Origin of the sequence: Mucilaginibacter galii, from assembly GCF_014635825.1 — a bacterium.
Taxonomy (GTDB): domain Bacteria; phylum Bacteroidota; class Bacteroidia; order Sphingobacteriales; family Sphingobacteriaceae; genus Mucilaginibacter; species Mucilaginibacter galii.
The window spans coordinates 980157-1037410 of the sequence record NZ_BMDO01000001.1 but is presented as its reverse complement, the minus strand read 5'-3'; the positions used below and the strand labels follow the sequence as shown (position 1 = coordinate 1037410).

At 43.9% G+C, this 57254-nt stretch carries 57 protein-coding genes (2 of these 57 cut by a window edge); 39 read left to right on the top strand and 18 right to left on the bottom strand.

The window, feature by feature from the left end; translation table 11 throughout:
- The 24 genes from IEV61_RS04525 to IEV61_RS04410 form a co-directional block, all read left to right on the top strand.
- Positions 1-1699 carry the 3' portion of a tetratricopeptide repeat protein gene (locus IEV61_RS04525; RefSeq protein WP_229747031.1) on the top strand. The gene continues 2 nt to the left of window position 1, outside the view, so 1699 of the gene's 1701 nt are visible here — the last part of the coding sequence; the start codon is cut by the window's left edge — 1 of its three bases falls inside, at position 1; the stop codon is at positions 1697-1699.
- A gap of 79 nt (positions 1700-1778) precedes the next feature.
- Positions 1779-2150, top strand: a complete 372-nt coding sequence (locus tag IEV61_RS04520) for an NADH-quinone oxidoreductase subunit A (RefSeq protein ID WP_188414158.1) — start codon at positions 1779-1781, stop codon at positions 2148-2150.
- 114 nt (positions 2151-2264) lie between these two features.
- Positions 2265-2807 (top strand): NADH-quinone oxidoreductase subunit B, encoded by a 543-nt coding sequence (locus IEV61_RS04515; protein WP_188414156.1) that lies wholly within the window; start codon positions 2265-2267, stop codon positions 2805-2807.
- Positions 2807-3310 carry an NADH-quinone oxidoreductase subunit C gene (locus IEV61_RS04510; RefSeq protein WP_188414154.1) on the top strand — a complete coding sequence of 168 codons (504 nt, stop codon included), beginning with the start codon at positions 2807-2809 and terminating at the stop codon, positions 3308-3310. The genes IEV61_RS04515 and IEV61_RS04510 overlap by 1 nt, the downstream gene beginning before the upstream one ends.
- A 2-nt stretch (positions 3311-3312) precedes the next feature.
- Positions 3313-4533 (top strand): NADH-quinone oxidoreductase subunit D, encoded by a 1221-nt coding sequence (locus IEV61_RS04505; RefSeq protein ID WP_188414152.1) that lies wholly within the window; start codon positions 3313-3315, stop codon positions 4531-4533.
- On the top strand, positions 4526-5056 hold the full coding sequence (locus tag IEV61_RS04500; RefSeq protein WP_188414150.1) for an NADH-quinone oxidoreductase subunit NuoE family protein: 531 nt from the start codon (positions 4526-4528) through the stop codon (positions 5054-5056). The genes IEV61_RS04505 and IEV61_RS04500 overlap by 8 nt, the downstream gene beginning before the upstream one ends.
- Entirely contained in the window at positions 5056-6411 is a 1356-nt protein-coding gene (gene nuoF, locus IEV61_RS04495; RefSeq protein ID WP_188414148.1) for an NADH-quinone oxidoreductase subunit NuoF, read from the top strand. The genes IEV61_RS04500 and nuoF overlap by 1 nt, the downstream gene beginning before the upstream one ends.
- A gap of 63 nt (positions 6412-6474) precedes the next feature.
- Positions 6475-6783 (top strand): hypothetical protein, encoded by a 309-nt coding sequence (locus IEV61_RS04490; protein WP_188414146.1) that lies wholly within the window; start codon positions 6475-6477, stop codon positions 6781-6783.
- Positions 6784-6806: 23 nt separating this feature from the next.
- Positions 6807-7184: a gamma-glutamylcyclotransferase family protein gene (locus tag IEV61_RS04485; RefSeq protein ID WP_188414144.1), complete on the top strand. Its 378-nt coding sequence runs from the start codon at positions 6807-6809 to the stop codon at positions 7182-7184.
- A gap of 2 nt (positions 7185-7186) precedes the next feature.
- Positions 7187-8188: an NADH-quinone oxidoreductase subunit G gene (locus IEV61_RS04480; protein ID WP_188414142.1), complete on the top strand. Its 1002-nt coding sequence runs from the start codon at positions 7187-7189 to the stop codon at positions 8186-8188.
- Entirely contained in the window at positions 8188-9231 is a 1044-nt protein-coding gene (gene nuoH / locus IEV61_RS04475) for an NADH-quinone oxidoreductase subunit NuoH (protein ID WP_188414140.1), read from the top strand. Before IEV61_RS04480 ends, nuoH begins: the two co-directional genes overlap by 1 nt.
- A gap of 6 nt (positions 9232-9237) precedes the next feature.
- Positions 9238-9735: a NuoI/complex I 23 kDa subunit family protein gene (locus IEV61_RS04470; protein ID WP_188414138.1), complete on the top strand. Its 498-nt coding sequence runs from the start codon at positions 9238-9240 to the stop codon at positions 9733-9735.
- 63 nt (positions 9736-9798) lie between these two features.
- A complete protein-coding gene (locus tag IEV61_RS04465) occupies positions 9799-10314 on the top strand; it encodes an NADH-quinone oxidoreductase subunit J family protein (RefSeq protein ID WP_188414136.1) in 516 nt (171 codons plus the stop codon).
- Positions 10314-10643, top strand: a complete 330-nt coding sequence (nuoK, locus tag IEV61_RS04460) for an NADH-quinone oxidoreductase subunit NuoK (protein WP_188414134.1) — start codon at positions 10314-10316, stop codon at positions 10641-10643. Before IEV61_RS04465 ends, nuoK begins: the two co-directional genes overlap by 1 nt.
- A 111-nt stretch (positions 10644-10754) precedes the next feature.
- Positions 10755-12659, top strand: a complete 1905-nt coding sequence (gene nuoL / locus IEV61_RS04455; RefSeq protein ID WP_188414132.1) for an NADH-quinone oxidoreductase subunit L — start codon at positions 10755-10757, stop codon at positions 12657-12659.
- Between the two features lie 23 nt (positions 12660-12682).
- Positions 12683-14155, top strand: coding sequence for a complex I subunit 4 family protein (locus IEV61_RS04450; protein ID WP_188414129.1), 1473 nt, complete (start codon positions 12683-12685; stop codon positions 14153-14155).
- Positions 14156-14218: 63 nt separating this feature from the next.
- Positions 14219-15598, top strand: coding sequence for an NADH-quinone oxidoreductase subunit N (locus tag IEV61_RS04445; protein WP_188414128.1), 1380 nt, complete (start codon positions 14219-14221; stop codon positions 15596-15598).
- Between the two features lie 91 nt (positions 15599-15689).
- Complete coding sequence (locus IEV61_RS04440; RefSeq protein ID WP_188414126.1) at positions 15690-16334, top strand: DedA family protein; 645 nt, start codon at positions 15690-15692, stop codon at positions 16332-16334.
- A 25-nt stretch (positions 16335-16359) separates the two neighbouring features.
- Complete coding sequence (locus IEV61_RS04435; RefSeq protein WP_188414124.1) at positions 16360-16908, top strand: inorganic diphosphatase; 549 nt, start codon at positions 16360-16362, stop codon at positions 16906-16908.
- Between the two features lie 3 nt (positions 16909-16911).
- Positions 16912-18252, top strand: coding sequence for a hemolysin family protein (locus IEV61_RS04430; protein ID WP_188414122.1), 1341 nt, complete (start codon positions 16912-16914; stop codon positions 18250-18252).
- Positions 18253-18264: 12 nt separating this feature from the next.
- Entirely contained in the window at positions 18265-18975 is a 711-nt protein-coding gene (locus IEV61_RS04425; protein ID WP_188414120.1) for a 16S rRNA (uracil(1498)-N(3))-methyltransferase, read from the top strand.
- 164 nt (positions 18976-19139) lie between these two features.
- Positions 19140-19799, top strand: a complete 660-nt coding sequence (locus IEV61_RS04420) for a DUF4159 domain-containing protein (RefSeq protein ID WP_188414118.1) — start codon at positions 19140-19142, stop codon at positions 19797-19799.
- 104 nt (positions 19800-19903) lie between these two features.
- Positions 19904-21508, top strand: coding sequence for a CotH kinase family protein (locus IEV61_RS04415; protein ID WP_188414116.1), 1605 nt, complete (start codon positions 19904-19906; stop codon positions 21506-21508).
- A 73-nt stretch (positions 21509-21581) separates the two neighbouring features.
- Positions 21582-22130 (top strand): hypothetical protein, encoded by a 549-nt coding sequence (locus IEV61_RS04410; protein WP_188414114.1) that lies wholly within the window; start codon positions 21582-21584, stop codon positions 22128-22130.
- Between the two features lie 80 nt (positions 22131-22210).
- On the opposite strand, the gene IEV61_RS04405 is transcribed toward IEV61_RS04410, so the two are convergent.
- Positions 22211-23809 (bottom strand): SUMF1/EgtB/PvdO family nonheme iron enzyme, encoded by a 1599-nt coding sequence (locus IEV61_RS04405; RefSeq protein ID WP_188414112.1) that lies wholly within the window; start codon positions 23807-23809, stop codon positions 22211-22213.
- Positions 23810-24019: 210 nt separating this feature from the next.
- Here IEV61_RS04405 and porV point away from each other — a divergent pair, with 210 nt between their 5' ends.
- Together porV and ispF are read left to right on the top strand one after the other, a co-directional pair.
- A complete protein-coding gene (gene porV / locus IEV61_RS04400) occupies positions 24020-25192 on the top strand; it encodes a type IX secretion system outer membrane channel protein PorV (protein ID WP_188414106.1) in 1173 nt (390 codons plus the stop codon).
- A gap of 2 nt (positions 25193-25194) precedes the next feature.
- The gene (gene ispF / locus IEV61_RS04395; RefSeq protein WP_188414104.1) at positions 25195-25674 is read left to right on the top strand and encodes a 2-C-methyl-D-erythritol 2,4-cyclodiphosphate synthase; all 480 of its coding nucleotides are present in this window, start codon (positions 25195-25197) and stop codon (positions 25672-25674) included.
- Between the two features lie 142 nt (positions 25675-25816).
- Here ispF and IEV61_RS04390 read toward each other — a convergent pair whose 3' ends face one another.
- Entirely contained in the window at positions 25817-26602 is a 786-nt protein-coding gene (locus tag IEV61_RS04390; protein WP_188414102.1) for a YceI family protein, read from the bottom strand.
- Positions 26568-27605, bottom strand: coding sequence for a ligand-binding sensor domain-containing protein (locus tag IEV61_RS04385; protein ID WP_188414099.1), 1038 nt, complete (start codon positions 27603-27605; stop codon positions 26568-26570). The genes IEV61_RS04390 and IEV61_RS04385 overlap by 35 nt, the downstream gene beginning before the upstream one ends.
- A 142-nt stretch (positions 27606-27747) precedes the next feature.
- Between IEV61_RS04385 and IEV61_RS04380 the strand changes: the two genes are divergently transcribed.
- A complete protein-coding gene (locus IEV61_RS04380) occupies positions 27748-28608 on the top strand; it encodes a winged helix-turn-helix domain-containing protein (RefSeq protein WP_188414097.1) in 861 nt (286 codons plus the stop codon).
- 28 nt (positions 28609-28636) lie between these two features.
- Here the strand turns inward: IEV61_RS04380 and IEV61_RS04375 are convergent, their stop codons facing one another.
- The 8 genes from IEV61_RS04375 to IEV61_RS04345 form a co-directional block, all read right to left on the bottom strand.
- Positions 28637-32005, bottom strand: a complete 3369-nt coding sequence (locus tag IEV61_RS04375) for a trifunctional glycoside hydrolase family 18/polysaccharide deacetylase/glycosyltransferase family 2 protein (RefSeq protein WP_188414095.1) — start codon at positions 32003-32005, stop codon at positions 28637-28639.
- Between the two features lie 74 nt (positions 32006-32079).
- Complete coding sequence (locus tag IEV61_RS20845; protein WP_229747046.1) at positions 32080-32241, bottom strand: FeoB-associated Cys-rich membrane protein; 162 nt, start codon at positions 32239-32241, stop codon at positions 32080-32082.
- A gap of 96 nt (positions 32242-32337) precedes the next feature.
- Positions 32338-33564 carry an ATP-grasp domain-containing protein gene (locus IEV61_RS04370; protein WP_188414093.1) on the bottom strand — a complete coding sequence of 409 codons (1227 nt, stop codon included), beginning with the start codon at positions 33562-33564 and terminating at the stop codon, positions 32338-32340.
- A 166-nt stretch (positions 33565-33730) separates the two neighbouring features.
- The gene (locus IEV61_RS04365) at positions 33731-34564 is read right to left on the bottom strand and encodes a type 1 glutamine amidotransferase (RefSeq protein ID WP_188414091.1); all 834 of its coding nucleotides are present in this window, start codon (positions 34562-34564) and stop codon (positions 33731-33733) included.
- 5 nt (positions 34565-34569) lie between these two features.
- A complete protein-coding gene (locus tag IEV61_RS04360) occupies positions 34570-35667 on the bottom strand; it encodes a carboxylate-amine ligase (RefSeq protein WP_188414089.1) in 1098 nt (365 codons plus the stop codon).
- 3 nt (positions 35668-35670) lie between these two features.
- A complete protein-coding gene (locus tag IEV61_RS04355) occupies positions 35671-36135 on the bottom strand; it encodes a DUF4262 domain-containing protein (protein ID WP_188414087.1) in 465 nt (154 codons plus the stop codon).
- Complete coding sequence (locus tag IEV61_RS04350) at positions 36135-37361, bottom strand: ATP-grasp domain-containing protein (protein ID WP_188414085.1); 1227 nt, start codon at positions 37359-37361, stop codon at positions 36135-36137. The genes IEV61_RS04355 and IEV61_RS04350 overlap by 1 nt, the downstream gene beginning before the upstream one ends.
- A gap of 112 nt (positions 37362-37473) precedes the next feature.
- Positions 37474-38181: an esterase family protein gene (locus IEV61_RS04345; RefSeq protein WP_188414083.1), complete on the bottom strand. Its 708-nt coding sequence runs from the start codon at positions 38179-38181 to the stop codon at positions 37474-37476.
- 154 nt (positions 38182-38335) lie between these two features.
- Here IEV61_RS04345 and IEV61_RS04340 point away from each other — a divergent pair, with 154 nt between their 5' ends.
- The 4 genes from IEV61_RS04340 (at position 38336) to typA (ending at position 41664) form a co-directional block, all read left to right on the top strand.
- Entirely contained in the window at positions 38336-39115 is a 780-nt protein-coding gene (locus IEV61_RS04340) for an alpha/beta hydrolase (RefSeq protein ID WP_188414081.1), read from the top strand.
- 44 nt (positions 39116-39159) lie between these two features.
- On the top strand, positions 39160-39381 hold the full coding sequence (gene vapB / locus IEV61_RS04335) for a type II toxin-antitoxin system VapB family antitoxin (protein WP_188414079.1): 222 nt from the start codon (positions 39160-39162) through the stop codon (positions 39379-39381).
- Complete coding sequence (locus IEV61_RS04330) at positions 39381-39749, top strand: type II toxin-antitoxin system VapC family toxin (RefSeq protein ID WP_188414077.1); 369 nt, start codon at positions 39381-39383, stop codon at positions 39747-39749. Before vapB ends, IEV61_RS04330 begins: the two co-directional genes overlap by 1 nt.
- A gap of 100 nt (positions 39750-39849) precedes the next feature.
- A complete protein-coding gene (typA, locus tag IEV61_RS04325) occupies positions 39850-41664 on the top strand; it encodes a translational GTPase TypA (protein WP_188414075.1) in 1815 nt (604 codons plus the stop codon).
- Positions 41665-41697: 33 nt separating this feature from the next.
- Here the strand turns inward: typA and IEV61_RS04320 are convergent, their stop codons facing one another.
- Positions 41698-42387 (bottom strand): FkbM family methyltransferase, encoded by a 690-nt coding sequence (locus IEV61_RS04320; protein WP_188414073.1) that lies wholly within the window; start codon positions 42385-42387, stop codon positions 41698-41700.
- A 119-nt stretch (positions 42388-42506) separates the two neighbouring features.
- Here IEV61_RS04320 and IEV61_RS04315 point away from each other — a divergent pair, with 119 nt between their 5' ends.
- From IEV61_RS04315 to IEV61_RS04300, 4 genes are read left to right on the top strand one after another with little or no spacing between them, the layout of a single operon-like run.
- Entirely contained in the window at positions 42507-43844 is a 1338-nt protein-coding gene (locus IEV61_RS04315; protein WP_188414071.1) for a flippase, read from the top strand.
- Positions 43841-44488 carry an FkbM family methyltransferase gene (locus tag IEV61_RS04310; RefSeq protein WP_188414069.1) on the top strand — a complete coding sequence of 216 codons (648 nt, stop codon included), beginning with the start codon at positions 43841-43843 and terminating at the stop codon, positions 44486-44488. Before IEV61_RS04315 ends, IEV61_RS04310 begins: the two co-directional genes overlap by 4 nt.
- A 3-nt stretch (positions 44489-44491) precedes the next feature.
- Positions 44492-45265 (top strand): class I SAM-dependent methyltransferase, encoded by a 774-nt coding sequence (locus IEV61_RS04305; RefSeq protein WP_188414067.1) that lies wholly within the window; start codon positions 44492-44494, stop codon positions 45263-45265.
- 5 nt (positions 45266-45270) lie between these two features.
- Positions 45271-46182, top strand: coding sequence for a glycosyltransferase (locus IEV61_RS04300; protein ID WP_188414065.1), 912 nt, complete (start codon positions 45271-45273; stop codon positions 46180-46182).
- A gap of 33 nt (positions 46183-46215) precedes the next feature.
- On the opposite strand, the gene IEV61_RS04295 is transcribed toward IEV61_RS04300, so the two are convergent.
- From IEV61_RS04295 to IEV61_RS04285, 3 genes are all read right to left on the bottom strand, one after another.
- Positions 46216-46464, bottom strand: a complete 249-nt coding sequence (locus tag IEV61_RS04295; RefSeq protein ID WP_188414063.1) for a DUF1456 family protein — start codon at positions 46462-46464, stop codon at positions 46216-46218.
- Between the two features lie 12 nt (positions 46465-46476).
- Complete coding sequence (locus IEV61_RS04290; protein WP_188414061.1) at positions 46477-47778, bottom strand: DEAD/DEAH box helicase; 1302 nt, start codon at positions 47776-47778, stop codon at positions 46477-46479.
- Positions 47779-48091: 313 nt separating this feature from the next.
- Entirely contained in the window at positions 48092-49162 is a 1071-nt protein-coding gene (locus tag IEV61_RS04285) for a PA0069 family radical SAM protein (RefSeq protein ID WP_188414059.1), read from the bottom strand.
- A 264-nt stretch (positions 49163-49426) separates the two neighbouring features.
- Between IEV61_RS04285 and IEV61_RS04280 the strand changes: the two genes are divergently transcribed.
- Together IEV61_RS04280 and IEV61_RS04275 are read left to right on the top strand one after the other, a co-directional pair.
- Positions 49427-51412, top strand: a complete 1986-nt coding sequence (locus tag IEV61_RS04280; RefSeq protein ID WP_188414057.1) for a DUF3858 domain-containing protein — start codon at positions 49427-49429, stop codon at positions 51410-51412.
- Positions 51413-51421: 9 nt separating this feature from the next.
- The gene (locus tag IEV61_RS04275; RefSeq protein ID WP_188414055.1) at positions 51422-53362 is read left to right on the top strand and encodes a DUF3857 domain-containing protein; all 1941 of its coding nucleotides are present in this window, start codon (positions 51422-51424) and stop codon (positions 53360-53362) included.
- A gap of 263 nt (positions 53363-53625) precedes the next feature.
- Here IEV61_RS04275 and IEV61_RS04270 read toward each other — a convergent pair whose 3' ends face one another.
- From IEV61_RS04270 to IEV61_RS04260, 3 genes are all read right to left on the bottom strand, one after another.
- A complete protein-coding gene (locus tag IEV61_RS04270) occupies positions 53626-54477 on the bottom strand; it encodes an N-acyl homoserine lactonase family protein (RefSeq protein WP_188414053.1) in 852 nt (283 codons plus the stop codon).
- A gap of 61 nt (positions 54478-54538) precedes the next feature.
- Positions 54539-55318: a DUF4349 domain-containing protein gene (locus IEV61_RS04265; RefSeq protein ID WP_188414051.1), complete on the bottom strand. Its 780-nt coding sequence runs from the start codon at positions 55316-55318 to the stop codon at positions 54539-54541.
- 169 nt (positions 55319-55487) lie between these two features.
- Complete coding sequence (locus IEV61_RS04260) at positions 55488-55877, bottom strand: hypothetical protein (protein ID WP_229747030.1); 390 nt, start codon at positions 55875-55877, stop codon at positions 55488-55490.
- Positions 55878-56127: 250 nt separating this feature from the next.
- Here IEV61_RS04260 and aat point away from each other — a divergent pair, with 250 nt between their 5' ends.
- Both aat and ruvC read left to right on the top strand, forming a co-directional pair.
- Positions 56128-56763, top strand: coding sequence for a leucyl/phenylalanyl-tRNA--protein transferase (aat, locus tag IEV61_RS04255; RefSeq protein ID WP_188414049.1), 636 nt, complete (start codon positions 56128-56130; stop codon positions 56761-56763).
- 21 nt (positions 56764-56784) lie between these two features.
- A protein-coding gene (ruvC, locus tag IEV61_RS04250) for a crossover junction endodeoxyribonuclease RuvC (protein ID WP_262890587.1) crosses the window boundary here: on the top strand, positions 56785-57254 show its 5' portion. The gene runs 163 nt beyond the window's last position; the window shows 470 of its 633 coding nt (coding positions 1-470); its start codon is at positions 56785-56787; its stop codon lies off the right edge, out of view.

The window sequence follows — 57254 nt, the reverse complement described above, 5'->3', positions numbered from 1 at the left end:
GAAGAATATGAGCAGTAAAATTGTAGGGGTAGCCACTGGCCTGGTATTTATAGGTTCATCAGTTTTTGCGCAGAGTCTTGCCGACGCCAAGAAAGCTATTGACGCCGAACAATATCAGAAAGCTAAGTCGATGCTTAAAAACTTGACAGCTACACAGTCTACTAAAGATGAAAATTTCTTTTACCTGGGTTGGGTATATTTAGAACAAGAATATGTTGATAGTGCCAAAGCCACTTTTACAAAAGGTTTGGCCGCTAACCCAAAATCGGCATTAAACTATGCAGGTTTAGGTGCTGTAGCACTTGCTAACAAAGATCAAGCCGGTGCGCAAACCAATTTTAACCAGGCTTTAAGTTTAGCTGGTAAAGACAGCAAGCCTTATCAGTATGTTGGTGAAAGCTACCTTTTAGGTGATAAACCTGATGGTGCCGCGGCTGTAGCTGTGTTAACCAAAGGTGTTGCTGTTAATGCTAAAGATCCTGATCTTTATGTTTCTTTGGGCGATGCTTACCGTTCACAGTTAAAGAATACTGAAGCGGTTACTGCATACCAAAACGCGTTGAATTTAAACCCTAAACTGGCAGCTGCCAAGGTTTCTACCGGTGTGGTATGGCGCCAGGCTAATAACTGGGAAGAGTCGGAAAAGGAATTTAAAGATGCGTTAGCTATCGATCCTAATTTTGGTCCTGCTTACCGTGAGTGGGCCGAAACCGATATCCGCTGGGCGCAAAAGGTTCCTGCTCAGGCGTCAGCTAAAGTGAACGAAGCTGTTGAGCAATACCGTAAATTTTTAAGCTTGACCGATAACTCTGTAGAGTCGCGTTTACGCTATGCCGACTTTTTATACCAGGCAGGTAAATTTAAAGAATTGCAAGAGGAAGCTACTGCATTATCTAAAATGCCAAACGCTAACTTAAGAGCTTATCGCTATTTAGGTTACGCAGGATATGAAAATGCAGATTATACTACCGCTAATACTGCTTTGAATACTTGGTTAACTAAAGCTGACCCTAAGCGAGTAATTCCTTATGATTATTATTATTTAGGCCGTATACAGTTAAAAGCTAAAGATACCACTGCTGCACTGCAAACTTTTGAGAAAACAGTTCAGTTAGATACCACCATGGGCGATTTATATGCCGATATAGCTAAAATCTACTACGCTAAACGTCAATTTGTGAAGGCAGGTGATAACTATGCTCAATACGTTTCTAAATCGAACAAGGCTACTTTGAACGATTACTTCTCTGAAGGTTTTAGCTACTACTTTGCTTATGGCGATCAACTGTCGAGCAAAGCAACACCTAAGCCTGTAGCAGATACCATGTTATTGGTTAAAGCAGACTCTGCTTTCTCACACATCCAATCAAAGTTAACCACGCCTAACACCATGGTTACTTTATATCGCGCAAGATTGTATGATTTGAAAGAAAAGGACCGTAACAACATTGTAGGTTATGCCAAACCATTCTATGAAAAACTGATTGAGTATACTACTGCTAAGCCAACCCCAACGGAGGCTGATAAGAAAAACTTAGCCGAAGCTTATGCTTACTTAGGTGCTTATGCCGAGTATAAAGAGAAAGATGCTGCTAAAGCATCCGAAAATTATACCAAAGCCCGTGAAGCCGATCCAACCAACAGGCCGGCGCTCGATTACTTTAAACGTAAAGGTGGTGCAGCCGCAAAAGGCAAGTAATAACCACTCGCTTAATAACAACAGGCCGCAATAATATGCGGCCTTTTTCTTTATTCAACATTTCGATTATATTTGCTGCATGGAAGCACAAAGTTTACCCGTTAATTACCTACCCATTATCATCCAGATGCTGGTTGCTATTGGCTTTGTGGTAACTACTATGTTTTTTACCCATAAACTGGGTCCAAAACGTAAAACTGCCGACAAGCTGACTCCCTTTGAGTCAGGGATTGAGGTAGTGGGTAACGCGCGTACACCTGTTTCTATTAAATACTTTCTGGTAGCCATCCTATTCGTGCTTTTCGATGTAGAGGTTATCTTTATGTACCCTTGGGCGGTTAACTTTAAAGCCATGGGCACCGAAGGCTTAATTGAGATGTTCATCTTTATGGCCACGTTGCTTTTAGGCTTCATTTATGTGCTTAAGAAGGGCGCATTAGACTGGGACTAAGCCAGTTTAGAACGGTTCTAAATACTACCTTGTACATATTACACTATACGATATCACGTTAATTATAATAAATTTGTAAACCTCCGTTTTACGCGGATTTAGCAGTTATTATCAATGAGTGATGTTCAGATAGTTAATGCCCCACCGGGTGTTGAAGGTTCAGGATTTTTTGCTACCAGTTTAGATAAGGCCATTGGTTTAGCACGTTCGCACTCGTTGTGGCCGCTGCCTTTTGCCACTTCTTGCTGTGGTATAGAGTTTATGGCTACCATGGGTTCCAATTATGACCTTTCACGTTTTGGTGCCGAGCGTTTGAGTTTTTCGCCACGCCAGGCCGATTTGTTAATGGTAATGGGTACCATCTCTAAAAAAATGGCTCCCGTTCTGCGCCAGGTATATTTGCAAATGGCCGAGCCCCGTTGGGTGATAGCTGTTGGCGCCTGCGCTTCAAGCGGTGGTATATTTGATACCTATTCGGTATTACAGGGTATTGATGAGATTATTCCGGTTGACGTATACGTTCCCGGTTGTCCGCCCCGCCCCGAAGGTATTATCGATGGCTTCATGAATATTCAGGAGTTGGTAAGAACCGAAGCGCTGCGCCGCCGCGATTCGCCTGAATACACTAAATTATTGGCTTCATACGGAATACAGTAATGGGCGCATTAAACAACGAAATATTACAGCAGCAGGTTACCGGTAAGTTTGGTGAGCTGGTAACTTTTACCGGTGAGCCTTATGGCTTGCTTACCGCCGAAACCACCCGCGAAAATATTATAGATGTATTAACCTACCTTAAACAGGATTCGTCTTTACAGTTTATTTACCTTACCGATATTACCGCCATACACTACCCCGAGCAGGAAAATGCTATTGGTGTAATTTATCACTTGCATAGCCTGGTTCACAATGTGCGTATAAGAGTTAAGGTATATTTGCCGGCTAATGATGTGCGCATCCCTACGGCAACCGTGCTTTGGAACGGTGCTAACTGGATGGAGCGCGAAACATACGATTTCTTTGGTGTTGACTTTGAAGGTCACCCTAACCTGGTTCGCATTTTAAATGTGGATGATATGACCGTTTTCCCCATGCGTAAAGAATACCCGCTGGAGGATCCTAACCGTGTTGACAAAAAAGATTTTTATTTCGGAAGATAACTATGCAGAATTTTCCTTCGTTAAATACTAATACCGATACCAACCTGCAAAGCGAGTTGAGTACCCTTAACCTGGGGCCAACACATCCTGCCACGCACGGCGTTTTTCAAAACGTTTTGCAAATGGATGGCGAGCGCATTGTAAGCGGCGTATCAACCATAGGTTATATACACCGTGCGTTTGAAAAAATTGCCGAACATCGTCCGTTCTATCAAATTACCCCGCTAACCGACCGGTTAAACTACTGCTCGGCCCCCATCAACAATATGGGCTGGCACATGACAGTAGAAAAACTGTTAGGCATCAGCACCCCTAAACGAGTAGATTACCTTCGGGTAATTATGATGGAGCTGGCCCGCATAGCCGATCACATTATTTGTAACGGCGTATTGGGTGTGGATACCGGTGCTTTTACAGGTTTCCTTTACATGATGGAATACCGTGAGGCCATTTATGAAATTTATGAAGAAGTTTGCGGCTCGCGTTTAACTACCAATGTGGGCAGGTTAGGCGGTTTTGAGCGTAACTTTAACGATATTGCCTTTGCCAAGATCCGCAAGTTTTTGGCAGATTTTCCTAAGGTATTGCACGAGTTCGAATCGCTGTTTAACCGTAACCGCATCTTTATTGACCGTACCCGCGGCGTTGCCCCGGTAACACAGGAAGCAGCTTTGGATTATAGCTGGAGCGGCCCTATATTGCGTGCCACCGGTGTAGATTATGATGTAAGAGCCATGAATCCTTATTGCTCTTACGAAGATTTTGATTTTGAAGTACCCGTAGGTACTACCGGTGATGTGTACGACCGTTTCCTGGTGCGTAACGAAGAAATGAAACAGAGCATGCGTATGATACAGCAGGCTTTGGATAAAATAGAGAAAGAAGACCCGAATATATTTCATGCTGATGTACCTGAGTTTTACCTGCCTCCAAAAGAGGAAGTGTACAACAATATGGAAGCATTGATCTATCACTTCAAAATAGTGATGGGCGAAATTCCAACCCCGGTGGGCGAGGTATATCATTCGGTAGAAGGCGCCAACGGCGAACTGGGTTTTTACCTCGTTAACGATGGTGGCCGCTCTCCTTACCGTTTGCATTTCCGCAGGCCAAGCTTTATCAATTACAGCATGTATGCCGATATGAGCCGCGGAATGATGCTCTCGGATGCAATTATTAATATGAGCAGTTTAAACGTTATAGCCGGAGAGTTAGATGCTTAGAGTAGAAGATACCCAAAATCACCCAACTGCAGCCTTCTCGCCAGCTTTATTGGCCGAAATGGCTGATATGGTAAGCCGTTATCCCGAAGGTAAGCAAAAATCGGCTTTGTTGCCAATACTGCATGCCGTACAGGCTGAGCAGGGTTGGTTAAGTGCCGAGGCTATGGATAAGGTAGCTGAATACCTGCGCATTGAGTCGATAGAGGTTTATGAAGTAGCTACCTTTTATACCATGTACTTTTTACGCCCACAGGGCAAGTACATGTTAGAGGTTTGCCGTACCGGACCTTGTTGCCTGGTAGGTGCCGAAAAGATCATGGACCAAATTGAGCAGACGTTAGGCGTTAAAGAAGGCGAAATTACACCCGACGGCTTATTTAGCTGGCGCGGCGTGGAGTGCCTGGCAGCCTGTGGCTTTGGCCCGGTTTTGCAAATAGGCCCCGAATATACATTTTATGAAAAACTGACTCCAGTGTCGGTTAACCAGTTAATTAGTGATTTAAAAGTAAAGGCTAATAACTAATGGGACGAAAATTATTACTCGAACATATTAACGTACCCGGCATCAATACTTATGAGGTGTACCGCTCCAAAGGTGGTTATGCATCGGTAGAGAAAGCCCTGAAAACACTTTCGCCAGATGATGTGGTGGAAGAAGTGAAAAAATCGGGCTTGCGCGGCCGTGGTGGTGCAGGTTTCCCAACGGGTATGAAGTGGAGCTTTTTGGCCAAGCCTGAAGGTGTACCACGTTACCTGGTGTGCAACGCCGATGAATCAGAACCCGGTACATTCAAAGACCGTTATTTAATGACTTACATCCCTCACTTATTAATTGAGGGAATGATTATAGCCAGTTATGCGCTGGGTGCTAAAACCTCTTACATTTATGTACGTGGTGAAATGATGCCGCAGATCCGCATCCTGGAAAAAGCGATTGCCGAAGCTAAGAATGCCGGCTTCTTAGGTACAAACATTTTAGGCACAGGTTACGACCTCGAACTTTATGTACAGCCCGGAGGAGGTGCCTACATTTGCGGTGAGGAAACAGCATTAATTGAATCACTGGAAGGCAAGCGTGGTAACCCGCGTATTAAGCCGCCATTTCCGGCTATTGCAGGTTTGTATGGCTGCCCAACGGTGGTTAACAACGTAGAATCAATCGCTGCAACCGTTCCCATCATTCGTGATGGTGGTGATGAGTATGCTAAAATTGGTATAGGCCGCAGTACCGGTACTAAATTGATCTCGGCCGGTGGTAATTTGAAAAAGCCGGGCGTTTATGAAATTGATTTAGGTGTGCCTGTAGAAGAGTTCATCTATTCGGATGAATATTGCGGCGGTATAGCTAACGGAAAACGCCTAAAAGCAGTAGTAGCCGGTGGTTCATCGGTGCCTATTTTGCCTGCTAACCTCATACTCAAAACTGCAGCAGGTGATGCCCGGTTAATGAGCTACGAAGGTTTATCAGAAGGTGGTTTTGTAACCGGTACCATGATGGGTTCGGGCGGTTTTATTGCTTTTGACGAAGACCAGTGTATTGTACGCAACACTTGGAATTTTGCCCGCTTTTATCATCATGAAAGCTGCGGACAGTGTTCGCCTTGCCGTGAAGGTACCGGCTGGATGGAGAAGGTATTACACCGCTTAGAGCATGGCCATGGTAAGTTAAGCGACATGGATCTGTTGGTAGATGTATCAAAGAAAATAGAAGGAAATACGATTTGTCCGCTGGGTGATGCGGCAGCATGGCCTGTAGCCAGTGCCATCCGTCATTTCCGCGACGAGTTTGAATGGCATGTAACAAACCCGCAGGCTGCGGTGGCCGGTAATTTTGGACTGGCACATTACGCAGATCCGCTGACACCGGTGGTAGCTTAAGGGTAATCAGAATAAAAGCCAGTTAGTTAATATATTTACAAACAGCATTAATATTATAACCAAATGGCAGATTTACATCCGGTAACTATCAGGTTCAACTATAAAACAGAGGACTTTGATTATTTAGACAAGTTACAAGACGGGATTGAAAGAGGAGTAACTTACCACAAAGTAGGTGTGTACGATACCTACGAATTAGACGAAGCCAACAACCAGGCTATCTTTTTCCTAAGTACTCACGACCCCGAGGTATTGTTCAGAAATCTGAAACCAATATTAGAGGAGTCGCCCATATTAAAAGGGGCTAAGATAGATGTAGAGATGGGCCGTGCCGAAGACGGAACGCGTATAGTGAAGGAGTATCAGCTCTAATAATAACAAGGCGGCATAGACAAATGGAATATTTGTTTGTATATGGCACCTTGCTAAGGCATTTTAATAACGAGGTGATGCAGTCCCTCAATAACTCTCTGGAATATGTAAGCCATGGAGAACTGCAAGGGATGCTGATTAACCTGGGTAAGTATCCTGCTTTTGTAGACGGTACAACAGGTTACATTAAAGGTGAAGTTTACCGTATTGCTGATACAGATCATGTATTTGAAGTATTAGACGAGTACGAAGGAGAAGAATACAACCGTAAACAGCAATGGGTGCGGATAGATGAAGAAGAGATCAGGTGTTGGGTATATGTTTACCAACTTGCTCCAAAGCCTGAACATGAAATAATAATGAACGGCGATTATATTGCTTTTATTAGAAACAAAGGTTAGCAATGTTTAAAGTTAGTATTGACGGAATAAGTGTTGAGGTTGAACCAGGCACATCCATTCTAAATGCTGCAAGGCAAATAGGGGGGGATATTGTGCCGCCTGCTATGTGCTACTACTCCAAGCTGGAAGGTAGCGGCGGTAAATGCCGTACCTGTTTGGTTAAAGTAAGCAAGGGTTCTGAAAAAGACCCGCGCCCTATGCCTAAGCTGGTAGCATCATGCCGTACCACGGTAATGGATGGTATGGAAGTGCAGAATATTACTTCGCCTGAAGTTATTGAAGCACGTAAAGGTGTGGTGGAAATGCTTTTGCTAAATCACCCGTTGGATTGCCCGGTATGTGATCAGGCTGGTGAGTGCCACCTGCAAGATTTAGGCTTTGAGCACGGCGCTGCTAAAACCCGTTATGAGTTTGACCGCCGCACGTTTGAAAGAATTGACATAGGCGATAAGATACAACTGCACATGACGCGCTGCATTTTGTGCTACCGTTGTGTTTACACGGCCGATCAGATCACTAACCAACGTGTACACGGCGTATTGAACCGTGGCGATCATTCAGAAATATCAACCTATATACAAAAAGCGGTTGATAACGATTTTTCAGGTAACGTAATTGACGTTTGTCCGGTAGGTGCCTTAACCGACCGTACTTTCCGCTTTAAAAACCGTGTTTGGTTTACCAAACCTGTTGAAGCGCACCGCGATTGCGAACATGAAAAATGCAGCGGTAAAGTAACACTTTGGTATAAAGGCGAAGACGTTTTACGCGTAACAGCGCGTAAAGACCAGTATGGCGAGGTTGAAGAATTTATTTGTAATACCTGCCGTTTTGATAAAAAGAAAACCAGCGATTGGGTAATTGAAGGCCCGCGTAAGGTATCTAACCAATCGGTTATCAATTCTAATCATTACGATACGCTGATGCCATTGCCGGTAGTGAAGAAAAACCTGGTATTACAGGAAGCTAATAAAGAACAATTTGAACGGGAGACCCGACTGTAATGGAAACTACTGATCTGATTATAAAACTTGTACTCGTAGTCATCATATTTGGCATAAGCCTGGTGGTAGCCATGTATTCTACCTATGCCGAACGTAAAATAGCCGCCTTTTTGCAAGACCGCGTAGGCCCTAACCGTGCCGGCCCGTTTGGTATTCTTCAGCCTTTGGCCGATGGTGCCAAGATGTTCATGAAGGAAGAAATTATCCCTACCAAAGCCAGCGGATTTTTATTCATTGTAGGCCCCTCACTGGCTATCATGACGGCTTGTATTGGCTCGGCGGTTATACCTTGGGGACCGCAAATGCAGGTTGCCGGCCGTATTATTGATTTGCAGGTGACCGATATAAACGTAGGCGTATTGTACATCTTTGGTGTCGTATCATTAGGTGTATACGGTATCATGATTGGTGGCTGGGCATCTAATAATAAGTACTCGCTGTTAGGGGCTATTCGTGCGGCATCGCAAAATATCAGCTACGAAATTTCAATGGGGCTTTCTATCATTGCCTTGTTAATGTTAACCGGTACCTTGAGTTTAAAGGAAATTGCCGAACAACAGCATGGCTTTAACTGGAATGTTTGGTACCAGCCTTTAGGCTTCCTCATATTTATTGTGTGTGCCTTTGCCGAAACTAACCGTAGTCCGTTTGATTTGCCAGAGTGCGAAACCGAGTTGGTAGGTGGTTACCACACTGAGTATTCATCTATGAAACTGGGCTTTTACCTGTTTGCCGAATATATTAACATGTTCGTATCATCGGCAGTGATGGCTACCTTATACTTTGGTGGTTACAATTACCCGGGTATGGATTGGGTTGCCGCGCATGCCGGGCCAACCATTGCACCGCTTATTGGCGTGGCAGTATTGTTTGCTAAAATATTTGCCTTTATATTCTTCTTTATGTGGATCCGCTGGACTATCCCGCGTTTCCGTTACGATCAGCTGATGCACCTTGGCTGGAAAACGTTAATACCTTTGGCTATTGCCAACATTGCGTTAACCGGTGTTATTGCCACATTATACAACCATTATTTTGCTTAAATATCAATGGAACCATTAAGTAATAAGCGAAAATTATTAGAAGTTAAGCCCCTCAATTTTTGGGAACGGGCTTACCTGCCTGCCATAGCTCAAGGATTAACCATTACCATGAAGCACTTCTTTAAAAAAGATGTGACTGTGCGTTACCCGGAGCAAAAGCGTGAATTTTCTGAAAACTTCCGTGGTCAGCACTCTTTAAAGCGTGACGAAAACGGTAAAGAACGTTGCACCGCCTGTGGTTTATGCGCCCTTTCTTGCCCGGCCGAAGCCATTACTATGACGGCAGGCGAGCGCCAGAAAGGCGAGGAGCACTTATACCGCGAAGAAAAGTATGCCGCTGTTTACGAAATTAATATGTTGCGCTGCATTTTTTGCGGATTATGTGAAGAAGCCTGCCCTAAGGAGGCCATTTACCTGGACGGCGACATTGTGCCCACCAGCTTTTTACGTAAAGACTTTATTTATGGCAAAGACAAATTAGTTGAGCCGCCTTTAAACCAATAAAAAAGAATTATACCTTTGCCGCACTAACCAGTGCCGGTAAAGGTATTTTTGTTTACAAGCCGTATGAGTATATTTTACTTTATTGCCTTTCTCTCCATCCTGTTTTCACTGCTGGTTATTTTTTCAAAAAACCCGGTGCACAGTGTATTGTACCTCATTATTACCTTTTTTACATTTACCATTCATTATATTATTTTGAATGCGCAGTTTTTGGCCATTGTAAACTTTATCGTATACATGGGGGCCATCCTGGTATTGTTTCTGTTCGTAATGATGATTCTGAATTTGAACAAAGACAGTGAGCCAACCAAAAGCATTTATGTAAAGCTGGCCGGTGTAATTGGTGGCGGTACGCTATTGGTAACGCTGGTAGCCGCCATGAAGGGGTTGGCTAAATCGCAGCCGGTGGTATTGCAAAGCGTTAACCTGGGTTCGGTAAAGAATTTGGGCCAGGTATTGTTCCACGAGTTTTTACTGCCATTCGAGGTATCGTCTATCCTGTTGTTATCGGCAATGGTGGGCGCGGTATTACTGGCCACAAAAGATAGTAACCCTAAATCAACCAAACCTACAGTATAATGGAAAGTTTAACCCAGGCGCTTAAGGTAGTTCCGCTTAATCACTACATCCTGTTAAGTGCCATCATATTTTCGATAGGAGTTATTGGTGTACTCATCCGTCGTAATGCCATTGTGGTATTCATGTCGGTAGAGCTGATGCTTAATGCTGTTAATTTATTGCTTACCGTATTCTCGGTTTACAGCAATGACCCTAACGGACAGGTGTTCGTGTTCTTCATCATGGCATTGGCCGCGGCCGAAATTGCCATCGGGCTGGCCATCATCGTGATGATACACCGCAACACCAATTCTATCGACGTAGATATATTGAACAGACTTAAATGGTAAATTAGAGCGAAGATCAACGTACGAAGATCGGGGTTGTTTCCTCGCACCTCGCACCTCAATCTCCGCACCAGTTAAAACATACAACGTACAACCTATAACGTACAACTAAAAATGGATAAATACATCTGGCTTATTCCTATACTGCCCCTTGCAGGATTCGTTATTAACGGATTAGGCCGCAATACCTTACCTAAAAGCATTATCGGCGCCATTGCCAGTTTAATGGTTTTGATATCGTTTGTTTTAAGTGTAGGCGCTTTTTTGCAGGTTAAATCAACCGGTGCGCCCATTAATGTTACCTTATTCGATTGGATTCACGTTGGCGATCTGCATGTGCCGTTTGCTTTCCTGATCGATCAGCTGAGTTCAATCATGCTGCTCATCATTACAGGTATCGGGTTTTTAATCCACCTGTACTCAATTGGCTATATGAGCCATGATGAAGGTTTCGGTAAGTTTTTTGCCTATCTAAATTTATTCGTATTCTTTATGTTGCTGCTGGTTTTAGGCAGTAACTATATCATTATGTTTATTGGCTGGGAAGGTGTGGGGCTATGCTCTTACCTGCTCATCGGGTTCTGGTTTACTAATCCAAGCTATGCCGATGCTGCCAAGAAAGCCTTTGTGATGAACCGTATTGGCGATTTAGGTTTCCTTATCGCCGTGTTCATTATCATGAAAACATTCGGCAGCATTACTTATGCTGATGTATTCAGCAAAGCAGCTAACCTGCATAGTGGCGATACTACGCTCATGTTAATTACCTTATTGCTGTTTGTAGGTGCTACCGGTAAATCGGCGCAAATACCGTTGTTTACCTGGCTGCCCGATGCCATGGCCGGTCCGACTCCGGTTTCAGCTTTAATACACGCGGCTACCATGGTTACCGCAGGTATTTATATGATTGCCCGTTCTAACATCTTATTTACCCTTTCGCCGGTAACGCAGCATGTTATTGCCATTATTGGTGTAGCTACTATTTTATTAGCGGCAATTATTGCTTTAACACAAACCGATATTAAGAAAGTGCTGGCCTATTCTACGGTATCGCAATTAGGTTATATGTTTTTGGGTTTAGGGGTAGGTGCGTACACAGGTGCTTTCTTCCACGTATTAACACATGCATTCTTCAAAGCCTTATTATTCCTGGGTGCTGGTTCGGTTATCCATGCGGTAAGCGGCGAACAAAATATGCGTAGCATGGGCGGTTTAAAAGGCAAACTGCCGGTAACGTTTATTACCATGTTAATTGGTACTTTGGCTATTTCGGGAATTCCACCATTTGCAGGGTTCTTTTCTAAAGATGAAATTTTGGCCCATACCTACATGCACAGCCCTGTACTGTATGTGTTAGGCGTGTTGGGTGCTATGTTCACCTCATTCTACATGTTCCGTTTAATGTTCCTTACCTTTTGGGGAAGTTTCCGCGGTACGCATGAGCAAGAACATCACTTACATGAGTCGCCGCCGAGCATGACTATTCCATTGATCGTTTTGGCTATCCTGTCTACCATTGGTGGCTTTATGGGCGTGCCCGAAGCCTTGGGCGGTCACCACTGGTTAGAGCACTGGCTGGAACCGGTGCTAAGTAAATCGGCAGAACATACGGGTACTATGTTTATGGCTATCAATACCGAGCGTGTGCTCATGATGGTATCAGTAGGTGGAGCCATTGTTGCCCTCATCTACGCCTACATTAAGTATGTGAAACAAGCAACGGTACCTTTGGCCGATGAAGCCGAACGCCCGGCATTGGAAAAACTCTCTTTCAATAAATTCTACATCGACGAAATTTACGATACCATTATCCGCAAGCCGCTTGATTTCTTATCGGGTTTCTTCTACAAAGTGGTAGATAAGATGGGTATAGATGGTATTGTGAATGGTTTAGGCCAAGGCCCAATTGAAGCAGGCCGTGGTTTGCGCCTGTTGCAAACCGGTAATGTAGGTTTCTATTTGTTTATGATGGTAATTGGCATTATTGCCGTACTGCTATATAGTTTAGTTAAGATTTAAGACAAGCGTTTACTGCACATACAATGACGGTTAGTATATTAATTTTTTTACCCTTACTGGCAGCCCTGGCGCTCTTATTTATTAAAGGCGAGGCTGTAAAGAATATTGCCTTGTTGTTTTCGCTGGTGGAACTGGCGCTGGGTATCTATTTCCTGACCCAGTATAAAGCCGATGCCAGTTTACAGTTTGATGTTGACATTCCGTGGATAGCTAAAATGGGCATATACTTTAAAGTAGCGCTCGATGGTATCAATATCATCCCGGTTATTTTAACGGTTTTACTGGTGCCATTGATCATCTTAACCACTTTCAAGCATCAGTACGAAAAGCCTTCGGCTTTTTATGCATTGATCCTGTTTATGCAGTTTGGTTTAATGCTGGTGTTTACGGCTTTAGATGGTTTCTTATTCTACATTGGATGGGAAGTAGCCTTAATACCTATTTACTTTATCTGCGGTATGTGGGGTGGCGAAAACCGGGTGAAGGTAACGCTGAAGTTTTTCATTTATACATTTGCGGGTTCGCTGTTTATGTTAATGTCTATCATTTACCTGTACCTGCAAACGCCTGATCGTACTTTCGATATCTTCGAATTCTATGCCTTAAAATTAAACCCGCTTCAACAGTCGTGGATCTTTGCCGGTTTCCTGATAGCCTTTGCTATTAAGATGCCGATATTCCCCTTGCATACCTGGCAGCCCGATACCTATACCGAAGCTCCGGCCGCAGGTACGATGTTATTGTCGGGTATTATGCTTAAGATGGGTATCTACGGTGCTATCCGTTGGATGATTCCTATTGCACCCGTAGGTTTCTTTGAATGGCAAAACAACCCGCTTTGGTTAGCCATTGCCGGTATCGTTTATGCCTCTATCATCGCCTTTAGGCAAAAAGATGGTAAGCGTTTAATTGCTTACTCTTCTATTGCTCACGTTGGTTTAATTGCTGCAGGTTTGCTGGCCTGGAACATTCAGGGCTTACAAGGTGCCATGATCCAGATGTTCAACCACGGTTTAGAAGTGGTGGGCATGTTCCTGATTTTTGACATTATTGAGCGCCAGTTAAAAACACGCGATGTAACGCAATTGGGTGGTTTAGCCAAAGTAGCTCCGCAAATGTCTATCGCATTTTTAATTATTGTTTTAGGTTCGGTGGCTTTGCCATTAACCAATAGCTTTATTGGCGAGTTCCTGTTGTTAAATGGTGTTTACCGTTACAATATGTGGATGGGTATTGTAGCCGGCTTAACCATTATATTGGGTGCTGTTTACATGCTGCGTTTATACAAGAACGTAATGCAGGGCGAAACCAATAGCCTTACCGCCACCTTTACCGATATTACCATTAGCGAAAAAGTTGTATTAGGCGTAGTTTGCCTGTTTATTATTGTAGTAGGCGTATACCCTCAGCCGGTAATGCATTTAACCGAGGCTGCCGTAACCAACCTGATGAACAGCGTGAACGTTAAAATTGCCGACGCACTGCTGCATAGATAGAAAAATACCGGCTGCTTAGACAGCATGCTTTAATTTGATTGAGATAAGTTTTTAAGATATAAAATGACCACATTAATTATCATAGCAATATTACCAATTGTGCTGCTGTACCTGGGCTTATTTAAAGCGCACAAGTTACTGCTGCCTGTTACTATTGCAGGTTTACTGCTGGCCTTAGGCTCTGCTATTTGGCAGTGGAACAATGGCGCAGTACCTATTTACCATGATATGATGCTGTTCGATAACTTTTCGGTAGCTTTTTCGGCTACGGCCATAGTTTCTACGCTGCTTATCTTAATGCTGTCTAAAGGCTATTTTGAAAGAATCAGCAATAACGTGGCAGAGTACCTGGCAATTATCTTGTTCTCATTGGCTGGTATCATTGTCATGGTATCTTATTACAATTTGAGCATGTTGTTCATTGGTATCGAAATCATGTCGGTGAGTTTATACATCCTGGCCGGTATCGATAAAAAGAACTTTGCGTCTAACGAAGCTTCATTAAAATACTTTTTAATGGGAGCCTTCTCTACCGGGTTTTTGCTTTTCGGTATTACGTTAATTTATGGTGCCACAGGTTCATTTAATCTCGAAGCCATCCGCGACTGGGCTATTGCACATCCGCGGGGTATTAACCCGCTGTTCCATACCGGTATCATTTTAATGATCATTGGTCTATGCTTTAAAGTAGGTGCAGCGCCATTCCACTTTTGGACGCCCGATGTTTACGAAGGTTCGCCAACGCTTATCACCGCTTACATGTCTACCGTGGTGAAAATGGCAGGCTTTGCGGCTTTCTTACGTTTGTTCTCGGTAAGCTTTGGCCCACTGGCCGATTTCTGGATGCCTACCTTGCTGGTTATCACTATTGTTACCTTATTTGTAGGAAACCTTACAGCATTATATCAGCACAGCTTTAAACGCATGCTGGCTTTTTCCAGTATCTCTCACGCCGGTTACTTAATGTTTGCTATTGTGGCGTTAAGTGCAGGTTCGGGCAATGCTATTTTTATGTATGCAACGGCTTACTGTATTGCTTCGGTAATTGCCTTCGGCGTTTTAATACTGGTTCAGCAGCAACTGGGCGGCGATCATTTCGAGTGCTTTAACGGACTTAGTAAGCGTAATCCTTTCCTGGCTGCGGTATTAACTATTGCCATGCTATCGTTAGCGGGTATACCGCTTACTGCCGGCTTTATGGGTAAATTCCTGATGTTTACAGGTGCCCTGGCCCGTTTCCAGGTTTGGTTAGTTGTGATAGCTGTTATTAATGCCATCATCAGTATTTACTATTATTTCAAAGTAATTATAGCCATGTACTTCCGCACGGCCGAGCATGATGAACTAACAGTGCCCGGTTACTACCAGTTTGTTTTGGGTGTATCGGCATTGGCTACTTTAATAATAGGTATCTTTCCGGCGCTTATCTCAAACCGTATATAGGTTTTCCTGTTACCCTTGAGCCTTGGGTAGAGATAGAAGAGGCTACATACTGCAAATAGTTTTAATATTTGTAGTTTTACAATTATTGTGAATGGAAAACTTCTGGGAACACTTGCAAAACCTAACGGATGCGCAATCCATTTTAAGTAGAGGAGGCTTTTACTTATTATTGATTGTAGTGTATGCCGAAACGGGTTTGTTTTTCGGGTTCTTCTTACCGGGCGACTATCTGCTGTTTATGGCAGGTTTATTGTGTGCCACAGGCCTGCTCCCGGTATCTATCTACGTATTGGTATCATCACTTATTGTAGCCGGTATTTTAGGCAATTATACGGGGTATTGGTTTGGATACCGCACGGGGCCATTTATGGAAACCCGTAAAGAATCTTTTTTCTTTAAAAAGCGCTACGTGGTAATGGCTGAGGAGTTTTACCAGAAATATGGAGGCATGGCGTTAGTTTTAGGGAGATTTTTCCCGATAATAAGAACTTTTGCGCCTATATTTGCAGGTGTTGTTAAAGTAGACTTTAAAAAGTTTAGCTTATATAACTTTATTGGCAGCGTAGCCTGGGTAACTATACTAACGCTTTCGGGTTATTTTTTAGGTAGAAAATATCCGGGACTGAAAGATTATTTGCAGTATATTGTGATTGCATTAATAGTTGTGACCAGCGTACCGCTGCTTTTTGCTTTTCTTAAGAGAAGCAAGAGTACAAACAAAACAGACGAACATTGATTTATTAAATATTCTTATACATTACATGAGTACACAACATCCCTGGCATCAGGTTAGTCCGGGCGAAAGCATTCCTGAAGTAGTTAACGCTATTATCGAAATTCCTAAAGGTTCAAAAGCCAAATACGAGATCGATAAAGAGTCGGGCTTATTAAAATTAGACCGCGTATTGTTTTCATCGGTAATTTACCCGGCTAATTATGGCTTTATTCCGCAAACTTATTGCGATGATAAAGACCCTTTAGATATCCTGGTATTATGTTCTGTTGACGTATACCCGATGTCCTTAATAGAGGCTAAAGTAATTGGTGTTATGCACATGATTGACGGTGGCGAGCAGGATGACAAGATTATTGCTGTTGCCAAGAACGACATGTCTGTTAACTACATTAACGACCTGAGCGAACTGCCTCCGCATGCCATGATCGAGATTAGAAACTTTTTTGAAGATTACAAAAAGCTGGAAGGTAAAAACGTAACCATTGAACATTTAATGGGCAAGTCTTACGCGCTTAAAGTAATTAACGAAAGTATGGAGCTTTATCAAGCTACTTTCCCTGAGTACCAAGGTTAATACATGGGCCCTGATTTAGACATAAACGGTTTTCATATCTTCTTAACCATATTTTTGGTTTTGCTGAACGGCTTTTTCGTAGCCGCCGAATTTGCTATTGTGCGTGTTCGCGGTTCGCAAATTGAAATTCAGGCCAAGGCTGGCAGCCGCATGGCTAAGGTGGCTCGCGGCATTATGCACAACCTTGATGGTTACTTAGCCGCAACGCAGTTAGGCATAACCATTGCATCGTTGGGTTTAGGCTGGGCAGGTGAAGAGGTGGTGAGCAAAATGATGCTTAACCTGTTCACCGTTTTTGGTATGGATGTTACCTCAACACTGGCTGTTAACAGTAGCCACGTGGTAGCATTTATAACCATTACTGTATTGCACATTGTGTTTGGCGAGCTTGCGCCTAAAACGCTGGCTATCCAGCGTTCGGTCCGAACGGCCATGGCAGTATCTGTACCTCTGCGCTTTTTCTTTGTGGTGTTCCGGCCGGCAATATGGCTGCTGAACACCTTTGCTAATTTTATACTTAAGCTGTTTGGTGTAACTACCACACACGGTGAAGAATCGCATCACTCTTCAGAAGAATTGCAGTACCTTTTAGAGCAGGGTAAAGAAAGCGGTGCATTGGATTCCAACGAGCACGAGCTTATCAAGAACGTGTTTGATTTTAATGAGCGTGTGGTAAAGAACATCATGGTGCCCCGTACCAAAATATCGGGCATCGATATTACTACCGAACGCAACGAATTGCTGGAGTGCATCATAACCGAAGGCTACTCGCGTATGCCCGTGTACGATGATACGATTGACAAAATTGTAGGCATTGTACATGCCAAAGATATTTTGCCTCTACTGGCCCGTAAAACAGAGTTCGAACTTAAGGAGATCATCCGCAAACCTTATTTTATCCCGGAAACCAAGAAGATCAACGATCTGATGGCCGAACTGCAGCAAAAGCGCATACAGATAGCCATAGTGTTGGATGAATTTGGCGGTACTGCCGGTATGGTTACCCTCGAAGATATTGTTGAAGAATTGGTAGGCGAAATTCAGGATGAGTTTGACGAGGAGAAGCCCATTGTAGATAAGGTGAACGAGCGCGAATTTATTGTGAACGCTGTAGCCTCTATCTACGACGTGAACGAATCGTTACCGCATGACCTGCCTGAGGATGGTGACTTTGACACCGTATCGGGCTGGGTAAGCGAGATCTTTGGTAAGATACCCGAGGTTGGCGAACAACGCGAAGCTAATGGCTATAACATTACCGTGTTGAGGAAATCTGACCAGAACATTGAATCGGTTAAGCTCGAACTTTTGCTGAACGAAGAAGACGTTAGCGATTTACATTAAGCCCATAAGCTGATGCAGCTATTTTATACGCCCGATATTACTGTTGGCGCTACGCATTATATGCTAAGCGAGGAAGAAAGCAAGCATGCCATCAGGGTGTTGCGTTTGCAGCCTAACGATACCTTGCAATTGGTTGATGGCCGCGGTGGCTTTTATACCGCCCGCATTGTTGACCCGCACCCCAAAAAAACTTTATTGGTTATTGAGAGCTCGCAGCAGGAGTATGGCAAGCGTAATCACTACCTGCACATTGCAGCGGCGCCCACTAAAAACCTCGACCGTTTGGAGTGGTTCTTAGAAAAAGCTACCGAGATAGGTATCGATGAAATATCGCTTATCCAATGCCAGCGCTCAGAGCGTAAGGAAGCCAAAACTGAGCGCTTAGATAAGATCATTACCTCGGCGGTTAAGCAATCCATCAAAGCTTACCACCCGCATTTAAACAGCCTGCAGCCCTTTAGCAGGTTGGTTACCCAATACCACGAAGGACAAAAATTTATAGCTCACTGCCTGCCCGGCGAAGACAAGGTTAGCCTGGCTTCGCAATTGCAACTGCAAGGCAGCAGTTTGATACTCATTGGCCCTGAAGGAGATTTTACTGAAAAAGAAATTGCCGAAGCTTTAGAAAACGGATTTAAACCCATAACTTTAGGTAACAGCCGCCTGCGTACCGAAACCGCCGCACTGGAAGCCTGCTTTGAAGTAAATTTCTTGAATAGATAACAGAGGAGCGAGGTAAGAAGGTGTCGAGGAGCGGGGTGATAGCAGGTTACGAACTTTAATTAAATTATGTCATTGCGAGCGACAGCGTGGCAATCGCACACGCTCAGTAAGCAGTCGTTCGGTTACCACGTCATATTACTCCTCTTAATTATTTAATTAACAGCATGAAGTACAAAGCCCTATACATATGCATACTTGGCCTGCTACTCAGTAGCTACCGCCTTACGCCTACCTACACTTTAGCCCGCCTTAAGTACAACGGGGGAGGCGATTGGTATGGCGACCGCACAGCTTTGCCCAACCTTATCAAGTTTTGCAATCAAACGCTCAAAACTAATTTTATGCCCGAAGACGAGACTGTGGAGGTTGGCAGTGCCGAGTTGTTCAATTATCCTTTTGTGTTCATGACAGGGCACGGCAACGTTATCTTCTCCGATCAGGATGTGCGTAACCTGCGAAAGTATTTAACGGGCGGAGGCTTTCTGCACATTTGTGATAATTATGGGCTGGATAAATTTATCCGACCGCAAATGAAACGGGTTTTCCCTGAGCTCGACTTCGTAGAATTACCTTTAAATCATCCTATCTATCATCAGAAATTTGATTTCCCTAACGGTTTGCCCAAAATACATGAGCATGATAATAAGCGCCCGCAAGGTTTCGGTATTGTGTATAAAGGCCGGCTGGTTTGCTTTTACGATGTGGAGTGCGATTTAGGCAATGGCTGGGAAGATGCCGGCACCTACGCGGGCGATAGTCCGGAAGTACGTTCAAAGGCATTACAAATGGGGGCTAACCTGGTGCAATATGCACTTACCCAATAAGCTAAATTGCTTAATATTTAATAAGATTATAAGCCTCCGTTAAATCCAGCAATCTTCTGTAAAGTATTAGTAATTAGCTGTCTTTGTGTTTTTATCCCCTGAAAATGCTCAAAAAATATTTAGCTATTATAAGATTATTTGTGTTGGTTATGGTTGCAGCAACTGCGTTGTTTGGTTGCCGCAAATACCCCGATGCTGCAAATACTACAACCGATTCTACCAAAACTAATCCTGGCACAGGTAATGTTTCAACCGCGGCTATTACCTCGGCAAAAATTGAACTCAAAAATAATCCGGGTAAAATATCGGAAGATATTGTTTGCACCATAAACTCCAAAGATGAAATTACTGCGGTACTGCCCAATGCCGATGGCTATAGAAAACTGGTACTAACGTTTACTACAAGCACCGCAGGTACTACAGTAAAAAACCTTGATACCGTATTAGTTAGCGGCGTAACTGCAACTACTTTTAATAAGCCCATAAGCCTGGTTACGCTATCGGCCGATGGCAGCACTAAAACCTACAAGGTAATGGTGAAAATATTTACCGGTTTGCCTATCCTTAGGTTAACTACATCGGGCCCGGTAATATCAAAAGATGATTATGTAAAAGGCAGTTTAAACGTAAACCCTAACCAGGAGTTTGACCAGCCGGTTACTACTATACCATTGCAAATTAAAGGCCGTGGAAACTCTACCTGGGTTTTATACCCTAAAAAGCCATACCGCTTAAAGTTTGACACCAAGGCTGCTATGCTGGGTATGCCTGCTGCCAAAAACTGGGTACTGCTGGCTAATTACAACGATAAATCGCTTATGCGTAACCGCATTGCACTGATGCTGGGCCGCCGTTTGGGTGCCGATTTTACCTCTGATAGTCGCTTTGTGGAAGTTTACATGAACGGCGATTACATTGGCAACTATCTGTTAACCGCCCAGGTTGAAGTTAACGAGAACCGGGTTAACATTAAGGAACTCAAAACCACCAACACATCTGACGAAGACATTACCGGCGGTTACCTCCTCGAACTTGACCAGAAAAAGGACGAAACCTATTGGTTTACAACCAAACAAGGGTTACCATTTAGCGTAAAGTCGCCGGAGGATATAACACCTCAACAGTTGAAATACATAACCGGCTATATGCAGCTTACCGAGGATGCACTATTTGGTGCTAATGCCAACAACCCTGTGGATGGCTATGCTAAATACATCAATGTAGATTCGTTCCTGAAATGGTACCTGGTAGAGGAGATATTTCAAACCACCGATGCGCGTGATTACAGCAGTATATTTTACTATAAAGACCGTAACGGCAAACTGGGGATGGGACCTCTTTGGGATTTTGACACGAGCGCGGGTAACGTTGACTATACCGAAACCAAATATCCGGCGAGTTTCTGGTATATTAAATATGGTAAATGGTTTGAGCGGTTAGCCAAAGACCCGGCCTTTGCAGCTAAAGTAAAACAGCGCTGGGCACAAATTAAGGATAACGAAGTAAAGCAAATGTTTACCGATATTGATGAAACAGCCGCTTACCTCAAGCTTTCGCAGCAACGCAATTTTGTGCGCTGGCCTATATTAAACACCTATGTTTACCCAAATGCGGTAGTAACAGGCAGCTACGATAAAGAAGTAGAATATTTAAAGAGTTTCCTCACCCAGCGGGTTAACTGGATGAACGCTAACATGGTTGGCTGGTAAGAAATAATAATAACAAAAAAGGATGCTACAAAACAGCATCCTTTTTTGTTATAGTATAAACTACACCTTAGTTATGAAAGCATTATTAATTTCTGTTGTTGTTGCAGCTGTTTCGCTATGCTGCAATATGGGTGCTTCGGCACAAAAACAACCTGCTAAGCAGTCTAAATCACCTTTGCGGCCATCTGGTGTCAAAAAGATGGGTGTTAAACAAACCCTGCCTGCTATTGAAGGTACTTATAAAGCCATAGTTGTACCGGGCGATGAAAGCCAGCCTTGTAAACTCACTGTAGTTATCTATAAAAAAAATAACAAGTACCGTTATATACTTACTACCCCGGGTAAGGTAAGAAGAGGGGCCGTTACGTTATTTAAAAGTGATGACCCGAAGCAGTTTACCTGTATGATTACGCTGGAAGGCATTCAATGGGCATCGTACGAGGGCGATATTTCAAAGGTCGACGATGAGCACCCGGCGAAGGAATACGAATTACCGGTAGATATAACCATGGGTTTTATCAACAATGAGCTGGCTTTTCAAAATGATGGAAACGCCATGAACTCCTATACCGTATTAGCAGAATGCGACCAAAAGTTTGTGCACTTGGTTAAGCAAAAGTAGGCGCTATGTTAAAATACTAAGCAACAAAAAAGGGTTCTGTGTATCACAGAACCCTTTCGCTATTTTATAAGTAAACTAAGTTACTTCTTAGGCGAGTAGTTCTTAGGCTTTTTCACGCTGAAGTGAGATTTGCCGTTAGGATTAATTTCGGGTGCCCCTACCATGCTCATAGCGCAACGGAAGCCTACTTCGGCGCTCGCTTCGCCCTGGTCCATATAACGGCGGGTAGCAGGGTTTAACCACATGGCACGGTCGTTCCATGAACCGCCTTTGTATACTTTAGAATGGTCGTTTACCAAAGTGGTTACACCATAGAGGCTGTTATCAACCGAATCGGCAAAGCCACGCTGATCGGCCTTGAAAGGCTTACCGGCAATAGCGGCAGTAGTTGTACCGGCAGCAGCCGGTGGTGCTACCACAGCCGAGCTTTGACCGCCCTGCTGCTGTGCTATAAACTCGTTCCACGGAAGTTTTTTGTTTGATTTAGCCGGATCTTTAATAGTACGGCCATATTTGTCTTTAGCGTAAATGCCTTTTTCAGGGTCGGCTAAACGTTTATTGGTATACTCGTTACCGCGGAAAGGGTTAAAGTCTTCCACATCTTCAAACGTCATTTGGCGGTAAGTATCGTTTGTCCACTCGTTTACGTTGCCGGCCATGTTATACAAGCCAAAATCGTTAGGCTCATAAGAGCGTACGGGTGCGGTAATGTCGGCCTTATCGTTCAATGATCCGCCTACACCCATGTTATCACCTTCGCCACGTTTAAAGTTGGCCATGATCATACCGCGGGTACGGCGTTTAGGCGAGCGTACGCCCATGCCGTTCCATGGGTAAATTTTACCATCTTCAATGTTTTCAAACTCGGTATTACCGGCCAGGCCTAAAGCGGCATATTCCCACTCAGCCTCAGTTGGCAGGCGGTAGGCTGGTTTTAAAATGCCATCTTCCATACGTACCGACCTTGTTGCTTTGCCGTTAGCACCGGGCTTAGCATTGGGGCTCAGGTTTTTCATGGCATTTTTACCATCCTTGCCATTGTACTGGTTGTTCAGGTAAATATCGGTATCGTAAGGCTGGTCAGAACCCTTGCCGGTAGCGGCCACATCTTTCCAGCTGGCCAAACGGCCGGTTTCGCGCAGTATGTTTTCGTTAATTTGGTTGGTACGGAAAGTACAATATTCCTGTACCTGCTCCCAGGTAACACCTACAACCGGGTAATCCTGAAAAGCTGGGTGCCTCAAATAGTTGTCTACGTAAGGCTCGTTGTAGGATAGGGGGCGACGCCACACCAGAGTATCGGGAACAGCATTGTAATATAATTCCCTGTCGCCGGTATAGGTTATGCTAATGTAGTGCAGGTAATCGAGCCAGTCCTGGTTAGATACCTCGGTTTCGTCCATGTAGAACGAACCAATGGTAACCCGGCGGCGGGTATTATTATAATCATAAGTAACATCTTGTTCGGCGCTGCCGCCCAAAACAAAAGTACCGCCTTCAATAGCTATTAAACCAGGCCCTGGAGCCGGGTGTGTTTGCCTGAAACGCGTATAACCGCCATTGTACTTGTTATTGTAAACAACACCGGTTTTTTGCGACCGCATTGGCTTACTGCAACTGCTTAACAACAATCCCACACATCCTAATAGTAAAGCAGATTTAGTAAAATGCTTAATCATATTTAAAAAATTAGAAAGTAAAAATACAAAATTTATTCATACGGTAACTTGCTTCAGGTTGAAAGGTTTGGATTGGCTTTATACGTTATTCAAACTGGTTTGTTACAATGGTTCTGGTAAAAACAGGGCGCATAAAACTAAATCAAATATTTAACATGCTATGCTGAATATTCGGGTATTTATTGAAATATTTAAGGCTAATTTGCAGTAATGAAAATTTTTACGCTTTATGCCATTTGCTTTAGTTGTTTATTGAGCCCTGTGTTGCTACATGCGCAGGGAACGGTAGGTACTACCGGTACCAACACCAATGGCAGCAGCAGCAACGGCATAAATACAGCAGTACCTTTTTTAACCATAGCACCCGATTCGCGCTCGGGTGCCATGGGCGATGCCGGCGTGGCACTATCGCCCGATGTAAATGCCAACTACTGGAACCCATCAAAACTGGCTTTTATAGAGGGGCAAGACAATGTATCGCTGTCTTACAGCCCGTGGTTGCGCAACCTCATTTCTGATGTTAACCTGGCGTATTTAAGCTATGCCCGTAAAATTGACGACCGTAATACGGTAGGCGTATCCCTGCGGTACTTTAACCTCGGTAGCATTCAACTGGTAGATATTGGCCAAAACGATCAGGGTACGTACCGGCCTAATGAGCTTTCTATAGATGGTTCTTTTGCCCGCAAGTTTGGGCGTAATTTTTCATTGGGCTTAACGCTGCGCTATATACATTCGGGTTTAACTAACGGCGGAATGGTGAACGGGCAGCAAACCAGGGCGGGTAATGCGGTTGCTGCCGATGTATCGGCCTATTACCGTAAAGAAAGTTACCAGTTTGGGCGCGATGCGCTCCTGTCTTTCGGGGCCAATTTTTCTAACATCGGTACCAAAATGAGTTATACCACCAACGGTGCACAATATTTTTTACCGGCCAACATGCGCATAGGCGCGGCCGATACCTGGTACGTGGATAATTCGAGCCAGTTCACTTTAACACTCGACCTTAATAAACTGATGGTGCCCACGCCACCTATACGCAACAGCATGGGCGATATTATAAGCGGATATGATGATAACCGCTCGGTACCTGCAGGCGTGTTTGGCTCATTTGCCGATGCCCCCGGTGGTTTTAAAGAGGAGCTAAAAGAAATTAGCTACGCTGCCGGTGCCGAATATGGCTATAACAAACAGTTCTTTTTAAGATTGGGCTATTTTTACGAAAATCCATCAAAAGGTAACAGGCAGTATGGCACGCTGGGTGCAGGCTTTAAATATGACATTTTTAACCTCGATTTAGCCTACCTGGTGGCCACCCAGGAAAAAAGTCCGCTGGCTAATACCTTACGTTTCACTTTGAGCGCTAACTTTGGCGGCAGATAATTATGAGTAAACTACGTGTAGGCTTTGGTTTTGATGTACACCAGCTAAAAGAAGAACATCCATTTGTTATGGGCGGCGTTACGCTGCCGCACCACTCGGGCGCCTTTGGCCACTCAGATGCTGATGTGATAGTACACGCCATTTGCGACGGACTGCTGGGTGCAGCCAACCTGCGCGATATTGGCTACCACTTTTCTAACACCGACGAACGCTGGCGCGGTATAAGCAGTTTAATATTGCTGCAGCACGTGGTAGAACTACTAAAAGAAAAGGGCTGGAGTATTGGCAATATAGATGCCATGATATGTTTGGAAGCCCCCAAGATCAACCCGCATATACCGGCCATGAAAGTGAACATTGCACAGGCAGCAGGTATAAGTGAAGAGGACATCTCCATTAAAGCTACCACCAACGAGCAAATGGGCTTTATAGGCCGGGGCGAAGGTGTGGTAGCTTACGCAGTGTGTTTGATAGAGAAGTAAGAAGCCTCTCCCAAACCCTCCCCGGGAGGGAGGGCTTTGAATTTTTAGTTTCAGGAAAGCAACTATATACTCATTCAGCAGTGTAGATTAAATAGTTCATTAAAAAGTTTCTAAAAATTCAAAATATCATTCCTTCACACATTTAACGCAAATCAGGTGTTTGTTTTTTTGCGATGATATGAATATAGAATTTAATAGAATCTGACATGGTTTGATTGGCTAAATTATTATAGAATTTTGCCGATTTATATCGGACATCCCATTTTGTCCGATCAATCACCAGTTGGGCATTCGCAGTTACCATTCCGTTTTTAACCTTTATTTTGGCCGGAAAAGTAACTGCGTGTGTAATACCTTTAATGGTTAGGTCTCCTGTAACTTTCCTGTCTTCTCCATTTACTAACGCAACGCCGGTAATAACAATGGTAGAAAAAGGAAATCTTTTGGTGTCGAAAAAATCAGGGTCTTTTAAGTGATTAACAAGTTTATTGTCGCTGCCATGGTTTTTATCTTCAATGGTATTCATGCCCACTTCTATGGTGCCACTTTTAACCTGACCGTTTTCAACCATTAATTCTCCATTAGAGATATAAATGTACCCTGTTTGGGTATTTATTAAACCGTTTAGTGAAGCACCTTGCCAGGTTAAAAAACTTGCTTTTGTATCTATCAGCATGTATTTTTTATTCTTCACATGTAAGGCCGGGGAGCTTGCCGGTAAATTCTTTTTATTATCCTCTTTTACGGGTTCATAGCAACTGAATACCATAGGGATGATGATCAATAGCAAATAATTGATTGATGGTTTGTTGTTCATGATGCAGGAATAAATTTGATCGGTAATAATTGACAAGTAGTTTAAAATAAAGCAATACGCTTTATGACTGACTCTTTCATTTTTTAAAGTCTGTAATGGTTTTTCCATCATAATGATACACGCCGTTCATAGAACCAAACCAGATACTTCCATCGCTGGCTTCCGTAAGCCCGCAAAGCATTTTTTCTATTGACATGATCTCGGTTACAACCGGTTTTTTACTGTAGAGCGACTTTTGATCGTAGCGTGAGAGTGTCCAGGTTCCAACCCCATTAGGGTTTAAGCTACCTGTGGTCCATATATTTCCTTTTTTATCTTCGATGATAGCAGAAGCTCCTCTTTTTGCTACCAGGGTGAAGGCACTGCCGTCGTAGCGCCAAAGACCAGGTGAAACAACCAGCGTATTACCTTTTTTGTCCTCAACTATCGACGCACCGAACCAGATATTGCCTTTTTTATCTTCAATTATCGACCATACATTGTAAAAGGCCTTGCCATCTTTATTTCTGAAAACCGTAAATGCTTGTCCATCAAAATAACAAGCGTCACCACCTGTGCCGAACCAAAATTTACCGGTTTTGTCTTCAAGAATTGTATGAATGCTATTATTGGAAAGCCCTTCTTGTGTCGTATAGTTTTTAAAAGATTTCCCATCATAGCGGCTTACCCCACCTCCGGTGCCAAACCAAATAATGCCGGCGCTATCTTCATAAATACAAATCACCGCGTTGCTGGCCATTCCCTCGCTGGTTGTAAAATGTTGAAACGACTTTCCGTTGTAACAATAAACCCCCGAATCGGTAGTGCTGAACCAAAGGTTTCCGTGTCTGTCTTCCAAAACATTCCAAAACCTGTGCAAGCCTAACTTGCTGGTGAGATTAGTAAAAGATTTTCCATCGTAGCGTAAGACCCCTGTAAACATTGCAGCAATTAAAATGTGCCCGTTGCTGTCTTCTTTAACATTACGAACCATGGTGTTAGGCCCGTATGAAGTTACGGTATCTTTAGTTTGGTGTGTGATAATGCTTTTTAGTGTATCAATTCTGCCTTGTGCTGTACATGGTGAGCAAAAAATGAACGATAAAAGCAGGGCATACAGGTGTATGTATTTCATAGGTTAATTGAGTGGAATTGTTTCGGCAAACCTAAGGCACATGGAGTATGAGGTGTTAGTAAAATAGTGTAAAATGAATTGTAAAAAGTGCAAAATCGACTATACTACATAACGCAGCAGTAGATAATTTATACTTTTACATATGACGTTGAAGCCTCTGTTTCTTTATACTGCCGCTTTCCTCCTTGTAGTTACTTCGTTATTTATATATCTGCATTTTGAGAAAACTGATTTTGCATCTGCAAGAAAGATCATTGTGATGAGGAATATAGGGCATGAGGTTTTATTAAGTGCGGGCGATAGCAGTTCGAGAGTTTTACCGGTTAACAAAACAGCCGATGATCAATATCTGATCACCTTTGGGAACGCCTTTCAATTTACGCCAGATTCTGTTATAAGAATTATAAGGCAAGCGGTAGCTGCAAATAATTTACCATCTGATTATGTTGTTAATGTTGTAGAATCCGAAAAAAATCAGGTAGTATTCGGGTTTGCAATCCTCCAAACAGAGAAAACCAGCATAGTGCCCTGTAAAGGCAGGAAACAGCCTAAAGCACGTTATTTAATTAATATCGCTTTCCGCGATACTGCCCTTAGTAAGGTAAACAAAAACTATATTGTAGGAGCCGGTGGTAGCTTAGCGGTATTAACGCTCATTTTTTCGGGGCTGAAAATCAATTATAGACAAAACACAACTCACCTTATTGAAGAGAAAGGCTTAGTAGCTACTTATGAAGTAATTGCTATTGGTAATTATTGGTTTTATACAGATGACCAATATCTTACTTATAATAAGGAACAAACCTTACTCTCCGATAAGGAATCAAAAATGTTATACATTTTGGCAAGAAAGCCCAATGTGCTTGTAGAGAGAGGCGAACTTCAAAAAGTTTGGGAAGATGAAGGCGTAATTGTTAGTCGAAGTTTAGATATGTTTATATCTAAACTTCGAAAAAAACTGGAGAATGATCCCAATGTACGACTCGTTAATGTTCATGGCTGAGGCTACAAGCTGGAAACGCTTGAAAAATTTATTTAGCAGTTTGGTCTTCCATTTTTACATTACCTGTGCGCTTCAAGTTGCCCCAGCCGCTATGCTGGCCTTTTAGGGCACGGCGTAACGATTTAAAGAGGATATAGTACATCAACTGGCGCCATACAAAACGCTGCGGAATGATGTAGATCAGCTTGCGGTAATCTTCTTTCTCCATCTTAAAGGCTATTACGGCTACGATCATATCTATGAGGATAAAGGCCAGGTAAAAGGCAAATATCTTTTCAGGATGGTCGCTAAAGAAGCCGGCTATCATCATCAGATCGGCCAAGGGAGAGAACAGCGGTAAGATGATCTGGAAAATGAGAATGTTAGGCATACCCACCATGCCAAAGAAGCTGTATTTGCGGTTAAATAAAGCATCGCGGTTCTTCCAAAAGCTCTGCATTACGCCAAAACTCCACCTGAAACGTTGTTTTAACAGCATGTTAATGGTTTCCGGGGCTTCGGTATAAGCAATAGCCTCGCCCGCATTGCGAATAATATAGCCTTGTTTAAGTATGCGCATGGTCAAATCGCAATCTTCGGCCAGAGTATCGGTGGTAAAGCCGCCCGCCTTAAATATTGCTTCCTTACGGAAAGCCCCGATAGCGCCGGGAACTACGGTAATGCTGTTCAATAAATCGAATGCCCGGCGGTCCATATTTTGGGCGGTAATGTACTCAATAGACTGCCAACGGGTAATCATGTTCGTTTCGTTACCCACCTTCACCGTACCTGCTACGGCGCCAATTTCATCATCGGTAAAGTAGGCCATGAGGTGAATAATAGCGTCGTCTTTCAGCAGTGTATCGGCATCAATACAAACTACGTAATCATACTGTGCCTGTGCAATGCCAAAGTTAAGCGCCGATGCCTTGCCTCCGTTTGGCTTGGTTAGAACCTTAACCATAGGGTGGTTTTGGTAAGCAGTGTTTACCACCTCAAAGGTCTTATCTTTCGATCCATCGTCAATAAACAGGATCTCCATGGTAGGGTATTCCAGTTTAAGCAAGCTTTGGATGGTTTTAATGGCTGTTACTTCCTCATTATAAGCCGGTACAATAATGCTCACCGGCGGCAAACTGGCTATGTCAATGTTGTGATCGGGCGCTTTTTTGTTCAGCGCAAATTGTCTTGAAGCCAATATACCGATCAGTATGATACGGCCTACCGCTAAAAATATAGCCGATAAAAACAGGTATAAAATAAACCAGTTTCCATAGAACAGGCCTGCATTAAACCAGTCATACAACTGGCCGGTAATGCCACTGTTGGCATCATCGGTTACGGGCGGCATCAGGTCGGCTTTCTTTTTGTGCAATATATCGGCAATGGTGGTAAACTCGTAGCCATGCGTTTTAAAGTACTGGATAATGCGTGGCAGGGCTTTAATGGTTTCCTCGCGGGTATCGCCCCCGGCATCATGCAGCAGCAGCATGGTGCCGTTTTTTGCCTGGGCAATGGTACGTGCTACAATGCTATCGGCGGTTACACCGGGTTCCCAATCGTGCGGATCAATAAACTCACCAATATTGATGTAGTTCTCCTTACGGCTTTGGGCCACTGGGATAATCTCGGCCAGGGTTTGCGGCTCGGCATCGGCATTGAAGGGCGCACGGAACAGGATGGTGCTATGCCCGGTAATGGACTCAATGAGCTTACGTGTAGAGTTGAGTTCCAAACTCACCCGTTGAAGACTGATCTGCGATATATCGGGGTGAAAAAAGGTGTGGTTGCCTATCTCGTAACCTTCATCGTAAATGCGACGTAACAGCGGCATGTTCTTCTCTACCATAGAGCCTACCACAAAAAAGGAGGCCGGTACTTTCTCCTTTTTCAGGATGTCGAGGATGCGCGGCGTATAGCTCGGATCCGGGCCATCATCAAAAGTCAGTACAATTTTGTTGGGCGAGTAGCCGTACCGCCTGATCACGTACTTGGTAGGTAGTTTTTCGTACTTTTCGTCGGTAATTCTGAAGTTTTTTGAATCAAAATCTATATTTATCAAACCGGGATTTGGGGTAGTGATCAAATCCAGCACTTCACCATCGCCCACGTAATCGGGCTTATCGCTCAAGCCAACGGTCGAAAATCTTTTAAGATCGATACCGGTTTTGCGCAGTGAATCGGTAGATAAATTCTTTTGAAAGAACGACCAAAGCCTGGGGTCTTCAAAGCCTAAACGCCACAGGGCCACACCGCCTGTAGCCCAATCATCAGCCATGCGGATAATGTTGAAATTGGTAACGGCATCGGCAAAATATACGGTATGGTTCAGGGTATCAGCACCTTTGTAGGTAAACTTGAGGTTAGCCGATTCGGGGTCGAATAAAATTTTACTTGAATTTTCTTTGGCCGTACTCACCGCCTGCTGGTAGCCCATAGGCTGGCCCAAACGGCTTTCGGCCCAATCAAAGCCACCGCCTACAATGGTCAATATGACTTTGTTGCTGGGTATTTGCTGGCAAACATTATCCAGTATTTCTTCTACCCAGTGCTGGTGCGACACCTCACCTGCATTACTGCTCTCGTTGTGCTGGTCAATAGCCATTACAAACAGGTAATCGTTCACTTTTTGCAAGCGTGGCAGGTTGTACTCATCATCCTCGGGCCAAACGCTTTGGGTTACCAAAAAGCCTTGACTATGCAGGGTATTGTACAGTTCCTGCTGAAAAGCCACGTAAGCAGGTGCATTACGATCGCTGATATCGTCGAAGTTAAGATCGAGTCCGCGCAGCTTGTATTTGGTTAAATTGGCGGCAATATTATTGATGAAAGCCGTGCGGCGTTTAGGATTTTTAATAATAGCCTCTACCGTTTTACGATCAAATCGGCCCGAAACATTACTGGTATTAATGTAGTTGGTTAACCTAACAATGATGGGTTTTTTGTACTTCTTGTTGAGGTTCATCAAACCGGTATCCAGGCTTACGGTCAAACTATCGGCATTGGGCGTTATGCGAAAACCCTCGCTCACGATCATGTCTAACCGGGCAATATGATCTAACAAGGAATTGTACGCCTGCGGTTCCCAGGCGAGATAAAAGCCCACATTAATACGGTTTGCGTTGTTTGGGTGCTTAAGCTGGTGCTGGCGTAATGCCCTTTGTATTTGCTTAATGCGGTTGCGTTCAACCACAAAATCGCGGTATTTGGTAGACCGTTTTAAACGGTTAAGTTCTTCGTTAGTTAACTTCTTTTGTGTAGGAATAAGGTTAGGAAGGTCGGGGTATTGTTTAGAAGTAACCGTAATGGCCGCGGCCACCACGCCACTGATAAGGACGAGTATAAATATGCGGCTCAACCATTTAAAGCTGGTCCATCGTTTGGAATTTTCGGCTTGAAATATTTGTTTATTGGGCATTAAATAATTGCTTAGTTCTGCGTAACAAAACTAACACTTTTAAACTACATGGAGCATTAGAAGGTGATTAGAGATTAGGAGCGGGGCTTGCCAGGATCAACGTTTGAAAAATCGACACCACATTTACAATTAGAACCACATCCTTTTTTAACGAATAGGCTTTGGTACGCCATGCGGCCCACGTAAAAAACCGCAGCGGCAAAAAGCAATACAATAACTATCGTTTGAAAATTCATCATACAAAAATACCGATTGTAATATAATTCAGACGTAAAAAAAGAAGCCCCCTCTAAATCTCCCCCGGTAGGGGAGACTTTACAGATAGCCGGCTTTTAAAGTCCTCCCTCCCGGGGAGGGTTTGGGAGGGGCTTCGGCATCAACGCAGTGGTGCCGCCTACCCAGTCAAATTCTTTGTTGTAGCGTACCCCTATCATTTTGCCACGGCTTAAACGAGCCAAATTAATGGCTAATGTTGGTTGGGCATCGCCATTAGGCCATAGGTAGAGTAATCTTATTTCGGCCTTAACGCCACCATCGGGCGCTTGTATTACCGGCTCGTAATTTACTTTTTCTTGTAGTATCCAGTTTTCGGGGTCTTTAATAGCCGCTACATCTTCGTTGGTTACTTCAATAATAACCCCCTGCCCGGCAAAAGAGAAAAGGGGCTTTAATACATAGTTTTCCAAATCTGCCGGTATCTCGCGCAACTCATGTAAAAAGTATGTTTTTGGAATAGCTTCGCCATGTAAAAATGGCATGGTAAACTTGCTGACGCGGTAAAACCAATTGGGATGGGTTATCCATTCAATATCTAAAGGCTGACGAATGTCTACCTGGTTTTGGAGCGGATCATCGCCCGTGTCTATCTCATCAAATATAAGGCGGTTGTAAATGCGCTTAATGAGCTTGTCTTCACCATCACTTTCATAAAATAGTTGATCGCCTTTCTGCTTTAGCTCATCAAGACCAATAATAGGGATGCCCAGGTACTTTTGCGTGATGAAAAAATCGATAGCTGTTTTTTGCTCTTGTGCATTAACATCCATTAATACCACTTCATGCGGCTCATAAGAGCCAAGTATAGTTTTTTTGAGCAGAGCGATGTAGGTGGCTTTATCCATGCCACCGTAGTAACCTGTCCAACTGGTATTAATATCAAACACCTCGCTATAGGTATCATCTAAAAACGATTGGAAGCCATACAGTGAAGGAAAGCCTTGCAGTTCTATCAGTTTGGGGACGATGTTGCCGGCCTCATCTTTACAAATGCCAAAATCGAGGGCTATAAAATGAGGATGGTCATTTTCATTTGCTACGCGCCATTTTTGGGGAATGGCACGTTCGGTAAGTGCCTTAAAATTGGGTTGAAGAATAGTTTGTAAAATGTCTTCCCCCGCAGCAATCAACTGGTCACGAAAATCAGCAGTCAGGAATATCGGTGTTTCGGCTACGCGAAAAGCGACGTCATGAGGCAAGCCCTGATTAAGCTGCTTTAAAAACTGCTGATATTTTTCGGCGGTGAAATTAGCGTTAAAGGTGCTGCGTGCTGATGAATGCATGGTTGGATAACTCTATTTTAATTGTCATGTTGAGCTTGTCGAAACTTTCGCCACTTTGCTAAGCCTTCGACAAGCTCAACATGACAAGTTGTTTATATTCTTGTCAGTCTGAACTGGTCGAAACATTCGCCGTCTTGCTAAATGTTTAACAGGCGATACGACACCATTAAGCTTCCTGAAAACTTAAAATAGCCTGATCTAAAAAGTTGGGAATAATGGTAATTTCGGTAAGCATGATCATGTCCGGGTCTTCAAGCCGTTCAAGCATTTCTATGTACTTCTGTTCGCCATGTTCATCTACCACTTCCTGCTTTTTCTCATCGGTAATGAGGTATGCCCGCATGCCAAACGGATCGGCCTCGGGATGAAACTGGGTGCCTATGAAGCACTCGTTAAAGCGTATAGCCATCAAAGCACGAGGTAGGTCTACATGGGGGCGTTCTTTTTCAATCGCTAATAATGCGGCACCTTTTGCTTTCAGCTGTTCGTTATCGGCGTTCACTACTTGCCACGAGCGTGAATCTACCGCAAAAAACGGATCAGTCAATCCCTCGAAGATCTGCTCAAATAAACCATGCTCGGTAACATGCACCGGCAAAACTCCAAAAGATGGCGAACGGCGTAGGTTCACTGCACCTAAACCCATTCTGCGGCACATTAACTGAAAAGAGTGGCATATAAAAAATACATGCTTTTTAGGCCCTGCTGCGCTTTGATTGTGTGCCTCCAGGGCATCTATCAGTTCAAAATACTTGTCATCCCAAACAGTACCCTCACTTTCCAGCGGGTCGCCTGGGCCACCGCTCGATATGTAAATATCAAACTCGGTGCCTGGTACTTCTTCCTTTTGGCGTACATCAAAAACCTTATAGGTGAGGTTAAGGTCGTTTACCTCGCGGTAGCGGGCTATAATATCTAAAATACAGCGCATGCCTTGGTTGGCTACGCCATTATAAAGGTCTAATACGGCTACTTTAATTTCTTGCTTATCTGTTGTCATCTTCTCTAAATCCCTTTCAATGTTTGCGAGGTAATAAAATCTACCACGTCTTCAAAGTTGCCTTTTTGCTGATAAATGGCCAGCTGGCGGTCGGCCCCGGTGCCGTGTTCTAATATGTGGTGTATGTATTGCAGGTCTTCGCGGCAGCCCAGTTCGTCTACCACATCATCTACAAAATCTAATAACTCCAAAATGAGCGCCCTGGTATTTACTTCCTGTTGTTTGCCAAAATCTATCAATTTACCATCTATACCATAACGCGCTGCACGCCATTTATTTTCGTTAATAAGTGCCCGCGGGTAGGTAATAAACTTCATATTTTGCAGGCGAAGCTTGTACAGCTTGGCGCACAAGGCTTGGAAAAGTGCGGTAAAAGCAATGGTTTCATCAACCAGCATAGGGCAGTCGCAAATGCGGAACTCTATAGTTTCGTAAAATGGATGCACGCGGATATCCCACCAAATTTTCTTGGCATTATCTATACAGTTGGTTTTTACCAGCAGCTTAATGTAATTATCGTACTCCTCAATACTGCTAAAGGCATCGGGTATGCCGGTGCGCGGAAACTTATCGAACACTTTGGTGCGGAAAGATTTGTAGCCTGTGTTGCGGCCCTCCCAAAAGGGTGAATTGGCACTTAACGCAAACACATGAGGTAAAAAATAACGCACCTGGTTGGCGATGTGGATGGCCATTTCGCGCGATTGGATGCCCACGTGTACATGCAAACCAAAAATAAGGTTAGAGCGGGCGGCATCCTGCAGTTCATCTACAATTTCGCTGTAACGGGGGTGCTCGGTAATAAGCTGGCCTGCCCAGTGCGAAAAGGGATGGGTACCGGCGGCGCCAATACGCAAACCCATATCGCCGGCCAGTTGAGCAACGGTGAGGCGCAGTTTGCTTACCTCTTTGCGCGCTTCTTCGGTATTGCGGCAAATGTGGGTGCCTACCTCTACCACGGCCTGGTGCATTTCGGCCTTTACCTGGTCTTCGTGTATGCGCTGTGCCGCATCCACAATTTTTTGCTCATGCGATTTTAGCTCCCTTGTTACAGGGTCTATCACCATAAACTCTTCCTCAACCCCAATGGTAAACTCGTTCATCGCTTAAATATTTAATGGCCCTAATATGGGTTGTGTTTGTTTCAATCTTTCGGGCCAGCCATCCTGCCACGGATAAACGCCTTTTGTTGTTGGGTATATGCACTGCAACACCGGGAAATCATTGCCCTTGTAAAACCAGTGCGCATAACCCAGGTAATCGGCATAATTGGTTTTATCAACGGGTATAAAATAGCATTCAAAACCCTCTAAAATATCGGGAGAGTAGGTAAACGGCTCAAACCGTTTACCGCTTTTAATAGCTTCCCCAATATCATTAATCAAAGAATGAATGAGCTCCTGCTGCAACCCGATAAATATAATTTCGGGATGCTTAAAATTATGAAATAAACCAATAGAAAAGCCAAAGCCGGGGCCTTTATCATCGGCCAGTACATGAACAATATGTAAGCCATATTGCTCAATGTCGCTTAATACCTGCTTGTCACCATCGGTTAATTCCTTGTCCATTATCCTTTTTTCTTAGCTGGTTTCTTTGCTTTTTCTTTAGGCTCTTCAGCTTTTACGGCTGGTTGTTTAGCCGCTTTTGCTTTAGGCTCAGGCTTTGCTTCAGTCACCGGCTTAGTCGCCGGAGTTGCTTTTGCCGCTGTAGTAGTTTTAGCCTTTTTGGGTTTTTCTGCTACCGGCTCTGGCTTTGCTTCTTCGGTAATAGGATGATCTATAGCTCCAACGGTTACATCTTTTTTGGTAGCGGCAGGTTGCTTTGCAACTTTTGGCGCAATAGCAATCGGGGTTTTAGATAAAGAACCCTTTACATACTGGCCCCAGGTAAGGTTATCTACGCCGTCTTTTTGTTCCTGAGCACGCTCAATGGCATAGCTGGCGGCAGTTTCAACTACCCAGTCAAAATTTTCCTGGCCTACGCTGTTTACATCGGCATCTGGGGCCGGGTTGCAAAAGTCTATAGCGTATGGTATACCATCGCGAACGGCAAACTCCACGGTGTTAAAATCGTAGCCTAAGTATTGATTTAGCTTAAGCACGTAATCGGTAATGGTATCGAGCATTTTTTTAGAAGCCGGGGCTTTACCATGCTCGTAGCGCAGGTGGTGCGGGTTGCGGGGTTCGTACTGCATAATGCGTACGTGTTTGCCGCCAATGCAATAGCAACGAAAATAGTCATCAAAAATAATTTCTTCCTGTAGTAGCATGACCAGTTGATTGGTTTGGTCATACTTTTCCCACAGGTCTTCTTTGTTTTCCACTTTGTAAACATCGCGCCAGCCGCCACCATCAAATGGTTTCATATAGGCAGGGAAACCTACATAATCAAATATACCATCCCAATCCAGTGGGTAGGCTAAATTGCGGAACGACTGATCGGTAGTGCCGGTAGGGTGTTCTTTTGAAGGCAGCAATACTGTTTTAGGAACAGGGACGCCTAATTTTACCGCCAGTGCATTATTGAAAAATTTCTCATCGGCGCTCCACCAAAAAGGGTTGTTAATTACGGCTGTGCCTGATATAGCTGCATTTTTTAAAGCGGCGCGGTAGAAAGGAACATCCTGCGATATGCGATCCACAATAACGGCGTAATCTAATGGTTCACCCTGCATTACCTTATCCAGGCGCACAAATTCGGCGGTAATGCCTTCAATGTTTTTCTCGTTAATGCGGTCTATAAAGGCTTGCGGAAATGTATTTTCCTGTCCAAATAAAATGCCTATTTTTTTCATAGTCGTTATAGTTAGTTGTTGTATTCAGTTGTCTGTATTCGGTTGTCAGTTGCCTGATTATCTTGGTTCTCTATTCTTGATACTGTACTCTATATTCCCGACTCTCCGCGCTCTATTTAATAGTTGATAAATAATGCGGGAACATCTCTTTCCATATGGGCCAGTCGTGGCGGGCAAAGGGCCTTACATCCAGCCAATGATTAATATGCTTTTGGTTTAAAATGTTCGACAAATCATAATTATAACCCTTGCAAATATCATGCTCTGATGTACCTAAGATAATGTTCATATGCCACAAGGCCGGATTATTGCTGCCGGGCAAATAGTCTACTGGGTTGTTATAGAATATATTATCATCATAATAATTGCCGGTAAACATCTTGATATTAAAAGCGCCGCCCATGCTAAACAAGTGTCCTACCTGTTCGGGGTGCTTAAACGCATAATTGCCTGCATGATAGCCGCCAAAGCTGCAACCGGCCACGGCTACTTTGCCTACACCGGTTTCGTGCATGGCCCAGGGCACTACTTCGTTATGCAGCATATTGTCGTAAGCCATATGGGTACGGGCCTTATCTGCCGGGTGAATGCTCTTATTATACCAGCTTTGCGTGTCTATAGAATCGGGGCAGTAAATTTTAACCAATCCGTTATCTACAAACCAGCGCACGCTGTCTATCAAACCAAAATCTTTGTTTTGATAATAGCGCCCCATAGAGGTGGGGAACAGGATAACCGGGTAGCCGCGGGTGCCGAAAACCAGCATTTCCATGTTTCGGCTGAGGCTTTGCGAGTACCAGCGATGATATTGTTCAGTCAAAATAATGTTTTATTAAACTTTAAGGGGTAAGATAGGAGGTTTGTTTTATTTAGACAACATTAAGAGCAAGAATTGTGTATAAGTGGTAAAAGGCCGTATTTTTGTTGCCTTTATTATAAAAGCAGGCATTTGCACCGTCTGTATAACTATTGCTATGTCTGTAACTGAATCTACGCTTACCATCACCTCGGCTTTGCTTGAACGCGAGGTAACCTGCACTGTGTTTTTGCCCAAAGGTGTTACGCCTCAAAGCCTGCTGCTACTTAACGACGGACAGGATGCAGAAAACCTGCACCTGAAAGAAACGCTTGAACACCAGTATGAGCGTTTAGGTATTGACCCTTTGTTGGTAATTGCTATACACGCCGGCGAAGAACGCATACAGGAATACGGCGTTGCCGGCCAGCCTGATTTTAAGGAGCGAGGAGCTAAGGCTAACTTATATACTGAGTTTATTGTGGACGAATTGCTGCCCACCGTGTATAAGGAAACTGGCTTTCAAAATTTCAAAACCACCGCTTACGCAGGTTTTTCGCTGGGGGGATTATCGGCTCTGGATATTGCCTGGCATCATGCCGATATCTTCAATAAAGTAGGTGTGTTTTCCGGCTCGTTTTGGTGGCGTATTAAAGATCTGGCGGATGGTTATACTGATAACGACCGCATTGCGCATAGTATGATTAGTTCGGCTGTAGAAAAGCCTGACCTGAAATTCTGGTTTCAAACGGGTACCCACGATGAGATAGCCGACCGCAACAAAAACGGCATCATAGATTCTATTGACGATACCATAGATCTGATCAAAGTGCTGGAGACTAAGAGTTACACCCGCCCTCATGATATACATTACATAGAACTGGTAGGAGGGGAACACAACCCGGCTACCTGGGGTAAAGCAATGCCTAAGTTTTTGTGCTGGGCGTTTGGGAGTTAGGTGCGGTTTTTGTAAATTAGTAAATCATTAATAATTGCGAAAAGATGATAAGCACAACCTTAATAGAAAAGCTGGAGCAGTTATCGCCCGAACTTCAACGAAAGATTGAGGATGAAGTGGATGTGTTGTTAGTCGAAAAAAAACGAGGATCAAATGATTTATTGGAGGAGCCCAATATAGGGAGAGGCTATGGTAGCATGAAGAATAAAATTTGGATGGCTGACGATTTTGATGCACCACTTGACGGCTTTAAGGAATACATTTAATGGAATTGTTGTTGGATACGCATGCATTATTGTGGTTTCAAAGCTCTGATCCAAAGCTGTCACGTAAAGCATTAGAACAGATCAGTAATCCGGGAAACACTTGTTTTATAAGCGTAGCATCTTTATGGGAAATATCCATTAAACTGAGTATAGATAAATTAGTTATCACTGATGGCTATCAATATTTCTATGATAGTCTTATTGCTTACGATTTTAAAGTTATAGATATAAAAAATGGACACTTAGTGCTATTACAAACACTCCCTCACCACCACGGAGATCCCTTTGACCTCTTGCTTATAGCTCAGGCTATTACTGAAGACCTCACCATCATCTCGGCCAATCGTCATTTAATGCTTACCCGGTAAACGTTAGCTGGTAATAATCAACTAATTGTAAAAAGCAATCAACCCTTTTAAATGCCGTATATAAAGCGTATCTTTGCGCAAAATACAAGAGGCATTTTTCATGCAAAATCAAATTCGTAATATTGCTATTATAGCACACGTTGACCACGGTAAAACTACCTTGGTTGATAAAATCCTTCATAGCTGCGCCATTTTCCGCGATAACCAGGAAACCGGCGAGCTGATTCTGGACAATAATGATCTGGAGCGCGAGCGAGGCATTACTATCGTATCTAAAAACGTATCGGTACGTTATAAAGACATCAAGATCAACATTATTGATACTCCTGGTCACGCCGACTTTGGCGGTGAGGTAGAGCGTGTGTTAAAAATGGCTGATGGTGTATTGTTATTATGCGATGCTTTTGAAGGCGCCATGCCACAAACCCGTTTCGTAACTCAAAAAGCCTTGGCTTTAGGTTTGAAACCAATTGTGGTTGTAAATAAAGTAGATAAAGAAAACTGCCGTCCGGAAGAGGTTTATGAGCAAATTTTTGAATTGTTCTTTAACCTGGATGCTACCGAAGACCAACTGGATTTCCCGGTTATTTACGGTTCATCTAAACAAGGCTGGATGAGCACTGACTATAAACAAAAAACCGAAGATATCTTCCCGTTAATGGATGCCATTTTGGCTAACATTCCACCGGCTCCTATCAGCGAGGGTACTTTGCAAATGCAGATCACTTCGTTAGATTATTCATCTTTCGTAGGTCGTATTGCGGTAGGTCGTGTGGCTCGTGGTACTATCAAAGAAAACCAACCGGTATCTTTGGTAAAACGCGATGGCACTATCCAAAAATCACGTATTAAAGAGCTTTACACTTTCGAAGGTTTGGGTAAAGTTAAAGTACAGCAAGTAAGTTCTGGTGATATTTGCGCGGTTGTAGGTATTGAAGGTTTTGACATTGGTGATACCATTGCCGATTTTGACAAACCAGAACAATTGGAAGTTATCCATATTGACGAGCCTACCATGAACATGCTGTTCACCATCAATACTTCACCGTTTTTTGGTAAAGAAGGCAAGTTTGTAACTTCACGTCACTTACGTGATCGTTTATATAAAGAGATGGAGAAAAACCTGGCGCTGAAAATCGTGGAAACAGAATCTCCTGATTCTTACCTGGTTTACGGTCGTGGTATTCTTCACTTATCGGTACTGATCGAAACTATGCGCCGTGAAGGTTATGAGTTACAGGTTGGTCAGCCACAGGTTATTGTTAAAGAAATTGACGGTGCCAAATGTGAGCCTATCGAGGTATTAACGGTTGATGTTCCTGGTGATGTTGCCGGTAAGGTAATTGAATTGGTAACCCAGCGTAAAGGCGATTTGTTGGTAATGGAGCCTAAAGGTGATTTACAACACTTAGAGTTTGAAATACCTGCCCGCGGTATCATCGGTTTACGTAACAACGTATTAACTGCTACCGGTGGCGAGGCTATCATGGCTCACCGCTTTAAAGCTTACGAGCCTTGGAAAGGCCAAATTCCTGGCCGTGCAAACGGTGTATTGGTATCTATGGATACCGGTAAAACTACTGCTTTTGCTATTGACAAGTTGCAAGACCGTGGTCGTTTCCACATCGAACCAGGTGTTGATATCTACGAAGGTCAGATCCTGGGCGAGCACATCCGTGATAACGACTTGGTTATTAACTTAACTAAAGGTAAGCAGTTAACCAACATGCGTGCATCTGGTAGTGATACCAACGTGCGTATTGCTCCTGCTATCAAATTCTCTTTAGAAGAATCAATGGAATATATCCAAGCCGACGAATACATTGAGGTAACTCCTCAAAGCATCCGTATGCGTAAGATCTTCTTGAACGAAGGTGAGCGGAAAATTAACGCTAAAAAGTTTGTGAATCAATAATCACCAACTGCTAATTATAGTAAAAAGCCTCGCTTATGCGGGGCTTTTTTGTTTGAATATCAACGTGCGCAGCGTTTTACCGGCTATCTCATAGTTATGGTCGGCCAAAAATCGATAGACTTCCGAGGCATCAAGCTTACTAAAGTTACTGTCTACATCCTCCACCAGTACAAAGCGTGGGCGGTATTTGTCCCAATCGTTCGAATTAAGTAGAGCCAGGTCTAAGCCAGCTACGTCAATACTCATAAAATCTATAGCGGTATCGGCGGGCAGGTATTGTTCCAGCGTTTGCGCCAGTGTATAAATTTCTACTTCATCGGTGCCTACAACCTCGCAAGCCGCATTGTTACCTTCGGGCGTGTGCTGTTCAAAGCTGTTTAATGATGATTCGCTGTACTGGTACAGTGTCTTTTTGCCGCGCTCGCCGCCTATGCCTATATTCAGGTTAATGTCGCGCTCGCGATATTGGGTAAACAAATTTATAGCGGCAGGGGTAGGCTCAATGTTAATACCACGCCAGCCTTGTTCGTAAAAGTGCATGGTGTTAGAGTAGCGAAAGGGATGGTGTGCACCTATATCAATGTAAAAACCCTGATAATTATCGTAATCAGGTGTATCGGCTAAAAGCAAAGGCCTCAGCAGCATGTCTTCACCATCTTGCGAATACGAGTGCAGGGGCTTAAAATCGGGGTGGTTGGGTATGGCTTGTTTACTGTCAGACATAATTTTTGATAGAATGCTTTTAGCAAAAGAACATAATTTTATTAAATAATTGCCTACTAAATTGGTAGATATTTATAATCCATGCAGAGAATAATACATTTTATACCTTTGCTGCCTATATGCGTATACCCGGTATTAAAGGTTTTGACCAGCAGGCTTTAGAAAAGTATTTCAAAAATACGGGTATGCTTATGCTGGCCAGGGTAGGCAGTATGGTGATCAAGATGATTGTCAATACATTCGTATTGTCGAGCTACTTAGGGCCAACCCGTAACGGTATATTAAGTTACCCCATGACTATTGTCACCTTCTCCATGGCCATTGCCGCCCTTGGTTTAGATGGTTTTGTTACGCGCGAACTCATTAATCACCCCGAACGTAAAGCCACCTTACTGGGTACCGCATTTTGGATGCGTTTATTTGCAGGCTTTGCCACATTGCCGCTGGTGTACTTAGCTTACGAAGTTATTACCCATTTTAAACATCTCAATACGCCTTTTACATTCGTGCTCATTGTAGCCTTCACCGCAGTAGTACAGTCCATAAATATTATTGAAAGCTTTTTTCAGGCACAGGTGCAGGCCAAATATATTATGTACGTGCAGGTAGCGGGTAATCTAATATCGGCGGGCATTAAGCTAAGCTTCGTTTTAATAAAGCTGCCGTTAACTTATTTTGTATACGCACTGTTGTTTGATGCTGTGATCATCGCCATAGGCTATGTAGTCGTATACCACCAAAGCCATAACCGCATAACCGACTGGAAATTTAAAATGCCCATTGCGGCTTATCTTTTTAAAAAGTCGTGGCCGCTGGCTTTTTCGGCCATCCTGGTGTCTATCTACATGAAGATAGATCAGGCCATGATTACCAGTTATTTGGGCGAAGCACAACTGGGTATTTACTCAACCGTAGTAAGCTTGAGTGAAAGCTTTTATTTTTTACCGGTAGCCGTGGTAACTTCGGTATTCCCGGCCATTGTATATGCACGCAAAACCGATATTGACCGGTATTACAAGCGTTTGCAAAACATGTATGATCTCATGGTGGGTATTAGTCTTTCGGTAGCTATATTCATGAGCTTTGCATCAACCTATATATATCGCATAGCTTTTCATAACCACCCTGCATTTTGGCCCGGTGCACCCGTACTGGCCGTGCATGTATGGGCAGGCATATTTGTATTTTTAGGTAGTGCGAGCGGGCAGTACCTTATTGCCGAAGGTTACTTTAAGCTTTCTATGCTGCGCACGGGGGTAGGGGCATTGGTAAACATTGTACTTAACGTTTTTTGGATACCAAAGTATGGTATTATAGGTGCAGCTTATGCAACACTGGTTGCGTATGGCGTAGCCACATTTTTTATACTGTTTATACCTAAAACTCGTGGTCAGGGTGTGCAAATGTTAAAATCTTTATTCTTAATTTCACTTTTTCAAAAAGTTATTAAACGTTGAGCAAAATTACCGCCCTTCTAAATGTCCTGAAACAGCCCGAGCGGCTCAAAGCCCTGCTGTCTTATAACGAAAAAGGTTACCTGCATACCATAGGCTGGTTTAAGGCCTTTGATAGTAAAGCACCGGTAGACGGTAACAACAATCCTATACCCTGGGTAACGTATTCCTTTATAGATTTTATTAAAGACAGGCTGCGCCCCGAGCATGCCGTGTTTGAGTTTGGCTCAGGTAATTCAACCATATTTTACGCGCAGCGTACCGGCATTGTGGTGTCGGTAGAACATGATAAAGAGTGGTTTGATAAGATAAGCGCTACCAAGCCAGAAAATGCCGAAATGATTTTTTGCGAACTGCAACGCGACGGCGACTATTGCCGCATGCCGGTAAAGCTGGGCGAAGAGTTTGATATTATTATTGTAGATGGCCGCGACCGCGTGAACTGCTGCATACAGGCGGTAGAAGCACTTTCGTCAACAGGCGTAATTGTTTTGGATGATTCTGAACGTCCTGATTACCGCGATGCCATTACCTACTTAACCGACAAAGGCTTCAAGCAAATTCCGTTCAGCGGTATCTCGCCAGGGTTGTTCTACTATAAATCAACCACGGTATTTTACAAGGCCGATAACTGCTTAGGAATATAACCCATGGCCGACGATAAGCTGAGCGGCAACGTAAAAACCGCCTACGACGAATTTTATAAAACCCACGATGAAGCCTGGCGCATGCTGGGTGCCAAATATAAGGCACAACATATTATTGATGTATGCCGCGGACGCACTTTTGCTAAGGTACTTGAAGTAGGTGCCGGCGATGGTAGTATACTAAAGATCCTTTCAGAGCAAGACTTTGCCCCCGAATACCATGCCGTCGAAATTTCGGATAGCGGGGTAGATTACATCCAATCTCGCAGTATTAAAGACTTAAAATCGGTTCAGGTGTTTGATGGCTATCATTTGCCTTTCGGCGATGATAGCTTTGATCTCATCATACTATCGCATGTATTAGAACATGTAGAACACGAGCGCCTGTTGTTGCGCGAGTTAAAGCGTGTGGCTAAAATGTGTGTGATCGAAGTTCCGCGCGATTATAAGGCCAATGTAGATGCCCGTATCAAGCATTTCTTGGCTTATGGGCATATTAATGTATACACGCCTACCTCGTTGCGCTACTTGCTTCGCACCGAAGGTTTTGAGGTGGTGAACGATCTCACTTCGATGATTGAACCCGAGGTAACCAAGTTCAATACTTACATCAATCAAAAGAAAGGCAAGAGCTTGCTCACCGATATAAAAATTGTGGCTGAGTTTATGGTGAAAAGTAGCATAGGCACCCTGATGGGCAAAAAGAAGCAGGAACAACTGGCCAATGCCTACACGGTGCTTTGCAGCAAAACTAACCAGCAAACCGAAATATTTTAAGCAGCATGCAAGCGCTGGCCCCCATAGCCTTATTCGTTTACAACCGGCCCGACCATATGCGCCGTACATTGAGCTATTTACAAAAAAATGAGCTGGCTGCCGATTCGCGCTTATTCATTTTTTCTGATGGTGCTAAAACCGAGCCCGACAAGGCTAAGGTAGAACAGATCAGGCAGCAGGCTAAACAAGTGACCGGCTTCAAGTCGGTCAGGGTTATAGCACGTGAAGAAAATATTGGCCTGGCTAATTCTATCATAGCCGGGGTAACGCAACTGGTTAACGAGTATGGTAAGGTGATTGTGTTTGAGGATGATCTCCTATCATCGCCCTATACGCTCGAATACTTTAACGAGGCGCTCGACCGCTATACCAACGAGCCGCAGGTAATGCACATTGGCGCTTACATGTACGATTTAAAGGCACCCAACCTGCCGCAAACCTTTTTTTACCGTGCGGCCACCAGCTGGGGTTGGGCCACTTGGGCCCGTGCCTGGAAAAGCTTTGAGCCCAATGTCGATACGCTGATGCAGCAGTTCGACAAAGCAAAGATTCATGAGTTTTCTATCGACGGCACCATGAACTTTTGGAAACAGATGCAAGAGTTTAAGGCCGGTAAAAACAATTCCTGGGCTATCCGTTGGTACGCTTCTGTTTTTTTGAAAGGCGGCTTAACGCTAAACCCCTCGCAATCGCTCATCCAAAACATAGGGCACGATGGCAGTGGCCGGCACTCCAATTTAGAAAATACTTACGATGTGCAAATGGCCTGCAAACCGGTAACGCAGTTTCCTGATGTTTTACAGGAAAATCCGCAAGCTTACCAGGCCATTAAACAATTCCTTAAAAACCGTAAAGGCAATTTATGGCAAAGAGGGTTGAGGTTTTTAATACAGATCAAAGAGAAATATAGGCGGTAACTTAAGCTACCGATTACTTACTCCTTTGTTACTTTATTCCGCTTTATCTTTTGGCTCTGCTTTAGGGCGAGGGCCGCGTTTGTAAATGATCAACCCGTTTAAAAAGTTACGTAATATCTGGTCGCCGCAGGGCTTGAAGTTAGGGTGATCATCGGCACGAAAAATAGCGGTGATCTCCGTTTTGGTAATGCGGAAATTGGCCAGGTCTAACACTTTGATAATGTCATCATCGGTAAACTTCATAGCAACCCGGAGCTTTTTCATGATATCATTATTACTCATGGCATTTTGGTATTAGCGCGATATTTCTATCTTAATTTTCTTATTCTTTATTTTTTCGCTCTTAATTAAAGCAACGGTACGTTCAATACGATTGCGTTTTACAGCCGCGTACGACGAGTTATCCAGTACCTCTATCAAGCCCAAATCTTCTTTAGCCAGCTCGCCCTTTTTCAACAATAACCCTACAATGTCTACCTTGTTTACCTTATCCTTTTTACCGGCGGCAATGTACAGCGTAGCCCAGGCCGATGGCTTAGGCAACACAGGCTCGGCCGAAAGGTCTTCTATTTCAGGAATCTCTTTGATGTAAGATGGTTTTTCATCGGGTGTCATCATTAGATAAGAGGTGCCGGTAGCATGCATACGTGCCGTGCGGCCGTTGCGGTGTGTAAAAGCCTCTTCGTTGTGCGGAAGCTGGTAATGGACAATATGTTCTATCTCGGGGATGTCTAACCCGCGCGATGCCAGATCTGTGGTGATTAATATTTTGTGGCTACCGTTCCTGAACTTTAACAAAGCCCGCTCACGGTCGTCCTGCTCCATGCCGCCATGAAAAATACCATGCGGAATGCCCATATCCCAAAGTAGATCGCTAATGCGGTCAACCGCATCGCGGTGGTTGCAGAACACCAGGGTCGATTCGTTACCTATTTTACAAAGCAACGCGAACACCGCTTCCAGCTTATCTTCGCTTTCGGCAATTACTGCTTTTTGTTTTAAGTCGGGGGCTACGGTTACGTTGGTTAAAAAGTTAACCGTAATTGGCTTTTGTATGCCTGTAAACGACGGGATCTCCTCCATTTTAGTGGCCGAGGTCAGTATGCGTTTATTGATAGCAGGCATCTGTTTAATGATGAAAGCCATATCTTCCTGAAAGCCAAACTCCAGTGCCTTATCAAACTCATCCAATATCAAAGTTTGAATAGTGCGGGTACTGAAGCTCTCGCGGCGCAGGTGGTGTGCTATACGGCCGGGCGTGCCAATGAGTACCGCCGGCGGCTGTGAAAAGTTATTGCGTTCGGTTTTTACATCGTGGCCGCCATAGCAGCAATTGACTTTAAAGCCGGTGCTCATGGCCTTAAATACCTGCTCAATTTGCAGGGCCAGCTCGCGCGATGGCACCATAATGAGCGCCTGCACCGTGGGTACATCTGCTTTTAACAACCCCAGCAAAGGCAAAAGAAAACCCAGCGTTTTGCCCGAACCCGTGGGCGACAGCAAAATAACGTCGCCTTTTTTGGCGGCATTTATGGCTGCTTCCTGCATAGGGTTTAATGCAGTTATTTTTAAGTTTTCGAGAGCTTGCTTAATCATTGTTGAATGGAGTTGCCGCAAAGATAAGGTAATTATGCGGGAGGGTAGCTTATCCTTACAATATCTCACCCTGTCATTTCGAACGATAGTGAGAAATCTTGTTCGAGCAGTTTAGGTAGTGCGTTTTTAATTCAGTTTAGTGCTGATAAACAACCTTCGTCTCCTCTTGGCCGGAGAGGCCCATTACTTTTTGTCTTGATACAAAAAGTAACAAAAAAATCAAGACATAAAAAAGCTTCTCCGCACAAGGCTCACGCCGGCCCGCTTTTCTGTCATCCCCACGCGCGCTTTCTTTTTGGGTTCATTCATCCCCTTAAAACAACGTAATCTGTCGCCCCGTCTTCGGCGTAAATAACGACAAATTATAGCCCGGCATTTCCCTGTCCCCTAGGTACTTTTTGCAGGCCATGCGGTAGAGCTGGTGGATGGATTCGGCTACTTCGCCGTCGCCACTCATGCGACGGCCAAACTCGCTGTCGTTCAGGTTGCCATCGTGTACCTGGCGTATAAGGTTTAATACCTTTTCGGCCCGGTCGGGGAAGGTTTTATGGATCCAGTCGGTAAATATTTCGGCAATACTGCCGTTAAGGCGCACCATTGTAAAACCGGCTGCCACGGCACCTCGATTGGCAGCCGCCTTAATAATGGCGGGTACCTCGTTGCTATTCAAGCCGGGAATGATAGGTGCGGTCATTACCCTAACCGGTACCCCCTTGGCCGATAGCTTTTCTATTACATTTAAACGGCCTATAGAGGTCACGGTACGTGGTTCCAGCTTTTGGCGCAACTGCTCATCTAACGAAGTAATAGAAATGTTAACGTGGATGAGGTTGAGCTTAGCCAGTTCTTCCACAATATCCATATCGCGCAAAATGAGGTTGTTCTTGGTAATAATACTTACCGGGTGCTTGTACTGCAAAAACACTTGCAGCAAGCGGCGGGTAATTTCCAGGTCGCGCTCAATGGGCTGGTAGCAATCTGTATTGCCCGATAGTACGATAGGCGTGGGCTGATAGCGACGCTTGTTAAAATATTCTTCCAGCAGTTCGGGCGCGTTGCGTTTAACGATGATCTTGCGCTCAAAGTCCAATCCGGCGCTGAAACCATAATACTCGTGGCTATTGCGCGCGTAACAATAAATGCAGCCATGCTCACAGCCCTGGTAGGGGTTAATGGAGTGCATATGGCTTAAATCGGGACTGTTGCTTTTGCTTACAATGCTTTTAGGATGCTCATCGAAAAGCTGCGTTTTGCTGTTTTGCAGCAGGGGTTCATCAAGCCCCTCAATATGTTCGGCTACATACTTAACTTTCAGAAACTTGTTGTGCGTATTAACCTGCGCTCCCCGCCCCTTAAAAAAATCATCGTTCGCCTCAAAAGCCATAATGCAAATTTGCTAAATAAATTAGTAAAAAAGCGAGTCTATCACATTTATTTAGTTCTATAAAAATGTAATCAGATAGATGTTAGCCTATTTGCTAACAACGCTTGCCTAACGCTTTTTGCATAAGCGTAGAAATTGCTGTGAGGTTCTGTTTAACAGTTAGTTAAATATTGCAATGAGTAAGTAAATGGCTATTGAATACGTATTGATTTTTTTCTTACTGTGAGGTTTATTATTTATTTTGGTAGCCACAAACCTTATTGCATGAAAAAAATATTTACTTCATTGGCGGTGTCGCTATTGGCAGTAACCTTCGCTGCAGCGCAAGAAAAAGTAGTAACCACTACGCAAGCTTACGGCAAAATAGATAAAGCCGATCTGTCGATGAAAGTGTGCGACTTTGAGAAAGATGCCAACGCTATGGTATTGTTCGACAAAGGCGACGTTTACTACGACAACGATTTCAACATTATTCTCGAACGCCATAAGCGCGTTAAAATACTTACCGAAAGCGGCAAGAAAGAGGCCGATGTACGCATTGAATACTACGGCGGTAACAAGTTTGAATACCTAACCGGCTTGCAGGGTGAAATATTCAACTTGAACAACGACAACGTAGAAATTACCAAACTTGACAAGAAGCAGATTTTTACCGAAGTGGTAGATAAAAGCCGGCTGGCCCTCGTTTTTACCTTCCCTAATGTAAAAGCAGGTTCGGTAATTGAGTACAAGTACAAACAAACCATTAACTCGCTAAGTGCCATCCCCGATTGGTTCTTTCAGGAAGATATCCCTGTGAGGCACAGCGAACTGGTGACCACTATCCCCGATTACTTTTACTTTCGTACCCAGCAGCGCAACTCGCGGCCTTTTACCAAGTATGCAACCTCGGTAGATTCGCGCTCAATAACCGGTGGGTCGGGTAATACACCTTTGCTGCTGAATGAGAATAAAACCCGGTATGTGATGTCTAACGTGGCATCAATGGTGAAAGAGCCTTACATGACCTCGGAGGTAGATAACCTGCAGTGTATCTACTTTCAGCTAAGTAATTTTAATCCGCCGGCGGGCTTTTCACAATCCTATTCTAACAGCTGGGCAAAAGTGGGCGGTATTTTAGCCGATGACGAAGATTTTGGTTTGCAGCTGCGCAAAAAATTAACCGGTGAAGAGACTATCATTGCTAAAGCCAAAAGCTTCAAAACCGACGAGCAAAAGATTGCCTACGTTTTTAACGAAGTAAAAAATAACATGAAGTGGAACAGCGTAGACCGCTGGTATACTAACGATGGCACGCCCAAAGCCTGGGAAAAAAAGACAGGCAACTCGGCCGAGGTCAACCTTATTTTATATCGTTTACTCAAACAGTCGGGCGTAAAAGCGTACCCCATGGTGGTAAGTACGCGCGAGCATGGCAAGGTTAACCCGGCATACTCGTTTTTGTACCAGTTTAACCGTGCCGTGGTTTACATTCCTATTGATAGTACACGCCGCTACATACTTGATGCCACCAGTAAATACAACAGCTATTTAGAAACGCCGGCCAACCTGTTAAACTCCTATGGCTTATTTATTGATAAGGAGAACAAGAGGTACGACATCGTATTTCTGCAGCGCGAAGCCCCGGTAAGGCACGTGGTCATGATCAATGCCGACATACTGCCCGATGGTAAAATGAGCGGGTTAGCACAGATCAGCAATTTTTGCTACGACCGCTATGCCAGCATAGAAAACTATAAAACCAACGGCGAGAAAAAATACATAGACTACCTGCGCGATAATGATAATAACCTGAGCATTACGGCGCTTAAAATGGATAATATAGAAGCAGACAGTTTGCCGCTAACCCAACAGATTAAATTTAATTTAAACCTTACCAGTTCCGATAAAGACTATATTATTTTTAATCCTAACCTGTTCACCTCCATGAAAACCAATCCTTTCCTGAGCGAGAACCGGTTTAGCGACATTGACTTTGGTCATACCAACAACTACAATCTTACAGGTATATACAAAATACCGGCCGGCTATAAATCTGATGCCCTGCCAAAAAGTATAAGCATTGTTATGCCCGATCAGAGTATTATTTGCAGGCGTATGGTTATAGAGCAAGACGGTTCTATTATGGTGCGTTACACCATCAACTACAATAAAGTGATTTACGGTAAAGAAAATTACCCCGATTTGCAGGTATTCTACAAAAAAATGCACGAACTGCTGAATGAGCAGGTAGTACTTAAAAAATCTTAATACCCATTTATGCTTAATAAAAAATTAAGTGGCTTGCTTATAGCCGCTGTAATGGTGGCATGCGGCAATACGGCAGTTTGGGCACAAGACAAAAACTTACCTAAAGACCTGTATATAGCTTCTTCCATCCCCGATTCTTTAAAGCAGGATGCCCACAAAGTGATCAGGTATTCGCTGCACGAAATGAAGGTATCGGGCCCGGGAAAACTGGTTGAAAAGGAGCACAGCATTATTACTATTTTAGATGAGAAAGCGGAGGATGCAGCCACCCTTTATTTACCTTACGACCGTAAGTACAGCAGCGTAAACTCGGCACAGATGCTGGTGTTTGATGCCCAGGGAAAGCTCATAAAAAAGTATGGCAAAAGCGATATGTATGACCGCTCGGCGGCCGATGGCTTTTCGGTAATTACCGATAGCCGCTTTATGGTGGTGCAGCATTCGGTAGCCAGCTACCCCATTACCATAGAAACCTATTATGAGATGAACCAGAACAGCTACCTGGATCTGTCGCAATGGCGCATACAACCGCCCGAAACGGCTGTGCAAAACGCTATTTATAAAATTTCGGTAGTGCCGGGTGTACATTTCAGGTACAAAAATAAGAACACCGCTATCAAGCCTGTTAAGGAAACCGAAGGGCAGTACGAAGTATACACCTGGCAGGTAAAAAACCTGAAAACCGCAGAACCCGAAGATGACGCACCCGCCTGGACAGTAGCCCCCCGCATTGTATTTGCGGCAGATAAGTTTGAATACTTTGGCATGGAAGGCGATTTTAGCAGCTGGCAAAACTTTGGCAAATGGCAGTCGGTACTTAATACCGATGTTTGCAACCTGAGCCCGCAACGTACCGAGGAGGTAAAGCAATTAACGGCTAACCTCAAAACAGACCCCGAAAAAGCGCGCTTTTTGTATAATTACATGCAAAAAAATATGCGCTATGTGAGCATACAATTGGGTGTGGGCGGTTTAAAGCCTTTCCCGGCCAGCTTTGTTGACCAAAAAAAATATGGTGACTGCAAGGCCTTATCTAACTACATGAAGGCGTTGTTGCAAGCCGCAGGCATACGCTCGCATTATGCCATTATTAATGCGGGTGCAAACGGCGAACCGGCCGATGTAGACTTTCCCGCATCGCCTTTTAACCATGTAATATTGTGCATTCCCTTTAAAAATGATACCACCTGGCTGGAGTGCACCAGCAATACCACCGCTTACGGAAAATTAGGAGCCTTTACCGAAAATCGTAGGGCCTTGATAGTAACCGAGGATGGCGGCAAACTGGTAAATACCCCAAAAAGTACCGGCGCCGATAACCAGTTTAACAGCCTGGTACAGGTAAAGCTGGATGCCGACGGAGGTGCCACAGCCAAAGTTAAAATATTGAGCACCGGCGGTTACCGCGATCTGTATGTGGACCAGCTGCCCACCATAAGCCAAGACAAGCAAAAGGAATACCTGCTGCGCTCGCTCAACTTTAAGCAGCCCTCATTCTTTGATTTTAAAGAAGCAGCCGATAGTGCAGGCATTAAAGAGGTGAATTTTGATTTGGAATATGATGTATTTGCCGAGGTAAGTGCCGGCAGCAAGAAATTTTACCGTCCGCGGGTGTTTGATTTGTGGCGCATGACGGTGCCTGTGGTTGAAAAGCGGCGCAGCGATTTTTACTTTGAGCACCCTATGCAAAAAACCTGCATCACGGTAATTAGCCTGCCCGAAGGTTTCGAGGCCGAATCTGTACCCGAAAATGTAATGCTCAAATTTAGCTACGGCACTTATGAAGCCAATTACAAGTACGATAATGCTAAAAACGAAGTTGTAAGCACCGTTAAGTTTAACTTAAACAACCACGTGATCCCGGCTGCCAAGTACAACGAGATGCAGCAGTACATGGATAAGATCACCAGTGCGCAGAATAAGAAGCTTATTATTCACAAGAAGGCGTAAGACAACTTAGTATCCTATCAAGCTTGTCAGTCTGAGCTTGTCGAAGACTTGTACACTCTGCTAAGTCTTCGACAAGAGCTCAGACTGGCATTATGGGCTTTTGCTCTGGCTTTTAAAAGCAATATAGGCGTATAGAGAGCCCGCTGCCGCGAATGATTTTCAGCATAAATCGTGGTAACAAGACATGGCAGCCATGATGTCCACAAGCTGCAAACTTGCAATAGCCATTGGTTAAAAGAAAGGCAGATACACGGGTTAAAGCATTATCTGATCTCTACCACGCCATTGGCAATTTGCGGAAACTTAGAAAATACCTGTGCATCATGGCCGGGGATGATATACTTGACGTTAGAGGCCAAGGTTTTCATCCGTTGCATGGCTTTTACGTACCCGGCAGGGTTAAGCGTGCCACCGTTTGCCGGTAATAAATGTTGTAAATTATAGTATATCCAAACGTTATCTGAGGCCAGTATGATCTGATGATCACCCGCTTTTAAACCCACATATTGTGAGTTATAAGTATGTTTTGAACCGGTATACACCTTAATGCCCGGAATGATCTCCTGGTTATCGCCATTTACCAGTGCAAGCTTACCGGCTAAATTCAACGCCACGATTTTTGAAACATCTCTTTTCGCAAAGCCACCTCTGGCGCCGTCTTTTTGCCAGGCATCGCCCACAAAATAATGATAATCTTCTTTCTGCATCCATACCCGGGCATTAGGGAATAAGTCTATGCCGTTGATATGGTCCCAGTGCGGATGGCTCAAAATAATGTCGGTAACCTCGTTCGGCTTAATTCCTGTTCTTAAAACGGCGCTATCCGGTCGCAGGTAGTTAATCAGCTGAAATTCTTTCGCATCGTCCGAGTCATTATAAAAACCGGCATCAACCAATATGTTACGGCCATTGCTCCCTTTAATAAGCCAAACCATAAAATTAATTTTTACAGGTACTGATTTGGGTGCGCCTTTGGCCCAGTCGGCCGCGGTAAAAGGATAAGTGCTTTCGGCAAAACGAATGGCGTATACCTTATAAGTTGGCTTTTGGGCTTTTACCCCTAAACATGAAACAAGCGTTATAAAGGTGAATGAAAGTAAGATCTTTATAGACATGATACTTTATTGTAAAGATTTTATAATGGCACCTGTTCCTGATCTAAAATTATAGATCGGCTTAAATAGTACTCTTAATTTTCCTTCTTCGCCACCTCCTCAATAACACTACAATAAGTACTATAATAAGCACCAGCGGCCAATAGGTAATTAATCCGAAAAACAGGCTTTGTATCAATTGCCAGCTATCCGAAAGTGCATTTGTAAACCGGTAGCCAAAGCTGTTTCCTTCATTTTTACCGGAGATGCTTTTACTGAAAAGCGTTATTTGCAGGGAACTGTAAGCTACTTGCTTATTCAGGTAGTTCAATTGTCCCTGGGTGGTTTCAATGTCGGTGCGTATCTCGGTCAGCTTATCTTCTACCTCTAATACATCGGCCATTTTTGTGGCTTTTTGCAATAACGCTTTGTAGCGGTCTTCTAATAGCGTTTTATTTTTAAGCCGGGTAGTAATGTCAATAAACTCCGTAGTTACATCCTTAATGCGGATGCTCTTGGATTCTATATGGTCGGCCGCCGAGGAAACGGCGCTTAAAAAGCGTTCGAAATGTTGTGCGGGTATGCGTATGCTTAGAACGTAATTCTTACGGCTGTTGCCGTCGTCATTATTTTCAGATTCTTCACTGACGTATCCGCCTAATTTGGTAAGCGAGTCGGTTAGGGCTTTGCGGGCAGCTTTAATATTGTTTGCCTCTATGCTGATCTCGCCTTCTTTGATGATTTTCTTTTCTACAGGCTGTGCGGTTGGGGTATTATTCTCATTGGTTGGTTCTTCAATAGATTTCACACCGGGATCTGCAACCATTAAGGGTTCAGCAGTAGGTGGGGGAGGGGGTGGCATGTTGGCAAGAGCAAATTTATCAGACCCTCTGTTTTGGCAGGATATGATAGACAAGCTTAAGAGTAGGTACAGAAAGATGTTTTTCATATTGGTAAGGCTATAAGATAGGTATTTGAGTAAATGTAAGATTTTAGTTAATCGAAATTTGTAATTGCTTTAAAAAATTTGATTACAATGTATCCAGCTCATTAGGATGCCTTGGCTGCCATATCACGTAATAGTATAGCAAACAACCCAACCCTGTTAAAAATGGGATGATCGAGAGGTGCTTGAAGGTAAAGTCATGATATACATGCAGGCTGTCAAAGCCCAAAAACTCGCTGATCATCCAGTATGAGTTGGCCGTGATCCAAAACGTGATAGCCAGGTTATGGATAAGCTCTGAAAACAACTCGCGGGTGCGGTAAGCAATCACTATGGATATGACCAGGGTAGGGAAGATCATGACGATGCCCAGTGGTTTCCAGATCATGCACCAGCCAATATCTTTCAACAGCCAAAAAACGATGTGAAGGTTTTCCATCTTACGGTATTGAAGAGGGATGCGGTATTCTGCCATGTGCCTAAGATAGTAAGATTTGGTACAGGGTGATTGGGTGTACTTGTATTTAACTAATGCTTAAATTAATGGCATAAACAGGTTGTCAATTGTCTTTTAAATCTGTCTGATTCGCGTAATTCTGCCGCTTTGTAATTAAATGAGGTTTTATGAAGAAATATGTAGTTTTTAGAAAGAATGATGTGGAAAAGCAGAATTATATAAACCGGAATTAAGCCTCATTTGTGCGAAATCGAAATATCTTTGCGGCATGATTTTCCGGTTAGATGAGCGCCTGGTTTTCCCCAACCCCGAACTGGCCGAGCCTGATGGCTTGCTGGCCGTAGGCGGCGACCTCTCGGCCGATAGATTGCTGCTGGCCTACAGTCATGGTATTTTTCCCTGGTATAGCGATGATACGCCTATCCTATGGTACGCACCGCATGAGCGCTTTGTATTATACCCTAATGAGCTGCGCATCAGCAAAAGCATGAAGCAGGTGCTGCGCTCAGGTAAGTTTAAAATCACTGTAAATCAGGTATTTGAAAAGGTGATAGATGCCTGCTCCGTAGTGCCGCGCGAGGGGCAGGATGGTACTTGGATAACCAATGATATGAAGCAGGCTTACCAGAATTTGCACCAGTTAGGGCATGCGCATTCTTACGAGGTTTGGCAGGATGATGAATTGGTAGGTGGCTTATATGGCGTGCAGGCAGGCCGTGTTTTTTGCGGCGAAAGTATGTTCAGCAAGGTGAGTAATGCCTCAAAAACTGCCCTTATAGCATTGTGCCAAAGCGGCTTGTATAATTTAATAGATTGCCAGGTGCACACCGAGCATCTCGAAAGCATGGGTGCCCGTTTTATTACCCGGGCCGATTATCTGCATATACTACAAGGCGAAGCATAGCCTAAACAGTATCTTTGCAGGGTGAATATTAATCAGCCCGTTAAAGAACGCATTATTTTAGGCATTGACCCCGGTACAGCCGTTATGGGCTACGGCCTGGTTAAAGAAACCGGCTCTAAGATCGAACTCATTGCCTTGGGCAGCATCAAAATACCCGGCGGCGCTGATGACCATATGCTGAAGCTGCAGCGCATCTTCGAAAAAACCATAGGCCTTATTGACAACTACCATCCTGATGCACTGGCTATTGAGGCACCTTTCTACGGAAAAAATATACAGGTGATGTTGAAGCTTGGCAGGGCACAGGGAACGGCCATAGCGGCGGCGCTGTCGCGCAATATCCCGGTGAACGAGTATTCGCCCCGTAAAATAAAACAGGCCATTACAGGCAATGGTAATGCTACTAAAGAACAGGTAGCAGGTATGCTGCAACGCTTATTAAACTTCACCGAAACTCCCGAATTTTTAGATGCAACCGACGGATTAGCCGT

What these genes read in the sequence shown, in the direction of transcription:
- IEV61_RS04520 (WP_188414158.1), top strand. Translation starts at nt 1,779, where the DNA reads ATGGAAGCACAAAGTTTACCCGTTAATTACCTACCCATTATCATCCAG.
- IEV61_RS04515 (WP_188414156.1), top strand. Translation starts at nt 2,265, where the DNA reads ATGAGTGATGTTCAGATAGTTAATGCCCCACCGGGTGTTGAAGGTTCA.
- IEV61_RS04510 (WP_188414154.1), top strand. Translation starts at nt 2,807, where the DNA reads ATGGGCGCATTAAACAACGAAATATTACAGCAGCAGGTTACCGGTAAG.
- IEV61_RS04505 (WP_188414152.1), top strand. Translation starts at nt 3,313, where the DNA reads ATGCAGAATTTTCCTTCGTTAAATACTAATACCGATACCAACCTGCAA.
- IEV61_RS04500 (WP_188414150.1), top strand. Translation starts at nt 4,526, where the DNA reads ATGCTTAGAGTAGAAGATACCCAAAATCACCCAACTGCAGCCTTCTCG.
- nuoF (WP_188414148.1), top strand. Translation starts at nt 5,056, where the DNA reads ATGGGACGAAAATTATTACTCGAACATATTAACGTACCCGGCATCAAT.
- IEV61_RS04490 (WP_188414146.1), top strand. Translation starts at nt 6,475, where the DNA reads ATGGCAGATTTACATCCGGTAACTATCAGGTTCAACTATAAAACAGAG.
- IEV61_RS04485 (WP_188414144.1), top strand. Translation starts at nt 6,807, where the DNA reads ATGGAATATTTGTTTGTATATGGCACCTTGCTAAGGCATTTTAATAAC.
- IEV61_RS04480 (WP_188414142.1), top strand. Translation starts at nt 7,187, where the DNA reads ATGTTTAAAGTTAGTATTGACGGAATAAGTGTTGAGGTTGAACCAGGC.
- nuoH (WP_188414140.1), top strand. Translation starts at nt 8,188, where the DNA reads ATGGAAACTACTGATCTGATTATAAAACTTGTACTCGTAGTCATCATA.
- IEV61_RS04470 (WP_188414138.1), top strand. Translation starts at nt 9,238, where the DNA reads ATGGAACCATTAAGTAATAAGCGAAAATTATTAGAAGTTAAGCCCCTC.
- IEV61_RS04465 (WP_188414136.1), top strand. Translation starts at nt 9,799, where the DNA reads ATGAGTATATTTTACTTTATTGCCTTTCTCTCCATCCTGTTTTCACTG.
- nuoK (WP_188414134.1), top strand. Translation starts at nt 10,314, where the DNA reads ATGGAAAGTTTAACCCAGGCGCTTAAGGTAGTTCCGCTTAATCACTAC.
- nuoL (WP_188414132.1), top strand. Translation starts at nt 10,755, where the DNA reads ATGGATAAATACATCTGGCTTATTCCTATACTGCCCCTTGCAGGATTC.
- IEV61_RS04450 (WP_188414129.1), top strand. Translation starts at nt 12,683, where the DNA reads ATGACGGTTAGTATATTAATTTTTTTACCCTTACTGGCAGCCCTGGCG.
- IEV61_RS04445 (WP_188414128.1), top strand. Translation starts at nt 14,219, where the DNA reads ATGACCACATTAATTATCATAGCAATATTACCAATTGTGCTGCTGTAC.
- IEV61_RS04440 (WP_188414126.1), top strand. Translation starts at nt 15,690, where the DNA reads ATGGAAAACTTCTGGGAACACTTGCAAAACCTAACGGATGCGCAATCC.
- IEV61_RS04435 (WP_188414124.1), top strand. Translation starts at nt 16,360, where the DNA reads ATGAGTACACAACATCCCTGGCATCAGGTTAGTCCGGGCGAAAGCATT.
- IEV61_RS04430 (WP_188414122.1), top strand. Translation starts at nt 16,912, where the DNA reads ATGGGCCCTGATTTAGACATAAACGGTTTTCATATCTTCTTAACCATA.
- IEV61_RS04425 (WP_188414120.1), top strand. Translation starts at nt 18,265, where the DNA reads ATGCAGCTATTTTATACGCCCGATATTACTGTTGGCGCTACGCATTAT.
- IEV61_RS04420 (WP_188414118.1), top strand. Translation starts at nt 19,140, where the DNA reads ATGAAGTACAAAGCCCTATACATATGCATACTTGGCCTGCTACTCAGT.
- IEV61_RS04415 (WP_188414116.1), top strand. Translation starts at nt 19,904, where the DNA reads ATGCTCAAAAAATATTTAGCTATTATAAGATTATTTGTGTTGGTTATG.
- IEV61_RS04410 (WP_188414114.1), top strand. Translation starts at nt 21,582, where the DNA reads ATGAAAGCATTATTAATTTCTGTTGTTGTTGCAGCTGTTTCGCTATGC.
- IEV61_RS04405 (WP_188414112.1), bottom strand. Translation starts at nt 23,809, where the DNA reads ATGATTAAGCATTTTACTAAATCTGCTTTACTATTAGGATGTGTGGGA.
- porV (WP_188414106.1), top strand. Translation starts at nt 24,020, where the DNA reads ATGAAAATTTTTACGCTTTATGCCATTTGCTTTAGTTGTTTATTGAGC.
- ispF (WP_188414104.1), top strand. Translation starts at nt 25,195, where the DNA reads ATGAGTAAACTACGTGTAGGCTTTGGTTTTGATGTACACCAGCTAAAA.
- IEV61_RS04390 (WP_188414102.1), bottom strand. Translation starts at nt 26,602, where the DNA reads ATGATGGAAAAACCATTACAGACTTTAAAAAATGAAAGAGTCAGTCAT.
- IEV61_RS04385 (WP_188414099.1), bottom strand. Translation starts at nt 27,605, where the DNA reads ATGAAATACATACACCTGTATGCCCTGCTTTTATCGTTCATTTTTTGC.
- IEV61_RS04380 (WP_188414097.1), top strand. Translation starts at nt 27,748, where the DNA reads ATGACGTTGAAGCCTCTGTTTCTTTATACTGCCGCTTTCCTCCTTGTA.
- IEV61_RS04375 (WP_188414095.1), bottom strand. Translation starts at nt 32,005, where the DNA reads ATGCCCAATAAACAAATATTTCAAGCCGAAAATTCCAAACGATGGACC.
- IEV61_RS20845 (WP_229747046.1), bottom strand. Translation starts at nt 32,241, where the DNA reads ATGAATTTTCAAACGATAGTTATTGTATTGCTTTTTGCCGCTGCGGTT.
- IEV61_RS04370 (WP_188414093.1), bottom strand. Translation starts at nt 33,564, where the DNA reads ATGCATTCATCAGCACGCAGCACCTTTAACGCTAATTTCACCGCCGAA.
- IEV61_RS04365 (WP_188414091.1), bottom strand. Translation starts at nt 34,564, where the DNA reads ATGACAACAGATAAGCAAGAAATTAAAGTAGCCGTATTAGACCTTTAT.
- IEV61_RS04360 (WP_188414089.1), bottom strand. Translation starts at nt 35,667, where the DNA reads ATGAACGAGTTTACCATTGGGGTTGAGGAAGAGTTTATGGTGATAGAC.
- IEV61_RS04355 (WP_188414087.1), bottom strand. Translation starts at nt 36,135, where the DNA reads ATGGACAAGGAATTAACCGATGGTGACAAGCAGGTATTAAGCGACATT.
- IEV61_RS04350 (WP_188414085.1), bottom strand. Translation starts at nt 37,361, where the DNA reads ATGAAAAAAATAGGCATTTTATTTGGACAGGAAAATACATTTCCGCAA.
- IEV61_RS04340 (WP_188414081.1), top strand. Translation starts at nt 38,336, where the DNA reads ATGTCTGTAACTGAATCTACGCTTACCATCACCTCGGCTTTGCTTGAA.
- vapB (WP_188414079.1), top strand. Translation starts at nt 39,160, where the DNA reads ATGATAAGCACAACCTTAATAGAAAAGCTGGAGCAGTTATCGCCCGAA.
- IEV61_RS04330 (WP_188414077.1), top strand. Translation starts at nt 39,381, where the DNA reads ATGGAATTGTTGTTGGATACGCATGCATTATTGTGGTTTCAAAGCTCT.
- typA (WP_188414075.1), top strand. Translation starts at nt 39,850, where the DNA reads ATGCAAAATCAAATTCGTAATATTGCTATTATAGCACACGTTGACCAC.
- IEV61_RS04320 (WP_188414073.1), bottom strand. Translation starts at nt 42,387, where the DNA reads ATGTCTGACAGTAAACAAGCCATACCCAACCACCCCGATTTTAAGCCC.
- IEV61_RS04315 (WP_188414071.1), top strand. Translation starts at nt 42,507, where the DNA reads ATGCGTATACCCGGTATTAAAGGTTTTGACCAGCAGGCTTTAGAAAAG.
- IEV61_RS04305 (WP_188414067.1), top strand. Translation starts at nt 44,492, where the DNA reads ATGGCCGACGATAAGCTGAGCGGCAACGTAAAAACCGCCTACGACGAA.
- IEV61_RS04300 (WP_188414065.1), top strand. Translation starts at nt 45,271, where the DNA reads ATGCAAGCGCTGGCCCCCATAGCCTTATTCGTTTACAACCGGCCCGAC.
- IEV61_RS04295 (WP_188414063.1), bottom strand. Translation starts at nt 46,464, where the DNA reads ATGAGTAATAATGATATCATGAAAAAGCTCCGGGTTGCTATGAAGTTT.
- IEV61_RS04290 (WP_188414061.1), bottom strand. Translation starts at nt 47,778, where the DNA reads ATGATTAAGCAAGCTCTCGAAAACTTAAAAATAACTGCATTAAACCCT.
- IEV61_RS04285 (WP_188414059.1), bottom strand. Translation starts at nt 49,162, where the DNA reads ATGGCTTTTGAGGCGAACGATGATTTTTTTAAGGGGCGGGGAGCGCAG.
- IEV61_RS04280 (WP_188414057.1), top strand. Translation starts at nt 49,427, where the DNA reads ATGAAAAAAATATTTACTTCATTGGCGGTGTCGCTATTGGCAGTAACC.
- IEV61_RS04275 (WP_188414055.1), top strand. Translation starts at nt 51,422, where the DNA reads ATGCTTAATAAAAAATTAAGTGGCTTGCTTATAGCCGCTGTAATGGTG.
- IEV61_RS04270 (WP_188414053.1), bottom strand. Translation starts at nt 54,477, where the DNA reads ATGTCTATAAAGATCTTACTTTCATTCACCTTTATAACGCTTGTTTCA.
- IEV61_RS04265 (WP_188414051.1), bottom strand. Translation starts at nt 55,318, where the DNA reads ATGCCACCCCCTCCCCCACCTACTGCTGAACCCTTAATGGTTGCAGAT.
- IEV61_RS04260 (WP_229747030.1), bottom strand. Translation starts at nt 55,877, where the DNA reads ATGGCAGAATACCGCATCCCTCTTCAATACCGTAAGATGGAAAACCTT.
- aat (WP_188414049.1), top strand. Translation starts at nt 56,128, where the DNA reads ATGATTTTCCGGTTAGATGAGCGCCTGGTTTTCCCCAACCCCGAACTG.